Annotated in this window: 43 protein-coding genes, 1 pseudogene and 1 riboswitch; of the genes and pseudogenes, 19 read left to right on the plus strand and 25 right to left on the minus strand. The window is 44.9% G+C overall.

What is annotated here, in order from left to right; all coding sequences use genetic code 11:
- Positions 1–2: 2 nt before the first annotated feature.
- The 5 genes from SOHN41_RS05460 to SOHN41_RS05480 all read right to left on the minus strand — a co-directional run bounded on the left by SOHN41_RS05460 (position 3) and on the right by SOHN41_RS05480 (position 3303).
- Positions 3–512, minus strand: coding sequence for an RDD family protein (locus tag SOHN41_RS05460; RefSeq protein ID WP_007646402.1), 510 nt, complete (start codon positions 510–512; stop codon positions 3–5).
- 46 nt (positions 513–558) lie between these two features.
- Positions 559–816 carry a DUF2960 domain-containing protein gene (locus SOHN41_RS05465; protein ID WP_007646407.1) on the minus strand — a complete coding sequence of 86 codons (258 nt, stop codon included), beginning with the start codon at positions 814–816 and terminating at the stop codon, positions 559–561.
- 16 nt (positions 817–832) lie between these two features.
- Positions 833–1183 (minus strand): DMT family protein, encoded by a 351-nt coding sequence (locus tag SOHN41_RS05470; protein ID WP_037458210.1) that lies wholly within the window; start codon positions 1181–1183, stop codon positions 833–835.
- On the minus strand, positions 1183–1677 hold the full coding sequence (locus tag SOHN41_RS05475; RefSeq protein WP_007646410.1) for a GNAT family N-acetyltransferase: 495 nt from the start codon (positions 1675–1677) through the stop codon (positions 1183–1185). Before SOHN41_RS05475 ends, SOHN41_RS05470 begins: the two co-directional genes overlap by 1 nt.
- 120 nt (positions 1678–1797) lie before the next feature.
- On the minus strand, positions 1798–3303 hold the full coding sequence (locus tag SOHN41_RS05480; protein WP_007646412.1) for a carboxypeptidase M32: 1506 nt from the start codon (positions 3301–3303) through the stop codon (positions 1798–1800).
- Between the two features lie 70 nt (positions 3304–3373).
- On the opposite strand from SOHN41_RS05480, the gene SOHN41_RS05485 reads away from it, so the two are divergent.
- The 3 genes from SOHN41_RS05485 to SOHN41_RS05495 all read left to right on the plus strand — a co-directional run bounded on the left by SOHN41_RS05485 (position 3374) and on the right by SOHN41_RS05495 (position 6498).
- The gene (locus tag SOHN41_RS05485) at positions 3374–3940 is read left to right on the plus strand and encodes a DsrE family protein (RefSeq protein WP_007646414.1); all 567 of its coding nucleotides are present in this window, start codon (positions 3374–3376) and stop codon (positions 3938–3940) included.
- Positions 3941–4046: 106 nt separating this feature from the next.
- Positions 4047–4682, plus strand: a complete 636-nt coding sequence (locus SOHN41_RS05490) for a YqiJ family protein (RefSeq protein ID WP_007646416.1) — start codon at positions 4047–4049, stop codon at positions 4680–4682.
- Between the two features lie 37 nt (positions 4683–4719).
- Positions 4720–6498: a flotillin family protein gene (locus SOHN41_RS05495; protein WP_007646418.1), complete on the plus strand. Its 1779-nt coding sequence runs from the start codon at positions 4720–4722 to the stop codon at positions 6496–6498.
- A 148-nt stretch (positions 6499–6646) separates the two neighbouring features.
- Here SOHN41_RS05495 and SOHN41_RS05500 read toward each other — a convergent pair whose 3' ends face one another.
- The gene (locus SOHN41_RS05500; protein ID WP_007646421.1) at positions 6647–8983 is read right to left on the minus strand and encodes an OmcA/MtrC family decaheme c-type cytochrome; all 2337 of its coding nucleotides are present in this window, start codon (positions 8981–8983) and stop codon (positions 6647–6649) included.
- Between the two features lie 355 nt (positions 8984–9338).
- Here SOHN41_RS05500 and SOHN41_RS05505 point away from each other — a divergent pair, with 355 nt between their 5' ends.
- The 5 genes from SOHN41_RS05505 (at position 9339) to SOHN41_RS05525 (ending at position 13804) form a co-directional block, all read left to right on the plus strand.
- A complete protein-coding gene (locus SOHN41_RS05505) occupies positions 9339–9983 on the plus strand; it encodes a 4Fe-4S dicluster domain-containing protein (protein WP_007646422.1) in 645 nt (214 codons plus the stop codon).
- Between the two features lie 16 nt (positions 9984–9999).
- Complete coding sequence (locus SOHN41_RS05510) at positions 10000–12123, plus strand: aldehyde ferredoxin oxidoreductase (protein ID WP_007646423.1); 2124 nt, start codon at positions 10000–10002, stop codon at positions 12121–12123.
- A gap of 18 nt (positions 12124–12141) precedes the next feature.
- Entirely contained in the window at positions 12142–12663 is a 522-nt protein-coding gene (locus tag SOHN41_RS05515; RefSeq protein WP_007646424.1) for a hypothetical protein, read from the plus strand.
- Positions 12664–12878: 215 nt separating this feature from the next.
- Positions 12879–13439: a DJ-1/PfpI family protein gene (locus SOHN41_RS05520; protein WP_007646426.1), complete on the plus strand. Its 561-nt coding sequence runs from the start codon at positions 12879–12881 to the stop codon at positions 13437–13439.
- A gap of 59 nt (positions 13440–13498) precedes the next feature.
- On the plus strand, positions 13499–13804 hold the full coding sequence (locus tag SOHN41_RS05525) for a ribbon-helix-helix domain-containing protein (protein ID WP_007646429.1): 306 nt from the start codon (positions 13499–13501) through the stop codon (positions 13802–13804).
- Positions 13805–13977: 173 nt separating this feature from the next.
- On the opposite strand, the gene SOHN41_RS05530 is transcribed toward SOHN41_RS05525, so the two are convergent.
- Positions 13978–14613 (minus strand): DUF2913 family protein, encoded by a 636-nt coding sequence (locus SOHN41_RS05530; protein WP_007646430.1) that lies wholly within the window; start codon positions 14611–14613, stop codon positions 13978–13980.
- Between the two features lie 297 nt (positions 14614–14910).
- On the opposite strand from SOHN41_RS05530, the gene SOHN41_RS05535 reads away from it, so the two are divergent.
- Genes SOHN41_RS05535 through SOHN41_RS05545 form a run of 3 tightly spaced genes read left to right on the plus strand, consistent with a single transcriptional unit; the run spans position 14911 to position 20115 of the window.
- Positions 14911–16131, plus strand: a complete 1221-nt coding sequence (locus SOHN41_RS05535; protein ID WP_007646431.1) for an EAL and HDOD domain-containing protein — start codon at positions 14911–14913, stop codon at positions 16129–16131.
- A 35-nt stretch (positions 16132–16166) separates the two neighbouring features.
- A complete protein-coding gene (locus tag SOHN41_RS05540; protein WP_007646432.1) occupies positions 16167–18869 on the plus strand; it encodes a hybrid sensor histidine kinase/response regulator in 2703 nt (900 codons plus the stop codon).
- A complete protein-coding gene (locus SOHN41_RS05545) occupies positions 18856–20115 on the plus strand; it encodes a response regulator (RefSeq protein WP_007646433.1) in 1260 nt (419 codons plus the stop codon). Before SOHN41_RS05540 ends, SOHN41_RS05545 begins: the two co-directional genes overlap by 14 nt.
- Before the next feature lie 131 nt (positions 20116–20246).
- Here SOHN41_RS05545 and SOHN41_RS05550 read toward each other — a convergent pair whose 3' ends face one another.
- The 3 genes from SOHN41_RS05550 to SOHN41_RS05560 form a co-directional block, all read right to left on the minus strand.
- Positions 20247–21545 carry a DEAD/DEAH box helicase gene (locus SOHN41_RS05550; protein WP_007646435.1) on the minus strand — a complete coding sequence of 433 codons (1299 nt, stop codon included), beginning with the start codon at positions 21543–21545 and terminating at the stop codon, positions 20247–20249.
- Between the two features lie 287 nt (positions 21546–21832).
- Positions 21833–23401 carry a methyl-accepting chemotaxis protein gene (locus SOHN41_RS05555; RefSeq protein ID WP_007646437.1) on the minus strand — a complete coding sequence of 523 codons (1569 nt, stop codon included), beginning with the start codon at positions 23399–23401 and terminating at the stop codon, positions 21833–21835.
- Between the two features lie 475 nt (positions 23402–23876).
- Positions 23877–25691 carry an aminopeptidase P family protein gene (locus tag SOHN41_RS05560; RefSeq protein ID WP_007646438.1) on the minus strand — a complete coding sequence of 605 codons (1815 nt, stop codon included), beginning with the start codon at positions 25689–25691 and terminating at the stop codon, positions 23877–23879.
- A 361-nt stretch (positions 25692–26052) separates the two neighbouring features.
- Between SOHN41_RS05560 and SOHN41_RS05565 the strand changes: the two genes are divergently transcribed.
- Complete coding sequence (locus SOHN41_RS05565) at positions 26053–26838, plus strand: ROK family protein (RefSeq protein ID WP_037458215.1); 786 nt, start codon at positions 26053–26055, stop codon at positions 26836–26838.
- Between the two features lie 329 nt (positions 26839–27167).
- Positions 27168–27256, plus strand: a riboswitch (cyclic di-GMP riboswitch).
- 113 nt (positions 27257–27369) lie between these two features.
- Entirely contained in the window at positions 27370–29973 is a 2604-nt protein-coding gene (locus SOHN41_RS05570) for a glycosyl hydrolase family 18 protein (protein WP_007646441.1), read from the plus strand.
- Positions 29974–30084: 111 nt separating this feature from the next.
- On the opposite strand, the gene SOHN41_RS05575 is transcribed toward SOHN41_RS05570, so the two are convergent.
- Entirely contained in the window at positions 30085–30555 is a 471-nt protein-coding gene (locus SOHN41_RS05575; protein ID WP_007646442.1) for an FKBP-type peptidyl-prolyl cis-trans isomerase, read from the minus strand.
- A 225-nt stretch (positions 30556–30780) separates the two neighbouring features.
- Between SOHN41_RS05575 and SOHN41_RS05580 the strand changes: the two genes are divergently transcribed.
- Positions 30781–32124 (plus strand): short-chain fatty acid transporter, encoded by a 1344-nt coding sequence (locus SOHN41_RS05580; protein WP_007646444.1) that lies wholly within the window; start codon positions 30781–30783, stop codon positions 32122–32124.
- A gap of 72 nt (positions 32125–32196) precedes the next feature.
- Here the strand turns inward: SOHN41_RS05580 and SOHN41_RS05585 are convergent, their stop codons facing one another.
- The 5 genes from SOHN41_RS05585 to SOHN41_RS05605 all read right to left on the minus strand — a co-directional run bounded on the left by SOHN41_RS05585 (position 32197) and on the right by SOHN41_RS05605 (position 35626).
- A complete protein-coding gene (locus SOHN41_RS05585; protein ID WP_037458218.1) occupies positions 32197–32640 on the minus strand; it encodes an Sbal_3080 family lipoprotein in 444 nt (147 codons plus the stop codon).
- Positions 32641–32747: 107 nt separating this feature from the next.
- Positions 32748–33236, minus strand: coding sequence for a DUF1294 domain-containing protein (locus SOHN41_RS05590; RefSeq protein WP_007646446.1), 489 nt, complete (start codon positions 33234–33236; stop codon positions 32748–32750).
- A gap of 63 nt (positions 33237–33299) precedes the next feature.
- Complete coding sequence (locus tag SOHN41_RS05595; protein WP_007646448.1) at positions 33300–34493, minus strand: DUF418 domain-containing protein; 1194 nt, start codon at positions 34491–34493, stop codon at positions 33300–33302.
- 109 nt (positions 34494–34602) lie between these two features.
- Positions 34603–35040 carry a nucleoside deaminase gene (locus SOHN41_RS05600; protein WP_007646450.1) on the minus strand — a complete coding sequence of 146 codons (438 nt, stop codon included), beginning with the start codon at positions 35038–35040 and terminating at the stop codon, positions 34603–34605.
- 85 nt (positions 35041–35125) lie between these two features.
- Positions 35126–35626: a hotdog fold domain-containing protein gene (locus SOHN41_RS05605; RefSeq protein ID WP_007646451.1), complete on the minus strand. Its 501-nt coding sequence runs from the start codon at positions 35624–35626 to the stop codon at positions 35126–35128.
- A gap of 215 nt (positions 35627–35841) precedes the next feature.
- Here SOHN41_RS05605 and SOHN41_RS05610 point away from each other — a divergent pair, with 215 nt between their 5' ends.
- Both SOHN41_RS05610 and SOHN41_RS05615 read left to right on the plus strand, forming a co-directional pair.
- Positions 35842–36756, plus strand: a complete 915-nt coding sequence (locus tag SOHN41_RS05610) for a DUF368 domain-containing protein (RefSeq protein ID WP_037458221.1) — start codon at positions 35842–35844, stop codon at positions 36754–36756.
- Positions 36757–36948: 192 nt separating this feature from the next.
- Complete coding sequence (locus tag SOHN41_RS05615) at positions 36949–38538, plus strand: hypothetical protein (RefSeq protein ID WP_007646453.1); 1590 nt, start codon at positions 36949–36951, stop codon at positions 38536–38538.
- Between the two features lie 59 nt (positions 38539–38597).
- On the opposite strand, the gene SOHN41_RS05620 is transcribed toward SOHN41_RS05615, so the two are convergent.
- From SOHN41_RS05620 to SOHN41_RS05630, 3 genes are read right to left on the minus strand one after another with little or no spacing between them, the layout of a single operon-like run.
- Positions 38598–39257: a helix-turn-helix transcriptional regulator gene (locus tag SOHN41_RS05620; RefSeq protein WP_007646454.1), complete on the minus strand. Its 660-nt coding sequence runs from the start codon at positions 39255–39257 to the stop codon at positions 38598–38600.
- A gap of 50 nt (positions 39258–39307) precedes the next feature.
- Positions 39308–40582, minus strand: coding sequence for a serine dehydratase subunit alpha family protein (locus SOHN41_RS05625; RefSeq protein WP_007646456.1), 1275 nt, complete (start codon positions 40580–40582; stop codon positions 39308–39310).
- Between the two features lie 21 nt (positions 40583–40603).
- Positions 40604–40987 (minus strand): RidA family protein, encoded by a 384-nt coding sequence (locus SOHN41_RS05630; RefSeq protein ID WP_007646457.1) that lies wholly within the window; start codon positions 40985–40987, stop codon positions 40604–40606.
- A 532-nt stretch (positions 40988–41519) separates the two neighbouring features.
- On the opposite strand from SOHN41_RS05630, the gene SOHN41_RS05635 reads away from it, so the two are divergent.
- Genes SOHN41_RS05635 through SOHN41_RS05645 form a run of 3 tightly spaced genes read left to right on the plus strand, consistent with a single transcriptional unit; the run spans position 41520 to position 43286 of the window.
- Positions 41520–42659, plus strand: coding sequence for a transglutaminase-like domain-containing protein (locus SOHN41_RS05635; RefSeq protein WP_037458224.1), 1140 nt, complete (start codon positions 41520–41522; stop codon positions 42657–42659).
- A gap of 16 nt (positions 42660–42675) precedes the next feature.
- Entirely contained in the window at positions 42676–42993 is a 318-nt protein-coding gene (locus SOHN41_RS05640; protein WP_007646461.1) for a mercuric transporter MerT family protein, read from the plus strand.
- Positions 42990–43286, plus strand: coding sequence for a heavy-metal-associated domain-containing protein (locus SOHN41_RS05645; RefSeq protein WP_007646463.1), 297 nt, complete (start codon positions 42990–42992; stop codon positions 43284–43286). Before SOHN41_RS05640 ends, SOHN41_RS05645 begins: the two co-directional genes overlap by 4 nt.
- Positions 43287–43738: 452 nt before the next feature.
- Here SOHN41_RS05645 and SOHN41_RS05650 read toward each other — a convergent pair whose 3' ends face one another.
- The 6 genes and pseudogenes from SOHN41_RS05650 to SOHN41_RS05675 form a co-directional block, all read right to left on the minus strand.
- Complete coding sequence (locus tag SOHN41_RS05650) at positions 43739–44473, minus strand: hypothetical protein (RefSeq protein WP_007646464.1); 735 nt, start codon at positions 44471–44473, stop codon at positions 43739–43741.
- A 51-nt stretch (positions 44474–44524) separates the two neighbouring features.
- Positions 44525–45184 (minus strand): hypothetical protein, encoded by a 660-nt coding sequence (locus SOHN41_RS19600; protein WP_007646465.1) that lies wholly within the window; start codon positions 45182–45184, stop codon positions 44525–44527.
- Complete coding sequence (locus SOHN41_RS05660) at positions 45181–45705, minus strand: tyrosine-type recombinase/integrase (protein ID WP_007646466.1); 525 nt, start codon at positions 45703–45705, stop codon at positions 45181–45183. Before SOHN41_RS05660 ends, SOHN41_RS19600 begins: the two co-directional genes overlap by 4 nt.
- A 28-nt stretch (positions 45706–45733) precedes the next feature.
- Positions 45734–46360 carry a hypothetical protein gene (locus SOHN41_RS05665; RefSeq protein WP_007646468.1) on the minus strand — a complete coding sequence of 209 codons (627 nt, stop codon included), beginning with the start codon at positions 46358–46360 and terminating at the stop codon, positions 45734–45736.
- 8 nt (positions 46361–46368) lie between these two features.
- Positions 46369–47022, minus strand: coding sequence for a hypothetical protein (locus tag SOHN41_RS20190; protein ID WP_007646470.1), 654 nt, complete (start codon positions 47020–47022; stop codon positions 46369–46371).
- Positions 47023–47051: 29 nt separating this feature from the next.
- A pseudogene (locus SOHN41_RS05675) lies at positions 47052–47431 on the minus strand (hypothetical protein); the annotation flags it as partial.

Below are 47431 nucleotides of genomic sequence, written 5' to 3' on the forward strand. Positions count from 1 at the left end.
ATTTAAGCGCCGTGCCAGTTGCGCATTTGGTTGGCTTCCTTTGAGAGAACAACGACTTCAGAACGCGTCATCATATCCTGCAGCGCGAGTTTATCGTCGTTAATTAGTATCCATAGATTACCAATCCCCAGCAATGACCAAACGATTCGGGCATAGGCTGTGATAAGGCTTAGGTTTTGGCCGTTAGGGTGCTGGATCTTCAGGCGCCAGGCGCGCATCCCTAAGGTTTGACCGCCTTTGCTCCAAAATAATGCGTAGAAAGTTCCCACGCACAGGACAAGCCAGAGTCGATAAATGCCATGGTAAATTGGGGTGCCATTAAGCGCATCTGCAACATGCTCAAAGCCATTCATGCCGATAAATCCTGAATAGGTTAGGCCGAAGAATAGGCCAAAACCAATGGCACCCGAAAACATAAACACGGCGACGGCTAACAGCAGATCATAGATGGCTGCGCCTAGACGGCGGAGGAACCCCGCACGGGGAAAGTTGGCATGTTCACTATTTAACATGGATGGATCCTAGTTTGAAAATAACAGTATGTAGATAAAATGACGTTTAGGCTTCTGGCTCTTCGTCGCGGACAAAGTGGATATTGCTAAAACCAAAACGGGCAAACTCGACCTTCCTAAAATCTTTTTCAGCTTTTGCACCTTTGCGGGAGGTCATGGCAATTTGTTGTTCCATGGCGAGGAACTTAGTGAGATCTATACCTTCCGCTTCGGCAACTGCCTCATATAAATCATGGTGTTTATCGTAGCTAAAGGCGATGGTTTTTGTCTGACCTTTGAAGGTGTAAGTGACTTGACGTGCCATGGGGAAACTCCTGAAATTAATTGAATTCACTTCTAAAAATAAAATACACGGCACCTAAGATGCACAGCCCCGCCCACAAATAGTCGAGTTTTAAGGGCTCTTTCATATAAAAATAGGCAAAGGGGACGAATAAACTTAAGGTAATGACTTCCTGTAGAATTTTTAACTGTCCTACATTCATTACCGTGTAACCGATACGATTTGCTGGCACTTGTAGTAAGTACTCAAATAGGGCGATTCCCCAACTGATCAGTGCGGCGATAATCCAAGGTTTTGAACCTAAGGTTTTCAAATGCCCGTACCAGGCAAAGGTCATAAAAATATTACTAAGGCAGAGTAAACCGATAGTGGTGAGGGTTGGGTTCATCATTTATCTCGACGATTAATATTATAAATCATGTACATAGCATCATTAGTGTAACTGCCAAGACATTTATCGATAGTCTGAGGCTTAAAGCCCATTTTAAGCCAATAACTATCGGCACCTTGCACCGCCACTAGGGATAAGGAATCGAGATTATAGCGGTCCGCCAGTAGTTTTAAGCGCGTGAGCGCCTTAGTGCCAGCGCCTAACCCTTGGGCTTTGGCCGAAATCGCAATATCGTGCAGATAGAGGGTATTGGCCTTAGGTAAATGGGTGATGGGCTCGTAGAGCGCGGGTGGTATGTTGACCGTCCAAGGGTGGGCTAAACAATACCCTACCACGGCATTATTCACCTCAAACACAAAACAGGACTGAGGTGACACTTGCCACTTGCTTTGCAATACATGCAGGGGCTCAGGATCCAGTTGTGAGTAGCATTCCGCTTGGATCTGTAAAATAGCATCCCAATCCTGTGGGGTGATTGCACGCAATAACATGGCCGATATCTATCCCGCTCAAAGTGTCTTGATTAAAATAAGCTCGGCATTATATACCCAAATCGTTCTAAAATGCGCTGAAACTCGACGTTGTCGCAGTCGAGTATCAACCGTTTGCCATTAACCTAAATACCGCTGACGGAGGTGGCGCTCAAGATACTGACTATTTAAAGGTTCACCCGTCGCTTGGCGCATGAGTTCATCAGTGGTCAATAGTGAGCCCTTAGCCCAAATATTGTCGCTTAGCCATTGGAAGATTGTGGCTAACTTGCCTGCGTCGATTAAGGTTTCTATTGGCCCTAAGGTTTGTTCCATCGAGAAACGACACTGCGCCGCATACATGGCACCTAGGGTATAACTGGGGAAATAGCCTAATTCACCCACTGCCCAGTGGATATCTTGCATACAGCCATCACGGTAATTGCCATCGGTGTTAATACCCAGCAGTTGTTGCATCTGGTTTGACCAAAAATCGGGTAGATCATCCACGCTTAAGCTACCGTCGATAAAGGCTTTTTCAGCCTCAAAACGCAGCAGAATATGGCAAGGATAGGTGACTTCATCGGCATCGACGCGGATAAGTCCAGGATTGACACGGGTGTAGTGCTGCGCCAAAGCCTCTGCACTGAACTCGCACTGAAGATGACGCTGGATAAGGGGCTGCAATTGGCGTAAAAACGCCGGATTGGCACCAAGCTGCATTTCACAGAATAGACTTTGGCTTTCATGAATGCCCATCGAGCGTGCGAGCCCTGCGGGCTGACCGCGCCATGCTTGTGGCAGCCCCTGTTCATAACGGGCGTGGCCAGTTTCATGGACTATCCCCATGATAGCACTACTAAAATCGGTTTCATTATAACGAGTAGTGATCCGCACATCGCTTGGAACGCCACCGCAAAATGGATGACTGCTGATATCGAGCCTGCCGTGATTAAAATCGAACCCCAAATAAGCCATTACTTCGCGGCCAAGGGCTTGTTGGGCCTTAATATCAAATGGTCCCCCTAGTGTGAGCCTAGGCTCATTTGCCTGTTTGGCTAACACTTCTTGGATCAGGGGCGGTAACCAAGTCCTTAATCCTTTGAAGGTTTGTTCAAGTTTTGCTGTGGTCATGCCGGGTTCAAACTTATTGAGTAGGGCATCATAGGGCGGAATATTCAGTGCTTCACCCCGAATTTGTGCTTCTTCCCTCGTGAGGGCGATGACAGCATTAAGATTTGCTTTAAAGCCCTGCCAATCATTATTTTTACGTTGCTCGCGCCATGCACTTTCACATTGATAGGCCATCTTAGTTTTGGCTTGCACCAGATCGCCGGGCACTAAGCTCGCCTGCTGGTACTGGTATAACATTTCCCTGAGGTTGGCCCGTTGCTCATTTGTCAGCGGCTCATCCGCGGCTCGGGTTAAGTTATCGGCTAAGGTGGCCGAGGTTTTTAGGTCATGTATATGTAGCGCAAGCTCCGCCATCGCATCGGCGCGCTCGCTGTTGCCGCCCATGGGCATCATGGCGGCTTGATCCCAATCCCCCAGAGCACTGAAATGTTCAAAGTGTGAAATTTTCTGGAAATGAGCGGTGAGTTTATCGTAACTTGGCGTGGGGACATTGGTATGTATAGTTGTGCCCATGGGTATTTCCTCTATGCGCCAAGGTGTGTTAACCCTGCGCTAAAAATAACAATAACAGGATGATAATATAATGAAGCTAAAATCAGATAGTACTAAAACGCTTAATGTCCTAGTGTGTCTCGCGTTATTTGGGAGTTGTTTTACTGCACAGGCCGGAGCCGAAAAATTTATCGCTGGCACGGCTATCCCAGAATTTGGGCAGATAGCAAAAGTGGATAGTACGCTCCCCATCCCCAAGGACATAAAGTTTAAAATCGCCTTCGATATGAGCAAGTCGGCCGAAGTGGGCAAGCTAAATCGTCAGCTCGAGAGCTTAGCGCGCTTTATCAATATGCATGTGGCTGCCGGAGTGAAGGAAAGCGATATTGAATTGGCTATGGTGGTTCATGGCAGTGCCATTAGTGACTTAGCCGACGACACCTTTTACGCTAAATTGCATCAGGGGGCTCCAAATGCGAATAAGGCTTTGGTTAAAGCCTTAGTCGAGCACGGGGTGAAGTTTTATATCTGTGGACAAAGCGCGGCTTATTTTGACTTAAACAACGGCTCATTACTGCCGGGGGTGGATATGGCATTGTCAGCGATGACGGCCCATGGCATTTTGGCGCAACAAGGGTTTAGTGAAAATCCATTTTAGGGTGAATTTTTAGTTTGGAAATGGTGTCTGCCTTGCTATTCTGTGGTCCATAAGTCGATAATTACTGTGAAATAAATGGAATGTTGTATTGTTCAAGGAGATGACTATGTGGGCGTTTTTAATTGAACAGCCTAATTTACCTTACACTATCGCCTTTGCCTGTGTGCTAGCCCTTGGTGTGTTTGAAGCCTTAGCCCTGTTAATCGGTTTAAGCATGTTAAGTGCCTTAGACCAATGGGTGCCAACCGATGTCGATTATGATGCCGATACGAGTGTCGGTGGGCTCACCGGCATTGCGGGCTGGTTATGCCTCAATCGATTACCCCTGCTGATCTGGTTTGTGCTGGCACTGACCAGTTTTTCGATAACGGGTTATATCACTAATTTTATCAGTTTGAGTGTTGTGGGAATGCTATTGCCACAGCTCTTTACCTTACCTATTGCCGTAGTGGGTAGTGCATTCGCTTGCCGTTATTTAGGACGAGTGCTTGCCGAACATTTGCCGAAAAATGAATCAACGGCAATATCTCTAGACGATCTTAGCGGTTATGTGGGCACTATTACCTTGGGCTGTGCGATGAAAGGTATGCCCTCAGAGGCCGTCGTGCGCGATAAATATCAACAGAAGCATTATGTTTTAGTCGAACCTGAAATGTCGGGGATTGAGTTTGCCAGTGGCACCCAAGTGGTGTTGCTAAGACGAGAGGGCCGTGTCTGGTCAGCCACTCGTTTTGATAACTAGTATTTTAAAGCCGTTAATCAATTGAAAAGGAAAGCAAATGGATGTGTTAAACGAAGTCACTAGTTCGAGTAACTTTGTGCTGTTAATTGCGGGTATGGTGGTGGTAGGGCTGATAGTTATCGGCCTGATTTTTGCCAAGTTATATAAGCGTGCAACTAAGGAAATGGCCTTCGTACGTACAGGCTTTGGTGGCGAGAAAATTATCAAAGACGGCGGGGCTATTGTGCTACCTGTGCTGCATGAAACCATTGCAGTGAATATGAATACCCTACGCATTGAAGTGGAAAAAACGCAAAAAGACGCCTTGATCACTAAAGATAGAATGCGTGTCGATGTGAAGGCCGACTTCTACTTGCGTGTCGCTCCTAATGCCGATGGCATTTCGATGGCGGCACAAACCCTAGGAACCCGTACCACTCGAGTGGAAGAGTTGAAAAAATTGATGGAATCTAAGTTTGTTGACGTGCTGCGTGCCGTTGCAGCTGAGATGACCATGACCGAAATGCATGAACAGCGTGCCGATTTTGTACAGCGAGTGCAAAATAACGTCGCCAATGATCTTGAAAAAAACGGACTCGAGCTCGAATCGGTATCCTTAACGGGATTTGATCAGACGGATCTGCAGTTCTTTAATGAAAACAACGCATTCGACGCGGAAGGGCGTGCTCGATTAGCGAAAATTATTGAAGAGAAACGTAAAGAAACCAACGATATTCAGCAAGAAAACCGCATTAAGATCGAGCAGCGTAACCTTGAGGCCGAAAAAGAATCCTTGGAGATTGAAAAGTCGGAAGAAGAGGCACGCCTGATCCAGCAACAATCCCTCGAATTTAAACGCGCCGATCAAAAAGCGGAAATCATTAAACAGAAAGAAAATAAGGCCCGTGAAGAACGTGAGGCCGAGATTGCCAAAGAGCGCGCCATCGAAACCGCTGAAATTGAAAAGACTAAGGATATCGAAACCCGCGAGATTGAAAAGCGTAAGTCCATCGAGCAATCGCGTATCCAACAGCAAAGGGATATCGAAGTTGCCGAGCAGGAAAAACGCATCGCCGTTGCGGCGAAATCTGAAGAAGAGTCCGCCGCCCGTGCCCGTGCTGCCGAAGCTGAAAAACTGAAAGTGGAAAAAGAAGAGGCGGTTATCACAGTACGCCAAGTAGCGGAAGCGAATCGTCGTAAAGAAATTGAAGTGATTGATGCCCGAAAAGAAGCCGAACGTGATGCGGTAGGTGTAACAGTGCAAGCCGAAGCGGAGAAACGTGCCGCCGAGGACAGATCGAGTGCCATTCTGATTGAAGCGCGCGCCAGTGCCGATGCGAAGAAACTGCAGGCCGAAGCGGATGAAAAAGTCTACGCCGTCGAAGCTGCGGGTAAACAGGCCCTGTATGAAGCTGAAAACGTACTGCGTGATGAGCAAATAGCCCTGCAAAAGTCCCTCGCTATCCTTAAGGCCTTGCCTGAAATTGTGGCGCAGGCGGTTAAGCCGCTGGAGAATATTGAAGGTATTAAAATCCTTCAAGGTTATGGCATGGGTAATCAATTTGCTGCGGGTGGCGAAGGCGCGCACCATCAAGGTGGTATCGCAGAGCAAGTGACTAGTGCGGCATTAAACTACCGCGCCAATGCACCTGTTGTCGATGCCATGTTAAGGGAACTCGGGTTAGTGCATAGCGAAGCGGGTACTCTCAACGATCTGTTAAATGGCAATAATGCTCTCACTACCGAAGCCTTAAATGTGGTGAAATCAGCCAACACTGGGCTCAATGGTTATAGCCAAAAGCAAGAAGTCGAGAGCCAAAGTGTGTTAAAGCCTTAATTTGAACGACATTAAACTAAGTCAAATCAAGTAAAGTTTAAGTTGCTCCATTTAAGTGTTATAGGGAGTAATAGCTTGATAAATATGACTAAGAAAAACCGCTCGCATTTTTGCGAGCGGTTTTTTGAACTAAGAAAAATCTAACTGCCTATTTGTGTACCCTATCGACACCCGATGAGCGGCCTTCAGCATGGCAGATTGCGCATGACTCCTGTCCTGATTGATAAATGCGACCACCGCTGGCATCACTTTGGTAAACCCCACCAAAGCTGCGTGCATGGACGGCTAAACTATCGGTGAGCGTGTGACAAGCCGCGCAGGTTGCTAAGGTGGGGGAGTACTCGGCAATTTGCCCTATGTTGGCTGCATCGGGTGTCGCAACTAACAGGGATTGCTGCGCACTCAGCCCCTCGAGACTGAGCTGTCCTGTGCTATGACAAACACCGCAGTTATTCTTCGCATTAGGGTAAGTGAGTTCGGGACGTGGGTTATCAAAACCCACTACAGTGCGGGTTCCCGCATGCAGTGAATGCACCATTTCCCTGTAGCTCAAAGTATTGTTGATGGTGCGATAGGGCTTGATTTGGCTGGCCCCAGGAGTATGCATCACATTGGCATTGAGATACATGATCGCATCATTGTTGTGGCAGCTTTGACATTGTCCATCGGTCAGTGCGGTTGCGGTTTGCGGGGCATGACAGGTGCCACAGCTGCTATTGGGGTCAAAAATTCCCTCCATTTGATGCGCCGATTGGACTCTGTCCTCGAATCCTTGATCATGACATTGGCGACAGGCCTGTTCATTGACTTTAGCTTTTGCCGCAACGGCTTGACCTTGCAGGGTTAACGAATTAATAGCACTGAGACTCACCTCTTGATTAGCGATATTACAGTTAACCGCAAAGCCGGTATTTTTATCGGCACAGAGCACCAGTTTACTGTAGAGCCTTGACTGACTCAGTTCGCCAAAATCGACAGTCGCCAAGTTAGATATCGTGACGGTTAACTGATTAGGCGCAGTGATATTTACGGCGACATTAGCCGTGTTTGCCAATAAATCCCACACCTTACGTTGGCCATTATTGATTGGCATGTCCGCACTGTTGGTTTCACCCGCGGCAATCAACCAGAAGGATTTAATCATAGGTTGACTGGAGGGCAGTTGCTCCATTTGCTGGACTTGCAATGTCACCGCAAGGGTCTGAGTTTCAACACTTAGCTGTGAACTCAGTAACTTAACTTGGTAATCGTTCACCAGTTTAGTGGCTGTTTTGACGGTGGCATTGTGGAAAAGCCCTACACCTTCAGGATGAGTGCTATCAGGGTGGCAGCCGCTACAGCCCTGTGCCCATGCGTTAGCAAAAATTTCCCTGTTGTGGAATAAACCCGCCACAGTGCCGTTCCAATCAGTGGGGATTTGCGCTTGGTGACAGTCAAGGCAAGCGGTTTGACTGGGGATATTATTATTACCACTTTGCGCCGTTGCGTCGGGAATATGGCATTGTTGACATTGGGTCATATCACCGGGATAGGTCACATTGCGGTAGTCATATAACTGTCCCTTGTAACCGACGATTTGATATTTGGCTTGGTGGATCTGGTGTGCCAATGTCGCCATATCTAGGCTATTACCCGTTTCAGGATCGCCAGAGTAAGTGGTGTGGCAGACAACGCAGCCCTCAAAGGCGAAACGTTTACTGCCGTGCATCAAAAGGCGAGTATCGGTATTGGCTAAGTCTGCGTTATGGCAACGAAAGCAGGCTTGCTCAGGTGCGATAACTTTACGGCCCATATCCGCCGCGACGGTTTGTCCGGTGGCGGGCACAAAATCATACACGCCGTTGATCAACTGAGTGTCGATTGGGCTGTTTGCGAATGGTTTCAGCTCTAGATAAATTCTGTGAGTGAGATCAGCTGAGTACTGAGTGTCTATCCCCGTAAACTGCGAGTAACCCGTGAGTGGTTTACTCAAAGTGTAACGGTATAGGCCCGCACCTAATGAGGTTAAACAAGCCGCTTTACAGCTGCTTTCTATCCCCGCTTGCCATTGAGTCTGTGCATTCGCTTGGGCATTTGTTGCTGGTTCTACTTGATTATTGATGTAACTGGTCCATTGCAATGCTGCATCAGTAGTGCTCTTAGCCTCGGCACTTATGGCTGTTTGGGCTTGGTAATGAGCTTGTGGTGGAGCCAATTTAGCAATACCAACACCTAAGGTATCGAGATCCTTTAGGTTTTCTAGTCCAGTGACCGCAATCCCATTCGCATTGCTGAGGAAGAAATCGACCTGTACACGGGTTTGGGCATCGATAACCACATTTTCTATTGTCGCTTTGAGTGTATCCGCTTGTTCAATGCTGATACTCACAATCCCTGGTGGACCTTCTTTCCCATCGTCACCATCGGAGCAGGCTGTTATCAGACAGACTGCGACTACCATTGGCGTAAATATTTTCCATTGAGAACGGGTATTCGTTTTCATCATTTTCCATTCCTTTTTAATTAGATTCTGTCGGGACTCTAATCGGAATGTATGCGCTATAGATATTAACTTAGTTATGAGTCGAGTTGCACTCAATTAATCACTTTTAAATGTTTTTTGTTAATTAAATTAATATAATTTGATGTGAGGCATTATTATGAATTGTTAGATTTTTAATTGTTAATTCTTAAAAACGTTACTCTGATACATGTCGTGTAACTTGAACTAATAATGCCAAAATATGGGTAATTGTGACGCAGGTTAAAAATAAAAGACGTAATTTCTTTAGCATAAATTGTCGGGGATCAAAGTGTATGCATATTTTAATTATATTGCTTTGACTAATAAAGGATCAAATATGATTACCAGAAGAGGAATGCTTAAAGGTGGTATGGGCGTTGCTGTCGGTACGGTTTATAGCGGAACATTAATAAGTTTTCTGACCGGTTGTGGCAGTGACAGTAATAGCCAAGAAATAGTAGAAGTCATGCCTGGTGGACTCATGGTGGTGAACCCTACGGTTTGTGTTAGCTGCAGACGCTGTGAAATTGCCTGTGGTTGGAACCATGAAGGGGATAGCAGTCCGACACTTGCCCGCGTCAAAGTAGAAAAAAATATGAACTATGGCCCATATGGTGTGCAATTTGACTATGAAATACAGCGAGGAGAATGTGGTGATAGGACCGTTGTTCCTTCCACTTGTCGCCACTGTGAAGTTTGTACAGAAGTTTGTCCACAGCAAGCCATTTCGACTAATGAACAAACTGGCGCGAAAGTGATTGATGAAGAACGCTGTGTCGGATGTGGTTATTGTGCAGATAAATGTCCTCAGCAAGTTATTAAAGTTGATCGCAGTAAAATGAAAGCCATCAAATGTGATTTATGTGATGGTAAACCTGCCTGCGCGCAAGTGTGTCCTACAGGTGCAATTAAATTTTATAACTGGGAAGAGGCTGAAGCTGCATTAGAACAATATGAAAAATATACCAGCTTAGTTTCTTAAATTCAGGAGAAGTAATATGAGTGATAACATTGGTGGTTGGGCGGGTAAAGTCCTCAGAGTTAATTTAACAACTAATCATATATGGTATGAGCCAATCAATAAATATTATGACTATATTGGGGGCATGGGTATTGGTTATAAAATATTGTGGGATGATCATAAGGATAATATTACCGCAATCGACCCGGATAATATTATTGTCTTTTCTGCAGGGCCATTAACGGGGTCTGGTGTTATTTGTACTGGACGAACAACCATTACTTCCCGTAGTCCCGTAATTGAAAAACATCTGATTGCCGATGGTCACTTTGGTGGGCATTTTTCCCCCGCAATGAAATTTGCTGGTTTCGATGCGATTGCGATAGAAGGCAAAGCGAACAGCCCTGTGTGGCTGAAAATTGTCGATGATAAGGTCACGATAGAACCTGCCGATGCCCTATGGGGTAAGGGCATATTTGATACCCATGCCATGATAGCGCAAATGATGGGGTCCAATGCTCAAGTCGCTGCGATTGGCCAAGCGGGTGAAAACCTAGTCCCCCTTTCTGTCATCATGACTCAGGGCGGACACTCAGCGGGTGGTCATGGCTCGGTAATGGGCTCAAAAAATTGTAAAGGGATCGGCATTATCGGCACTGGCGCCGTTAAAATCGCCGCCAATAATGAAAGGATGCGTGCCTTAGATGACCATATTTTAGGGATTATCGGTGCCAACAATAATGGTGTTGTGCCTTCGACGCCGCAATCTTGGGCCGAATACTCTGCACCTATTAGTCGTTGGAAAGCAAGACCTGGGCTTAAGTGGGGCGCCGCCGATCAAGAAATCGATCTAGGCGAAGTGCCATGGAATGAACGTAATCGTATTGGGTTTCGAACTTCGATGGCAGAAAACTACATTGGTGTTGAATACGCCAATAAGTGGATGAAGCGCTCCGGCGGCTGTCACTCATGCCCAATTCGTTGCTTCTGTGAACTTAAAGTTCCTGAATTGAAGAGCAAATACGGTCGTAAAACCGAACATATATCTAACGTCTGTATGGGATTCCTCGTACCGCAGTATTTAATGGGCACCAAAAAAGATACAGAGGCACATGCGATGGTGGGCGCTTTAGGTGCTCATATTCTCGATGACTATGGTATTTGGTGTAACTATGGTTCCATTTCTCATTTATTTAAATTCTTAAAAACCAAGGATATGTTTAAGCATTTATTACCTGAAGATGAATTTAACAGTATTCCTTGGGCGCTTTGGGATAACAAGGATCCCGCCTTCTTACTGGATTTTTATCGCCGAGTGGCGTTTAAAGAAGGTGAAATCTCCCATATGGCCGACGGCTTATATGATTTGATCAAACGTTGGGGTTTAGATGGCACTAATCCCAAGTTAGGTAATTGGGATATTCACAAAGAAAGTACCACTAAGGTATTCAACAAGAAAACCAATGCCGCCGTTCACCATGCCAGTGAAACCGCGGGCCAAGTGGGTACGTTAATCAACGTAGTCTTTAACCGTGATGCCCAGTGCCATTCCCACATCAACATAGTCAACAGTGGTTTGCCACACGATATGATAGTGGCGATTGCCGAGAAAAAATGGGGTGAAGGTGCATTCGATAAGGTGAAATGGTATACCCCAATCAATGTGGCTAAGATCCGTTTTGCAAAATGGTCGCTGGTGAAAAACGTGTTACATGACTCGTTGACACTGTGTAACTGGATGTTCCCACTGCTGGCATCACCGGATAAAAATCGCAACTATGAAGGTGATAGTACCATTGAATCGCAGATGTTCAGTTTAGTGACAGGGATTGAAACCACAGAAACGGAATTGGACTTTAAAGCGGAAAGAGTACTGCACTTACATCGAGCCTTAACTGTATTGCAAATGAATGAAAGTAATATGCGTGAAGAGCATGATGTGCTCAGTGACTGGGTTTATGATTTGAATCCAGATAAAAACTTCGGCCAAGAGGGCACCATCAAGATGGACCGTGCTGATATGCAAACGGCGCTGGACATGTTTTATGAAGCCTTTGGTTGGGATATTCAAACCGGTGCGCCGACTCGGGCCACGCTCGACAAGTTTAGCCTAGGTTTTGTTGCCGATAGATTGGCGGCGCGGGGCCTGTTACCTAGTTGAACACGGTAGTTGGACACTATGATTGAACTTGTCGGTTATATCAGGGTATTTAGCCAACATGGACGCTTAGTCACGGCGGATCAAATCGCCGCCGTGGCAGGGCTCGAGTGGGATAGTGAGCAAACGGTTGACCGTTATATTCGCCTGATCCTCAACGAGGCATATAAGGATGTGCAGATGCGTTTGTCGGGGAAAGATCATTACTTTTATTCCGAACAATTCATCGTCGAACGCTACGCTGAACAGTGGCTAGCCCTTAACAGAGGGGAAACTCTAGAGGTTATTGCTGCTCAGATCCGACGTAACAGTTGCCGTCATACTGCGGTGTTTGAGGAAAGTGTACTGACCTTCGCCCCCTATCATTTTGATGAACTCAAGCTGGCGACAACCCGAGACCAGTTGCGGCAGCAGCTAGGAACCGAGGATATTTTTTACGCCGTGGACAATCAGGGCCGGGGGTATTATTACTCTACCCAAGGGCTGAGTCACAGTTATGCTGAAGTTCTGGCTAATTACGACCCCTATGAGTGGTCATACTGATGTTAATTGGTGTTTCGCACTGAGTTGTGCTTCATTGAGCGATTTGGGCCTACATCACAACCCTGACTAAGCGCCTACGGGCGCTTTTTTACTGGAATAAATTTGTAGTATTTGGTTGTTACCTTTGTCGCGGCAAGGGGAGTAAAGTGGAGTGGTTCATTAGAGCGAGGTTTCCAATTTTCACTCAGACACTGTCCCAATAAAAGGAGTTTACCATGGCAAAAATTTTGATCATCGCGGGTGATTTTGTTGAAGATTACGAGCTAATGGTGCCGTTTCAGGCGCTGCAAATGGTGGGGCATCACGTCATCGTCGTTTGCCCCGATAAAGTTGCCGGACAAACCATTAAAACCGCAATCCATGATTTTGAAGGCGACCAAACCTACAGTGAAAAACCAGGGCATCTCTTTGCTTTAAATGGTGATTTTTCGAAGGTGAGTGCCAGTGACTTTGATGCTTTGCTCCTTCCTGGGGGGCGAGCACCCGAGTATTTACGTTTAAATCCTTTAGTGCTGAATTTAGTTAAAGCGTTTTCGGAGCAAGATAAGCCCATGGCGGCCATTTGCCATGGTGCGCAGCTGTTGACCGCGGCGGATGTTGTTGGCGGTAAAAAGGTGTCAGCCTACCCAGCATGTGCTCCAGAGGTGAGACAAGCAGGCGCTGAATATTGCGAAATTGCCGTAACGCAAGCGATTACCGATGGTAAGCTCGTCACCGCCCCCGCTTGGCCTGCACATCCAGCCTGGCTAGCGCAATTTAATCAGTTGCTTGGCTAGCTTATCAGTTTGATTTTGTGGCATAACAGTTCGGGTAGACACTTAAGGGGAGCAAGAAAGTGTGTGAAATCTATTCCGGCGCCGAACCCGAACTGTTCGAACTTAAAACCCGTTCTATTCGTATCGACGGCGTCGTAACCAGCGTGCGTCTAGAGGCTGTTTTTTGGCAAATCATAGAAGATATCGCCGACGAAGCGGACCTCAGTGTTGCGGCTTTTTTAACGCGAATCTACCAGGAAGTGTTAGCTCGCCATGGCCGAGTTGCCAATTTTGCCTCTTTGCTGCGTGTCGCCTGCACAACCTATCTAAATGAAGGCAAACGTTTAGTGTTGAACCCTAAAGTCACCTTCCAGCCAAGGAAATGAGTCAGCTTTAACAGGCTAACATCTGAGTGTACTTTTGATAATGTGATCAATTTTGCCATTGACCTTGAGTCTGGCAACGGTCTGATTGATTGCAAAAAGCCATTCGACGTGTTCTTTCGCAAAATTGCGGCCTTGCTAACCTAACATAAGCCACAATCAATCACTCTTATACGCTAAATCAGCAACTGGCACAGGGAAGGTAGCTGATTATTAGGATAAATCCTATAGGCTTTATGGTGTTTAATTAGGCTCGACTTTTTATTACCTTGGCTGAGTAATAAACCGTGGGACAGGGCGATACGGGTGAGTTGTTGCTCATCGGCCCGAACATATAAATTAATTGGCTTAATGAGTTGGCCATCCTTGATATGTTGTGCCAACTCTTTTGCATCAATCACTAGACTAGATTGACCATCGCCGTCGAGTTTGAGCTTAGTGCTAATTTCTGTGTCGGTAAAGACTAACCAATTATCTTTAACTAACGCAGCAATCATAGTGTTCAATGCCACACCTAAAGCGTGTTCTGATTCTTCAACTGTTTGATATTGAAATACAATTCTCTCTAATAAACGTTTGAGTTCAGCACCCGCACCTTGGCTGCGGGCTAAACGTATCCATGCCGTTAGGTCATCGGCAACCAGTTTAGAAAAGCGTTTTTCCTTTAGGGATTCGACCATCCAATTACACAGAAAATGACTTTCCTGTGCAGGGGTACGTTGTGCTTTTTTGGTTTGTGCCGATGCAGTTAAATCGGCAAGGCCCGCGAGGGCGAGTTCGAGTACAGCTTGGTTATAGGTTTGAGAACTCATTATGGCTCCGCCGCGGGTTGAAGTGATGTTATCTATTTGAACATTGACGATATTGATTGCGGCGGGGTTAGTTTAACAAAGCAGACGTTAAATCGATAATGATTCTTGCGAATCGATTAGCCCCGTGACAATTAAGAGCAGTTTTAGTACAGAGCAACTTTATTCTTAAGACCTATATACTCATACTCGCTCGAAAGTACGGTTGAAAGATAGGGTTCCTAGGACTAGACTAAAAATATTAAAGGACTGCTTCACTCTAACGATAAATTTAAGTGACAATAATGGAAGAGGTAAACTATGCGCTTTTATATGGCAAGGCAACCTATATTGAATAGGAAAAAACATGTTGTTGCTTATGAGTTGCTTTTTAGAAATAGTCGAGAAAATAGTTTTCCACAGGGCGTTGCTGATAAAGTCGCTACAGCGAAACTACTCATAAATAGTTATTTAAATATGGATTTAGAGGAATTAACTGAAGGTAAGCCCGCACTAGTTAACTTTCCCACTCATTTCTTGAGTAAACATCTATTGTATATGCAGCCATACAAGAATATTGTCGTTGAAATATTGGAGACAGTTAGTCCAAGTGAGGAAAATTTCTGTATAATTAAAGAGTTATTTAATATTGGATATTATCTGGCTTTGGACGATTTTGTGTATTCTCCCCAATGGGAACGTTTTTTGCCTTTCTTCAAGCTGATCAAGATTGACATAATTGCGACACCTTTGGGTAGTGTTTCCCATTTAATTCCTATGTTTAAGAGATATAACTTAAAATTGCTTGCGGAAAAAGTCGAAACATTAGATGAGTTTAAGCTAGCGGAATCCCTAGGTTTTGATTACTTTCAAGGATATTTTTTTTGTAAACCAGAGATAATGGAAGGAAAGGAGATAGGTGCTACCCAGTATTCTATAATGTCAATTTACAATGAAATAATTAAACCTGAGTTTAGCTTTCATAAGTTGGAAAGGTTTTTTTCACAGGATTTAGATCTTACTTATAAGCTACTGAAGTTTGTCAATTCAAGCCAGTTTAAACATGCAAAAGAATTTACATCAATAAAACAGACAATGGTTTTTTTGGGAGAAAATAAACTTCGTAAATTTGTTAGTCTTATTATTTTGGCTGAACTCAACCCAAATAAGCCGGCAGTATTGATTCATAACACTATGATAAGAGCAAGGTTATGTGAAGAGTTAGTGTCCTTAATGGGTTACCCATCCTTGATTGAGTCGGCTTTTCTCACAGGATTGTTATCTACTTTGGATGCTATTTTAGATAAACCTATGGCAAGAGCACTAGAACAACTTCCTCTTGATCGGCAAATAAAATGTGCTCTACTTAAAAATGAAGGATACTTAGCACATTGCTTACAGCTTGCACTGGCTTATATGGAGGGAGATTGGGGGTCTGTCGATTATTTCACTGACACCTATAAAATTGATCCCGATAGACTGATTTCAAGGTGTGACAGGGTTTACAGTTGGTTGAGACAGTATCAAAGCTCTGTTCAATAGTGGTAAAAGTAAACTAACCATAAGGATATTGGTGTATGAGTATTGTGGATTTGAACGGGTTTAATTCTTGCGCATTTATGCTATCACCTAAGGGAGAGTGGTTGGGTGAGAATCATGCATTTTCAATTGATACGTTTTTTTCCTGTTCCAAAAAAATACTGTGCGCTCATTTTAATACCTTGAAATATAACTTATTTCCAGATGAAGATCTGATAGTAAATGGATGTCATATAAGATTTAAAATACTAGAGGCGACAACTAAAGATATCATTGTATTTTGTAGTGTTATAAATGACTTTCAAATGGAACGTCAATTTAAATATAATCAATTTGAAAGTTTAGATGTTGCTAATTTTGATGGCTATCATCGACGACCTGTTTGTTCTGATGCATTTATTCTTATAAATAAATGGGGTCGTATTGAATCAATGAATGAGGTGTTTGAGTCCATATTTTCTTATTTGAATTGTGAGTGTTATACAGGTAAGCCATTTTTTACATTAATTAGTGATATTGTGAATCGTGAGTTTAAGGCTCTTAATAGGTCCCCTTTAAAAGTGCTTAAATGGTTTGATTTTAAACTTGAAAAAAATAAGCGGATTAAGTTTATATTCAAAAATGAGTCTGGATTGCTCCTTGAATATAGAGATGTTATTTTTGTCGATGGGAGTCGATTTGGTCTACTGATCTCTCAATCTGAGAGAGGTAAGCGCGAGGAAGCGCTAAAACAGGAATGTTCAACACTCGCGCAACTCAATAAACATCAGAGTGACTTTATTGCAACTCTTGGCCATGAAATTAGGACACCATTAAATGCGGTATTAGGTTTAATTGAACTCAGCTTGGGCAGTGTCAGGGCACAAGACAGAGCATTACTATCTATAGCATTTAGTACATCTAAACAAGTTTTGTCCCTTGCTAACAATATGTTGAATTACAAAAAATGGAGCGAAAATAAGTTAGAGATTACCCGTAATGTCGTAGATATAAGAAAGCTAGCAGAATCTATTATTGATGCATTCAGTGTTCAAACGGATAAAAAAGGGATTGTGTTAGATTTTTATATGCCATTAAGCTTTAGAAATAAGATAATCTGTGATGAAGTAAAAATGAGTCAGATTATCTATAATTTAATTTCCAATGCAATTAAGTTTTCTGATAAAAGCAATGCCTCTGTCTTACTGATTATTGATGTTTTGGAAAAGGAATTTGATAGTGTTAAATTAAAGTTTTCAGTTGTTGATAATGGTATTGGTTTAACCGAAGATGAACAGTTGCGAGTGTTTGATAAATATGAGCAAGTATCATCTAATACTTTCAATCAACATCATGGTATTGGCCTGGGGTTATATATAAACAACAATTTATGTAATTCTATGGGGGCAGAACTTAAGGTTGTTAGTAAACTGGGTGAAGGTAGTATTTTCTATTTTGTGCTAGAATTTATGTTGGATGATGAAAATATTAACGAGGTGGGTGATACTACATATGACTCTGAAAAAACTAGTTTAGTTAAAGTTTATACTAATAGCGCTTTATTCTATAAGTCTGTAAGTCGATATTCAAAAGAACTTAATTTTGAAATATTATATTTTCCGAGTAATGAAATAACTCATGCTAGTGTTGCTGATGGAATGTTTTTTATTGATTTAACTCAGAGTGATATTATATCGATAGATGAGTTTTTGACTCAATTATCGCCCCTAAGTGAATGTATTGTTGAATTGAGGAAAATGTCATTAACTAAACCCTATTTAGATGGTGAGATAATGTTGTATCCACCGCTTAAGATACAGCAAGTTATTGACTTTGTTAATGTTAAAAGTTGCTTACATAGCATAGATGAGAAGAGCATAGGGGATGCTGATTATAATGGTATCAGCGTATTGGTTATTGATGACTGCCAAGAAAACTTATTTGTTATTGAAAAACAACTGCTATCTTTGGGTGTGAAAGCGACATGTGTACAAGATCCTATACAAGCCATTGAACTTTTTAAAGTTAATAAGTTTAATGTCGTCATTTCAGATGTGGTGATGCCAACTATATATGGTGTCGATTTAGTGAGTGTCATTAGAGATATTGAACATTATAGAGAGTTAACACCATCGATTATTATTATGTTGACGGCAGAACATGGTGACGACTGTAGAGATGAATGTTTGCAAGCCGGTGCCAATAGGGTGCAAGTGAAACCCTTAGCCTTAAACGAATTGGTGGGGCTTTTGGATGACGTTAAGGCCATTTTTCCTCACCATACAAAGGACCATTTTGTTATGGTTGGCAGCGATAATAATATCGAAGAGGATGACTTTGTTTGTTTTGATGAGCATGATGTAGAACGGTGTGAGGTGACACCGCAGTCACCGTCTACGGCGCAGTTGGTCAACTTCTCAGAGATATATAAGTTTGTTGGCGAAGATGTTAGTGATGAAGAGTTAGAGACATTTTTAGAGCAATATTATAGTAATTTAATCGTAAAACGTGAAGCACTAAAATTGGCAATAATGGAGAATGATTTTCTGAGGATCAGCACCATTAGCCATACGCTTAAAAGTAATTCTCTTTTTGTTGGGGCTAAAAAACTCAATTTATCTTGTCAAGAATTAGAGAATATTTCACGTGATGACTCGGTTGATTACAATACACTATTAGATTGTTGGCAAGAAGTGGATGATGATTTGTTTACTTTGACGGAGTTTTTTATGCAGAGGAGTAATCAGAGTGGACAGAGTTAATTTTGAGCATATAGTTCTCTATACGAACGATCAAGAAAATGACAGATTGTTGATCAGTGTCCTGATACGCCATTTTTCTCGTATTCATGTCATTAAATCGAATGCCGAACTTATTGAACAGATAAAACAATCAACACCTAAAGTTATTTTGGTTGCGGCCGAAACTTTGCAAGAAACCTTGCTCGTTTATTATGAAGCTATTGAGGCATTACAGGCTGTAGACATCTGCGAACACGCCGTTGTTTCCCTTATTCCAAAACATCAGGAGAAAGAAGCGTACGAAGCTTATCGCAGTGGGATAATTAATGATTACTTAATCGCTAGGCCCATGTATGAAATACATAGGGCAATTATTATATGTACACATTTATTGAGAGAGATAGGGCTAAAGGGTAAATACAGAAAAGTTGAAGAATTTGTCAATGTGCAAGAGAATTACTCTACGCACATAAAAGAGATAGTTTTGAGAGGGGCTCAGAGAAAGAAAGATTTAGAACATGATTTTGAGTTGAGCTTAGAGGAGATAGATAAGTCTTTAGATAAGGCTGAGTCGCATCTTGTAAATAATAAAGCTGCCGAGTTAGACGTGGCATCATTAAAAAAAATATTATCTTTCATTCGCTCTAATGAGATTCGACCTGCACTGTTGAAATTACAAAGTAAAGCATTGCACTTACTCGAGCTTGTTGTTACTGACGTGTCAAATGTTGCATCAGTTGCAGAAACCCCTTTACCAGAAGAGGAGGAGGTAGTGGCCACACATAAAAACACTTCTCCGGTTTCTGACACTAAATATACCTATAATAGATTATATTCCGAATCAAAAACTGCGACTACATCACCACAGGCAATTGAAATTCCGATAGTCCCAAAGATGTTAATTGTGGAAGATGATCATATTAGTTTGAATCTTACTATTATGCTTCTTAGAACCTATGCTATAGAACTTGATACATCCCTATCGGGACGTATGGCATTAGATTTGTTGTCGAAGAAAAAATATGACGTTATTTTAATGGATATAAATCTTCCTGATACCAATGGGTTTTATATTATAAATCATGTAAATAAAACTAATGGGATAAATTCAAACACACCTATTGTCATGTTGACAGGTAATAAAAACAAATCATCTGTTCAGCAAGCTGTAGCCGCTGGCGCAAAAGGCTATATTATTAAGCCACTATATAAGGAGTCGATAGTGAAACTTTTTCGAAAATACGATATTCCATTGCATTTACGTTGATATAATATTCAGACAATGAATTTCATCATTTTAGCGGCAGTAGAATAAAAAAGCGTCCACCTTCGGACGCTTTTATATATATATATTTTAGTTTAATTCAACAACGCTGCGGTTTAAGTTTATCTCACATATCACTTTAGCTTGTTAGCTTTACTTGGCTGGCCGACTTTGACTTTGACGCGGCGGCCCTGCATATTTTTTTCCGCGATAACCTGTGCGCCAACGTTGTCGGTTCTTTGTTGCTTTTTGGCAAAACTGCGACGGGTTTGCAGTTGTTTTAAGAGCAGCTCGCGGCTACCAACTTCATAACCTGGGACAGTGACACGACGAATTTGCTGGCCGATAAGTTTTTCGATATCTGCCAATGTGCGCTCTTCTTCGCGGCTAACGAATGAAATGGCGACACCGGTTTTTCCTGCACGGCCAGTTCGACCGATCCGGTGAACATAGTCTTCGGCGAGGAAAGGTAAGTCGTAGTTGACAACATACTCTAGGCTTGGAATATCTAAACCGCGGGCGGCAACTTCGGTCGCGACTAATACGCGAACTTTGCCTGCAACAAATTCGCGCAGCGCGCGGCGACGGCTACCTTGTGCCTTTTCACCATGCACCACTTCAGAGGGAATGCCATCTAAATTTAATTCTTTGACTAAAGTATCCGCGGCTTCGCGTGTCGCAGTAAATACCAATACTTGTTGCCAGTTTTTCTTACCGATAAGCTCAGATAACAGTTCACGTTTACGGCGTTGTTCAACCGGATAAACTACTTGGCTGACGGTATCGGCGGTGGTGTTTTGCTTATCGACGCTGATCACCTGCGGTTTGACCATCATATCGTTGGCGAGTTTCTTCACGGCACTCGAGAAAGTAGCCGAGAATAACAGGTTTTGACGCTTCTTATTGACCGCTTGGAGGATCTTTTGGATATCGGCGCTAAAGCCCATATCCAACATACGGTCGGCTTCGTCGAGCACTAAAAAGTCGACGTTCGACAGACTTAAATTACAGGCGGTAAGATGCTCGAGTAAACGACCTGGCGTGGCAACGATTACATCGGCGCCGCGTTTCAGCTTTTGCGCTTGAGTCTCGACTTTTACGCCGCCGTAAATAGTTAACACGCTGAAGTTTAAGTATTTGCAGTAAGCCGTAACGTTGTCAGCGACTTGAGCCGCAAGCTCACGGGTCGGGGTAAGGATCAATACGCGGGCATTCGACTTTAACGTTTCGCTTGGATTTTCAACCATCTTTTGCAGGATCGGCAGCGCAAAGGCGGCAGTCTTACCCGTACCGGTTTGGGCACTGGCTAAGACATCTTGGCCGCGGCGGATAGCAGGTATCGCTTGCTGCTGAATAGGCGTCATTTGTTGATAACCGCAATCTGAGATAGCGCGCAAAATCTCGGGGGAAAAACTAAAAGATTCAAATCTCATTTTGGATTCCTATCATTCACTTATTCAAACATTCAAGCCCCAAGTTTTGCTCTGCCACGCAGGGGGCGACATCACATTTGGTTTGCTCATTCTTCCACACAGATTTATAAGAAAAATGGCGGGCGCGGAGTATAGCAAAATTTTAGGTTAAAACCTGTACTTTTTAACCCTGTCTGCGCTTTATACCGACTTGGCGCCCCAATTCCTCAGTCGAACAAGGTATTGGGCGCCTTTAAACGACGCTTTGCAAGAACCCGCATTTGAGGTTGTTTGATTATTTCTACGCCCTAGCCAAAGGCTCTACGTAACCCCTGCGCCTTCTGGGCATTGTGTTTTAGGTGATTGGCAGCTTCACCAATTTGATGGGTTGCGGTGAGGTTTTCACTGCTAGTCTGGCTGATGGAGTGGATATTACTGGTGATCTCATTGACCACTTGGCGCTGCTGATCGGCGGCAACGGCGTTTTGCTGGGCAAAGGTGTGGATTTCACTGACCTCTTGGTAGATGGTGTTGACGTTATTGGCGGATGCTTGAATATCATTGGCGCAGAGTTCGGCGTGTTGGCGGCTCTGCTCCATTTCCTTGGCCCAGGCATTTAACATGTTAAACATCTTATCGACACTCTGGGAAATGCTGTTTGTCGACAGTTGGGTGCGACTCGAGAGGGCGCGAACCTCATCGGCAACGACGGCAAATCCTCTGCCTTGTTCACCTGCGCGGGCGGCTTCAATGGCGGCATTGAGTGCGAGTAGATTCGTTTGTTCGGCGATAGAATCAATTTCGCCCATGGCATTGGCTACCCGTTCTGCTTCCCGATTCAATTGATGGGCATTGTTAGCTGCATCGGCAACGGATTTCGCTAATAACTCAATCTGTTGAGTGTTGGCCTTCATATTGGCGCTACTTTTCAGGCAGAGATCGTAAGCGGTGTTGATGCTGGTCGATGTCAGGTGGGTATTTTGTGCGACTTCGGCGATGGTGGCACTCATTTCTTCCATCGCACTGGCGAGTTGTTCTAGCTGGTTTTTCTCTTGATCTAGGCTGACATAGGTCTGCTCAGTGGTGATGACTAATTGGTCGGCTATGGTATGTAGATGATTGGCTTGATCTTGGGTTCGACCGAGTACACCATTCATTTTGGCCTGTAGCATGATCAGTTGGAAATCAAGGATGGATGAGGTATCGGCACCGGAATAAATGTAACGACTGATAGAGTCGTATTCTTGCTGCATCTGCAACAGTTGAGTCGGGATGCGAAAGGCTTCATCGTAGAATATCGCCAAGTTGAGTCCCATAAGAATCGCCCCTGCGATGATCACGCCCCATCCCCAAAAATAACCCGCGATCAGTAATCCCGTGAAAGCAACAATAGCTGAGACAAAGCGTTTTTGCATCAAACTTAAGGGTTTAGGTATGGATTTGTTCTGCTTAAGCCTTTGGTATATATCGGTTGCTTTAGTCACGTAGGCCGCTTTAGGCTGAATACGTACCGATTGATATCCTACGATAGTGCCGTTTTCGAATAGGGGTGATACAAAGGCATCTACCCAATAAAAGTCACCGTTTTTACAGCGATTTTTCACCACACCGCGCCAGGATTGACCGGATTTAAGCTTTTCCCACATTTCTTTAAAAGCGGCACTGGGCATATCGGGATGACGCACCACATTGTGGGGAGCCCCCAGCAGTTCTTGGGCACTATAGCCGGAAATGCTGATAAAGCGATCATTCACATAAGTGATGATACCGCGGGTATCTGTGGTGGAGATCAGTTCGTCTTGTGCGGTTAAACGGATTTCTTGTTCTGCTTGCCCCATATGTGAGGGGCGATTTCCGATGAAGTTACTCTGGCTCATTTAGTGTGTCCATTCAGGGCCGATACGACGTTTAGGGTAAATGTAACTGGTAAAACGGGTGCCAGCTCTCATTGGGGTCGGCTTATTGTGTGATAATGGTATCATTCTTGTGGGGTTATTGGAGAGGGATTTCTAGCTTTAACCCCAATAAAAGTAATGATTTTTAAATTTTGTAAGTTTCTACAAATATTGCATTTTTAATTCGCTTTCAAACGAGTGTTTATCCTGTGAAAAGGCAAATTTCAGTGTTTTGTATCAGGTCTGTTTTTAGCTTATGACGGGCTAAAGTTGTTATAGGTTAATAAGCCTAAATAGTGGCAGGAGCTTAGGTGAAAAACATCAGCCTGACTATTGGACTTATGTCGTGATTGAGCTTGCAGAACTGTAAATTAATCGGCGGGATCCAGCCTTGAAGCTGCTCTTAATAAAAAGCCCAAGCGTTGGCCTGGGCTTTAGTGTTTGCTGCCGATTAACGTTAGATGGCTTTTGTCGCCTGTGTTAACCACTTGAGTTCATCGCCCGACATCAGGGGCGCCAGAGTATTGAATACCTTACTATGGTAGTGATTAAACCAGTCAATTTCGCCTTGGGTTAACAGGCTCTTATCGATAAGACGTGCATCCATAGGGATCATTGTCAGTGCATCGAACTCATACATTTCACGCTCGGCACCTTTAAGTGCTTCACAGGGCTGCACTACCACTAAGTTCTCTAAGCGGATCCCAAAACTCTGTGCACGGTAATACCCCGGCTCGTTGGAGAGCACCATGCCGGGCATCAGCGCGATACCGTTGATATTTTTACCTATGCGCTGCGGGCCTTCATGCACACTTAAAAAGTGACCTACGCCATGGCCTGTGCCGTGGTCGTAATCAAATCCATGTTGCCATAAATATTGGCGGGCGAATGCGTCGAGCTGCTGCCCTGAAGTGCCTTTAGGGAAGCGAGCCTGGTCCAGCGCGATATGGCCTTTTAGCACCAGTGTGACCATTTTTTTATGTTCATCGGTTACTTTGCCAATCGCTATGGTACGGGTCACATCCGTGGTGCCATCAATGTATTGCGCGCCAGAATCGACTAGATAGATGCTGTCCATCGTCATCATCGCTGGGGTGCCGTTATTGTGATTATAATGGCACATGGCGGCATTGGGGCCCGCGGCTGAAATGGTATCGAAACTTGGCTCGCGGTAACGCTCATCTTCTAGGCGAAAACTTTCCAATTTATCCGCAAGGGAGCCTTCATCGTGCATACGATTTGCCGCGACCTCGGCATCAAGCCATGCGAGAAAACGGCTCACAGCGACGCCATCACGGATATGGCAGGCACGCATTCCGGCAAGTTCAGCAGGGTTTTTCTGCGCCTTAGGCAAAGCGACTGGATCGATTCCGGCAATTAACTTAGCGCCGGCTTCACGGGCGATATTTTGTGCCCAAGCGTTGGCAGAATTAGGATCGGCAAGCAGTTTCACCCCCTGCAAACTTGCCAAGGTATCGGCAAGAGAGGCTTCGCTCTTAAAGCTCACGCCTGCACCAACGTGTTCCTCAATGCCCTCTGGGAGTTTGCTTAAATCGGTAAAGAGCTGCATATCGCCATTGGCGTGGAGCAACGCACTACCCAATACAACCGGTAGACGTGGCACATCGTTACCACGGATATTGAGCAGCCAGCAAAAAGAGTCTAAGGCGGCGATCAGCGCGACATCGGCGCCGGCTTTTTTAACTAGCGCGCCAATTTCGGTACGCTTTTGCAGGCTGGTTTTACCCGCGCTTTCGTTACTAAATAAAGTGATAGCTGCGTTCGATGGTGTAGGTCTATTTTGCCAATGCTTATCAATGGGATTCTGTTCGACGGCAACCAGTTCAATTTGGGCTTTTGCAAGCGTGGCTTTGGCGTTTTCAAACCAAGCTAAAGTATGCAATCTTGCATCGAAGCCAACGCGGGAGCCTGCGGCTAGCGTGTCACATAACCACTCTATTTGTGGGGTGTCGGTTAGGCTTTCGTAGCTAAAAAGGTTAGCCTCCACCTGCAAACGCACTTGCACCGTATAGCGGCCGTCGGTAAAGATAGCGGCCTTGTCCTTTAAGACAATGGCCATGCCCGCTGAACCAGTAAAATCCGTTGCCCAGTACAGACGCTCGTTGTGCTCTGGTACATATTCGCCCAAATATTCATCGGCGCGGGGGATGATAAAGGCATCTAAATTGGTGCTTGCGAGTTCGCTACGAATGGCGGCAAGACGGTTAGCAATCTTATTAGGCGGTATGGATTGTGACGATAGTGACGACATAGGGACTCCCAATATTGGCATTGGCTACTGACGTAGGCGGCCAAATTATAATGCGTAATGCTGGCGAAAAGGATGCAAATTGGTGGCGATTATCGCAAGCTCAACGACTAAGATGCAAGGGGATGGAATAAAGGATTTTGTATACAATTTTGTTTTTTAAGCATCACTTTGCGATAACAAGGGGAGTGATCTTAGGCTAATTCTCAAATTGAAATGTTATCTTTGTCACTCAGTTATTCCGACTAATTCTTACAAATTAGCTACTTAAGTTTTATTCAATCGCTAATATTGACCCATTATGCTAACATTCGCCATCTCCGCTCGGGGTCAGAGGGGAGCACATGTATCAGTGGAGTTGGCGATGCAAACATTAACAATAGACGTGGGCGGTAGCAAAGCCCTGTTCGAACTTCAACTCAAGGGGCATACAGAACAATATAAAATCCCCACAGGTGAAGGTTTTAAAATTGAAGAGTTAAATAATCAAATCGCAGCCCTAGAACGGGATTACGATTTACAGAATTACCAATTAGCGATAGCCGTACCTGGACTCGTACAACATAATCGTTTGGTCTCCTGTAAATCATTACCCGGTCTCAACGGCTTAAGTTTTGACACAGTAAAAACCCAAGGCGCGCTTAAGCTTATCTGCAACGATATTGACGCCGGCATGCAAGCGACCTGCGATGCAAAATATGCCTGTGAGTTGTTGGTGATGTGTGGCACTGGGATTGGTATGTCAATTGCCTTTAACGGCAAGGTGTTTACTGGCGCATCCGGTGTGGCGGGGGAGCTTGGCCATTGCCGCGTGATGACCGAATCCGGTGAGTTTAGCTTAGAGCAACTGGCCAGTGGTGATTCAGTGCGTAGTCGCAAAATTTCCACTCAGGATGATTTGTATCGTGCGGGCAGTTACCTTGGAATGGGGTTGGCGTGGGCGGTTAATTTATTTAACCCCAATCGCATCTGGTTAGCGGGTGGCATGATGAACAGCGCTCCCTACTACAAGGGCTGTCTCGAAAGCTTAAAGCAAATGGCATTGAGTGCGCCCCTAGTCGAGATGAAAATCCATCGGGTCGATGATATGGAAACCTTAGTTTGTCGTGGGTTATCCGTGATCCTTGCGAGGGACTTTTCACCAGCCTAGGCATAGACGTTAGTTTCGCGTTTGATAAACCACAGAGTGGGGCAGTCTATTGTTATCATTTTGCTGTGATACATAGGCTGCCTTTTTTAGGTTATTTTTTGAGATTATTTTCGTTAGTCTTTGTGCTGCCGCCGCCTATTTCGTGAATGATGTAATTTTTTATTGTAGTTAAAACAGCTAATTAAAATATCCCTCCGCGATTAATCACTTTAGATAGTGACGTTGAAATCACATTAATTTATCGGTACGACATTCCATTTGTTAATATTTGGTTGCAATTTTAATCAATGTGCGTTTATGCTGATTACCGTAATGACAACGTTGTCATTATGTGTAAAAGGCAAACCAGTTGAAAAACTGGGACGCAAAGCCTCCGGTCTAAGGGCTCGTCCGTACCTATGATAGCGGGGATACCACAGGTTTTTCTTCGTGCAATGATCAGTCGTTTTGCATGGTCTTAAGAGAGTGTTGTTTCCTGTCTAAGCTTTGTTTGCCTTATTGATGCATATCAACATTCAATAGGGATATCTCATGTTCAAGACTCAAATTTCAACATCAGCCTTGCTGGTGGCATCGGCGCTGGCATCTACCGTGAGCGTTGGTGCATTTGCCGCAGTACCCGGTAAACCGACTATCGGTTGGGGCGAAACCAAGTTTGCTATTATCGAAGTTAATCAATCAGCTACAGCTTATAATCAGTTAGTGACTGTCAAAGATGCCGCCGATGTGTCCGTCAGTTGGAACCTTTGGAGTGGCGATGTAGGCAATAAGGCCCAAGTGCTACTCAACGGTAATCTGGCTTGGGAAGGCGCATCTGGGGCTTCGGGCACCGCTAACTTTAAGGTGAATAAGGGCGGCCGTTATCAGATGCAAGTGCAGTTGTGTAACAGCGAAGGTTGTACCGCCAGTGATGCCAAAGAGATCTTTGTCGCCGATACCGATGGTAGCCATTTAGTACCGCTCAATGCTCCCCTACAGGAGAACAATCGTCCCTACGCGAATAAATCCGGTAAGGTCGTGGGCAGTTACTTTGTCGAATGGGGCGTATACGGCCGTAAGTTCCCGGTCGATAAAATTCCAGCACAAAACTTAACCCACATTTTATATGGCTTTACCCCTATCTGTGGTGGCGATGGCATCAACGACAGCTTGAAAGAAATCGAAGGCAGTTTCCAAGCGCTGCAACGTGCTTGTAGCGGTCGCGCCGATTTTAAAGTCGCTATCCACGATCCTTGGGCCGCGGTCCAAATGCCGCAGGCGGGTGTGAGCGATTATTCCGATCCCTACAAGGGTAACTTTGGCCAATTGATGGCACTGAAGCAAGCACATCCCGAACTGAAAATTTTGCCTTCGGTTGGTGGCTGGACGCTATCCGATCCCTTCTTCTTTTTGGGCGATAAAACTAAGCGCGATACCTTTGTCGCGTCGGTGAAGGAATTCCTGCAGACGTGGAAGTTCTTCGATGGTGTAGACATTGACTGGGAATTCCCCGGTGGCAGTGGTGCAAATCCAAACTTAGGCAATGCCAATGACGGTGAAACCTATGTGACACTGATGCGTGAACTGCGTGCCATGCTCGATGAGCTAAGCGCCGAGACGGGTCGTACCTATGAGCTGACTTCTGCTATCAGTGCGGGTGGCGACAAGATTGCTAAAGTCGACTATCAGGCCGCCCAGCAGTATATGGATTACATCTTTTTGATGAGTTACGACTTCAATGGCGGTTGGACCAACACTGAACTCGGTCATCAAACTAATCTTTATGAGGCGAGCTGGGATCCCGATACTCGCTACACCACAGACAAGGGCGTTAAAGCTCTGTTAGGTCAAGGTGTGACCCCAGGGAAAATTGTGGTCGGTACCGCTATGTACGGCCGCGGCTGGACCGGCGTCAATGGCTACAGTGGCGATAATCCCTTCACGGGCACAGCAACGGGTAAAGTGAAAGGCACATGGGAAGCTGGCGTAGTGGATTATCGCCAGATAGTGAACGATTACATGGGCAGCGGGTGGACTTACAGTTACGATGAAACGGCCGAGGCGCCATCACTGTTCAAGGCGTCGACTGGTGATTTAATCACCTTCGATGACGCTCGTTCAGTTAAAGCCAAGGGCCAATATGTGCTCTCTAATCAACTTGGTGGACTCTTTGCGTGGGAAATTGATGCCGATAACGGCGATATCCTCAATGCCATGCACGAAGGTTTAGGTCATGGTGAAGGCACGACGCCACCGGTGAATAAAGCGCCGATTGCCAATGCGGGCGCAGATGTCACTGTCACAGGCCCAAGCGATGTGGTGCTCAATGGCACTGGCTCGCGGGATCCTGAGAATGGCGTGTTGACGTATCTTTGGACCCAAGTCTCTGGCCCAACCATTGCCATCGCGAACGCGGATAAGGCGAATGCGACGATTCAACTGGGGGCAGCGCAAACCGATGTTGCCTATGGTTTTAGCCTTAAGGTCACTGATCCTGAAGGATTATCTGCCACAGATTCAGTGACAGTGACCAATAAGGCAGACACCCCTAACCAAGCACCTGTGGTGAGTGTGGCTGCCACTGCAACAGTGGAAGCGGGTAAAACCGTCAGCATAGTGGCGAGCGCCTCCGATGCCGACGGTGATGCCTTAACCTATGTTTGGACCGTGCCCGCTGGCATTTCGGCAACGGGACAAAATAGTGCCACCTTAGTGGTCACTGGGCCCAATGTCACCGAGGCGACCAGTTATGGTTTGAGTGTGCTGGTTTCCGATGGTGCCTTAGATGCGAGCGCATCGACTAATCTCACCGTGACACCAAAAGTGGTCGGTGGTTGCGATGCAACCGATCCCAATGCCGGTAACTATCCCGCTTGGCAAGCCAGCATCATTTACAACACGGGCGATACTGTGAGCCACAGTGAGCTGGTATGGAAAGCTAAGTACTGGACGCAGGGCAATACGCCATCTCGCACCGCTGATCAATGGCAGCTACTCAGCCAAGTTGATCTCGGTTGGGATGCGGGTGTGGCATATAACGGCGGTCAAACTACTCGCTATAACGGTCGTATGTGGAAGGCGAGTTACTGGACCAAGGGTGATGTTCCTGGCGTTGCGGCGGTATGGGTTGATATTGGCGCGGCAAGCTGTCCTTAATCATTTAACTTACTGATGTTATATGATTAAAAAAGCCCTGCGGTAATGCAGGGCTTTTTATTGATTAGATTTTTTGCTTGATGTTTTTAGGCTGGCTGATTGGAGACGGATTTAGTCAATCTTAAGCAGTTCGACATCAAAAATGAGTACTGAACCACCGCCAATCTTACCCGTGCTGCGGTTGCCGTAGGCGAGATCGCTCGGGATAAAGAAACGATATTTATCGCCAACGACCATCAGTTGCACGCCCTCGGTCCAACCTTTAATCACGCGATTAAGCGGAAATGCGATAGGTTCGCCGCGATCAACCGAACTATCAAACACAGTACCGTCGATCAAAGTGCCATGGTAATGCACAGTCACAGTATCGCTGGCTTTAGGATGAACTGTGCCATCGCCTTGAGTTAACACTTGATATTGCAAACCCGAAGCTGTGGTGATCACACCTTCTTTGGTTTTGTTTTGGGTTAAAAATTCATTGCCTAAACGGATATTCTCTTGGGCGGCTTTCTGGCCGTTCATCGAGGTAAAAAAGTAAAAAATCACCCCAGCTATCACCACAATGGCAAGTAACATTTTCATATAAAGAGCACCTTAAGTTAGTTTCGACCATGTTATCAGTTTTTTAGCTTGTGATGCTATCGGCACCCGCATGGGCGTTGAGCTGGATATCTGGTGCTACCACTTTAGGCCGTTAAAAATCCCCTCAAGACTTTATCCCACTTTAGAGATCGCTTAACCTGTGTGTTCAAGACTCAATAAAAATTCAATAAAAACTAGAATTTAGATAATAAACAAGGAAAGTCTATGTTAACCAAAGCGGCAAAACCTCTGGTCAAGCTCGTCGATCGATATCTACCCGATCCCTATATTTTCGTGCTCCTACTCACCTTAGTCGTCTTAGTCGCAGCTATGGTCGCCGAACACAAAACTCCGCTGGAAGTCATCAATTATTGGGGGGATGGCTTTTGGACCCTGTTAAGTTTTTCGATGCAGATGCTGTTAGTGCTGGTGGCGGGATTTATGCTGGCAAGCTCACCGCCGATTAAAAAGTTGCTCGATGCGATTGCGGGGTTCGCTAAGTCGGCACCACAAGCCATTATTTTAGTGACTCTGGTCTCACTGGCCGCCAGTTGGATTAACTGGGGATTCGGGCTCGTGGTCGGCGCGTTATTTGCCAAAGCCTTAGCTCGCAAAGTGAAAGTGGATTATCGGCTGCTGGTCGCCAGTGCCTATTCAGGCTTTGTGGTTTGGCATGGCGGCCTTGCGGGTTCTATTCCATTAACCATAGCGACGGCGGGGCATTTCACTGAATCCCAAATTGGTATTATACCTACCAGTGAAACCATTTTTGCGAACTTTAACTTACTGTTAGTGGCGGTTTTATTTGTGGTTATCCCCCTAGTGAATCGTTTTATGTTGCCGGAGGAAAAGGACTGCATCTATGTGGATCCTAAGGTGCTTAATGAAGCGGGTGCCGAAAATGTCCCTTTAATGTTGGATGGGGACAGTGGTAAGGATAATTCGAATCGTCCCGCGGATAAGCTTGAAAATAGCCGCTTACTCGGCTGGAGTGTCGGTGGCGCAGGGCTGGTATACCTAGGCTATTACTTTTGGGTACAGGGCGGCAGCTTAAATCTCAACTTAGTGAACTTCTTATTTCTGTTCCTCGCCATAGTGTTACATCAAACGCCACGCAGCCTATTAACCAGCTTGAATGAGGCGATTAAGGGCGGCGCAGGCATAGTGATCCAATTCCCCTTTTACGCTGGCATTATGGCGGTGATGGTGCAATCGGGTTTAGCCCAGAGTATTTCGGAAGGTTTTGTGGCCATAGCCAGTGCCGATAGCCTGCCATTTTGGAGCTTTATCAGTGCGGGAATTGTGAATATCTTTGTGCCATCGGGTGGCGGTCAATGGGCCGTGCAGGCACCGATTATGTTACCCGCAGCGCAGGCCTTGGGTGCCGATGTAGCGCGTGTTGCCATGGCCGTTGCCTGGGGCGATGCGTGGACAAATCTTATCCAGCCGTTCTGGGCACTGCCTGTACTGGCGATCGCAGGCTTAAAAGCGCGGGATATTATGGGCTTTTGTTTAATGCAGCTGATGATCACCGGCGTGATTATCAGTATCGCGTTGAGCTGGTTTTAAAGGCAATAAATAGTGTAATACTAAACAGGGTAATTCTATGATTACCCTGTTTTCAGTTAAGGTTTTAATTTATTAATCGTTTGAACTATTTACTTTTTTTGTCGCTTCATCTGCGGTGATTTGACCAAATAGAGCTGACATCATATAGCTAATGCGATTCGCAGCATTACCAAACTTACTCGGGTTTGCAGTATAGGGTACTTGAAACTTAACACTGCCAACCCTTTGGCCATTTTGAAATGCGTTAATTTCAGCGCTTTTTAAATACAATGCTAAGTCCCAAGCCCAATTACCTTCATATTCTAATGTGAGTTTATTTAAATCATGTTTAGAACCATCAGACTGCACAGCGTAGGTGTAATTGTTTGCTTTTAGCCATGTTTCCATTGTTTCTTGGAAGCCGTCACGTGTTTCTTTGTCTTTAATAATGACTATTTCTACATTGTGAGTATCTGTTTCTATTGGTTTTGCTGTATAGCGAGGCGCAGCGCAACCCGATAGTACTGCGATACCCAAAACTGCAACTAAAAATTTTTTTCATAATTTAACCTTTTGTTTTTATATTGAAATAAGTTAAAGCGTTTTAGTGACGAACTTTAGATTTTTATAGAATCCACTGTTTGCTAGATAAACAGATCCATAGCGCCGGCTTGTATGCCATACCCCAGTACGGCTAGGTTGGCGACAACTGTGAGCCAGAAGACGTTTCTAAATGAGGCTTTAACGGATTTATGCCTTAGTAGGTTTTGGGCAAAGAGAGCACCGGGCCAGCCGCCCATCAGGGCGAGCAGATGTAAAGTGCTTTCTTTTGTGCGCCATCTACCGCCTTTGGCGGCGGATTTATCGATAGCATAGGCGATAAAGGTCAGCAGGCTCAGCGTGAGGTATATACCCACAATGCCAACAGGCAGCATATGTTGTTGGGCTGCGCCTATTAATCCCGCAAGAAAAATCACCACCAATAACAGTGGCATAAGACTGGAGCCTGACGCTGCGGCATTGGATTTTTGACTGCGGCTTTTGGGGCGGCTCTTCTGTATGCGATTGGTTTGAGCACGATTTGTTTGAGGTGAAGCCTTGCTGCCCGTTTTGGCTGACTTTGTGTTTGTCATTCTCTTGTCTCTATCCCTTGTCTCTATCTCGTGTCAGTGTTTGAAGGCTTACCTGTGCTCTTGTTATGCCACATATTTTTTAAACGCGAGGTGGCGCCAAAGTTTTTCTAGCGGCCCTTGCTCTAAATAGCGTAAGTACAGGCCAGCGAGTAGCAGTTGCACCACTGAATAAATGAGCGCCATAACCATATATCCCCCTCTGTCTAGGCTCAATAGCAATTCGGGGGTGAGGTACCTAAACACCAATACGCCAACGATGGATTGCAGAATATAGAGGCTAAACGCGAGTTTGCCGACATTTTGCAATGCTGTCAGCCTCTTTGGATTGTTTTGGCATAATTTTACTATGATATGGATATAAATCAGCGCCATAGGGATGGCGCTTAGCATGATTAGCACATCTGCAAATACGACTAGAGTGGCGTTTTCTGTAAAGCCTAGGCCGGTATCGAGTAGCGATAGTGTCACGCTTGCGAGTATTAACTTTAGCAGTTCAGGCTTGGTAAACCCCCGCTCAAACGTTCCCTGCTGGTATAGCGCCATGCCGAGTAACATCAAGCCCGCGGTAAACCACATCAAAGTAAGAGGGATCACCAGCGCCATATAGCCCACTTGCAGCAAGTGCAATAGCAGCTGATCTATATAGCCTGAGGTCCATGCCGTATATTGCTGGGCAAATAGATTCGATTCGCGGGTAAAAGGTTCATCGCTGCCCGTTAGGCCAATCAGTGTGATGATGACTAAGGCGCTTAAAATAAAAATATTCGCTTTGCGCTTAAGGGCATCAATGCTTAACTCTTTGTAACACAACGCTAAAAATCCACTTATCCCGTAGGTGAATAAGATATCACCTGGCCAAATGATAATACCGTGAATAAGGCCAAATACTATCAGCCAGCGTAAACGTGAGCGTAGTAGGGGATAGGCGTTTAAGCCTTTGGCACTAAATCGCTGATATTGGATGAAAAGTCCGACACCAAATAAGATGGAAAACAAACTGATAAAGCGAGCTTCGATAAAAAAATTACTCAAGATTTCGATAACGCGGTCCAATAGCGGCTGAGTTTCATGGGGTGCATAGCCATAAAAAGTAATGCCCATAAAATAGATATTCATAAAAAATATCCCCAACACGGCTAAGCCGCGAATGGCATCGATATTGGCGTTACGCTGGATGGGTATGGCTCGAATAACTTGTGTTTTAGTTAACTCAGATGGAGTCGTCCATGGATCCTGGGGGGAGTTTTCGCTTGGCACGTTAGCCGAGTTCCTTTCGCTATTAAGTCTGTTGGCTTTAAATTTGAGGGCTAGCCTAGCAGGGGGTGACCCTCAATGAAATAGGGGCAATAACAAAGTGAAAGACGCGTTATTCGCCGATATCTTCGTTCCAAAGCTCGGGATTACTGGCGATAAAATCCAGCATCAGTTGTTTACATTCGGCGTTATCGACCACAGTGACATCCACACCGCGGGATTTGACATAGGCTTCTGGCCCTTGAAAGGTGGTGTTTTCACCGACGATCACTTTAGGTATGCCATAGAGCAATACTGCGCCGCTGCACATGTCGCAGGGTGATAGGGTCGAATACAGGGTCGCTCTTTGGTACTCGGCTGCGGTGAATCGACCGGCATTTTCGAGACAGTCCATTTCGGCATGCAATACTGAGCTGCCTTTTTGCACTCGTTTATTGTGACCTCGACCGACAATCTTGCCATCAATAACCAGTACCGAACCAATGGGAATGCCGCCCTCGGCGAGTCCCTGCTTGGCTTCTTCAATGGCCGCTGCTAAAAATTCATCCATCTTAGTATTCCCCTTAGGCTGTGTCGTCTTTAGCATAGCAACAAGTGATTGTTTAGCAAGTGACTTTATAGGTTATAGCCGACAATCAGCGTTGTGGTTTTTCTGAGATCCACAATTTGATATGGCCTTTCACCACGACCACTCCTTGAGTGTCATAGGCGGTGACGGGGACAAGCATATCGCCGGGTATCCATTGCTCGGGCGTGACTTCGGCGACGCATAAAATATCGCTGCCCGCTTTAGCCGTATAATCCAAACTCATGCCCTTAGGGATCCAACGTAAATGTTTGGGAATTGAAGCTTCGGCCATTACCCCCATGGCCATTTCGAGGCCATTACAAATCGCAATCACATGGACGGTTTTTATATGGTTATGCACGGCATGGCGTTTTTTGATTAAACAGGCGCAGCGATTGAGGCGTAATTCAGTGATCAGTGGCTTGATAGTGCCAAAGTACGGCGCCATACGTGACACTATGATGGAAAAGATTTTTTGGCCAAAGGGATAACGGCGAGTCCTATGGTAGAGCGCTAACACTTTATTGGGTTTTTGTTCTGCAGTGTTGGAAGTATCTGTTTGACTCATAGTCATCCTTAGTTGGGCAAATGTAGCGCATTATGTTGGGCACTAAGCTCGGTTTTAACACGTTCTGGTCGGATGAGTGTAACATTAGGATAACAACAAATACCAGTCGGCTTAATTAAGCAAACTTCATTTCGCGCTTTAAAGCGTAACACCGTATAATTGCGGCTAATTTGTCGTGTAACGACTGGAATTGGATTGAATAACAAGGACTCAGAGTGAAATACTTGCTGACGTATTTGAAGGGAATGGCCATGGGCGCCGCAGACGTTGTGCCGGGCGTTTCGGGCGGTACTATAGCCTTTATTACCGGGATCCTCGACACCTTGCTCGACAGCGTAAAACGCATTAATCCGTCGCTTTGGGGCGTGATTAAGTCGCAGGGGATAAAAGGTGCCTTTGCCCACATTAATGGTGGTTTTTTACTGAGTCTGTTGGCGGGGATCCTGACCAGTATTTTTACCTTCGCTAAGTTAATCTCTTGGTTGCTGGCGACGCATCCTATCCCTATTTGGTCGTTCTTTTTCGGCTTAATCATTATTTCCGTGGTGCATATGCTTAAGCAAGTGAGCGGTTTCACTGTGGCGCGTTTAGGCTTATTCATCCTAGGCGTACTGGCAGCGTGGGCAATTACAGTGCTTAACCCTGTGTCGGTCGAAGCCAGTTACTTGAATATCTTCTTCGGCGGTGCGATTGCGATTTGTGCTATGGTGTTACCCGGGATTTCAGGCAGTTTTATCTTATTATTGTTAGGCTTATATCCAGTGGTTCTCACGGCGGCTAAAAATATCCAGTTGGATATTCTGGCCTGTTTCGCCGTGGGCGCCGTGATGGGATTGCTGACGTTCAGCCATTTATTGTCGGCGTTGCTGCGTAGATACCACGATGCGACCATCGTCTTTTTAACCGGCTTGATGCTCGGTACCTTAGGTAAAATTTGGCCGTGGAAGGAAACCTTAACCTGGCGGACAAACTCCCATGGCGAGCAGGTGCCTTTATTGGAACAGAATATTTCGCCACTTAATTTTGAACAAATAACAGGCCAACCTTCGCAGATCGCTTTTGCCATTGTGTGTATGTTGGCGGCCATTGCTCTGGTATGGGGATTGGAGAAAGTGGGGCAAAGGGATTAATCCTTTTATATAAGGTCTTTCATATCAAAGCAGCGAACCTTCGCTGCTTTGTTGTTTTTGCCTCACCGGCACCAGATATTTAATTTTTATGGTTTTTTTTGTACAATCCTCAGCCTTTGCGGTGGTGTGCTCCATGGTTGAAAGCACCCGTATGAACTCAGTATGAGTTTGTCGTTACGATAAGGATGTTTTGTGAATAAGAATTCCGTTTCATGGGCGGGCGCAGCGCTCGCTTTCTTCGCGTTAACTCATGTCATTACCAATAGTATCAATAAGCAAGATATCGGCCTCTCCCCTGAGCAAAGCACGCAGATGGAAAACACATTGCAGCAGTATGGGCCCAAGGGTAATGGATCTCAGTATGGCCAATATGCTCAAGCCGATGATACAAATCTCACTACTGACAACAGCCTTGAGAATGTCCACCATATTTACAGTAATAAGGGGGCTTTTGCTGCACTTCGGCAGGATGGTAGCGTGGTGACATGGGGCGATCGTCAGTGCGGCGGCGACCATAGCGCCGTGGCGGGTGAATTAGTCAATGTAAAAACCATTTTTGCTTCGGCAAATCGGTGTGGTTTTGCGGCATTAACCCAAGACCATCGACTGGTGATTTGGGATATGGGGGATGCGCCATCATTACTTAAAGATAAGCTTACGCAAGTGGCGGATTTTGTGATGCATGATGATCTGTTTGCCGCCATAAAACGAGATGGCAGTGTGATCAGTTGGTCTATCGTGGATGGGTCTTTAGATGAATTAACTCAAGGGATTTATTCCGCGCCAGAGATGAAAGATGTGCTGAGTGTGAGCATTAATGATGCCGCATTTGCAGCCCTAAAACAGGATGGCACTGTGGTGACTTGGGGCTCGGCATATCACGGTGGTGATAGTCACTACCTTGCTGCAAAACTTAAGGATATCAAAGCTATTTATGCGGGGCCAAGTGCCTTTACTGCTGTGACTCAAAATGGAGAGTTAATTTCTTGGGGGAGCGTCAATGGGGGGCAAGAGAGCCAAGATCAAGTGGATAAACTCAGCCAGTTTACTTCTGCCCTTAAGGTTTTTCCTAATGAATATGGCTTTGCAGCACTGATGGCCGATGGCAGAGTCTATGCGTGGGGTGAAGATGTTCCGTCCGAGAGTCGCATCGACTTGCCGTTAGAACTGACCCTAGTACCAGCGAACAGCCAAGATAAAGTGATTGATATTGTCAGTAATAGCGGGGCTTATGCCGCCTTAAAGGCCAATGGGCAAGTGGTTGCTTGGGGTCATAAATTCGATGGGGGCGATGCCTCCACAGTTCAACACAAGTTACAGCAGGTACGTGCTTTATATGCCATGGATACTGGCTTTGTTGCCCTGCGCGAGGACGGCACTTCAATTGCTTGGCGTGGTGAAGGCTTCTTTGGAAGTGAGCCTGTGATCCAAGAGGTCGCCTCTGTGGTTCAGATTGCGACGCTAGAGCGAAATTATGCTGCATTAAAAGCGGATGGTACTGTGGTGGATGGCACCTATGGTCCTAGGGCAGGGATAACCGAGGCCGTTGAATTGATCCCCAGTGTGGTGGGATTTACAGTTAAGCGCCGCGATGGCTCGATTGCGGGTTGGCAGGGAGAAGTGCCGAACTGGAATATCGTTAAGCAAGATGTTGATTTATCAAATCTGATTGAGATACGTGGCAATATCTCTGGCATGATAGCACTCACCTCAGAGGGAAAAGTTCTGAGCTGGAACATGATAGGTGATGGCGGTGCAGCCGATCCACATCGGCTTAATTAAAGCGGTGGTAGCCTAAAAAAGGGCTGAGATCTGCAGCATCCCAGCCCCGTTTTAGCGTATTAGGCGTGGTTGGCTTTAATTTCCCGCAGGTAGCGGTAAATTGAGTGTACTGAAATACCTAATCTGGTTGCGGCCACCTGAGCGCTGTCTTTTAGCTCAAAAATACCTAACTCATGGAGCTGATTGACAATTTCACGGCTCTTCTGTGATGGTGAAATCGCAGGATTCGAGCGAACTTCATTATTAATGCTATCGATAGTGCTGTGGAGCGCTTCATCGATATTTCGGGCAAAGACCTCGGGTGAGCTAGTGAGTTCGGTGCTAAATAGGTGATCCGGCATCATAGTGCGCAGCACGGATTGCAGCGGTGCATCCATATCGGTATTGATGCATAACAGTCCAATGGGCAGATTTTTACTGTTGCGGATCACAGTCGTGATCGATCTTAGCGTCTTACCATTGGCGCATTTGGTGAGGTAAGAATTGGAGATATCTTGCCCCGTTTTCAATTTCAGTAGGGCGAGATTGGTGATCGGAGCACCCACTTCACGCCCAGTGACATGACCATTGGCAATTTTAACCACGGAGGGATGTTTGGCATCTAGGCTATGCAATACCACTTCTGTGTGCTCGCCATACATGGCGGCAATGCCATCGACGATATTTTCGATGGATTTGAGAATTCCCAGATCACTTTGCGTTAAATCTTGCAGTTTCACAATTTCAACCTTTCATTATCAATCCGCCCAATCGCAGCGGATTAAAGCCATTATGTCGACATGATATCGATTATCGTGACATCGGTGGATGACATGCCATTGAGGACCATTTTGCCAATGTTTTTAATGGTTTTTTCAACATCGGTGGCAATAATGCCTTGGCCAGAAACATTGTGGCTACTTAATGCCATCAGAAATGAGCGAACGGCCGCACTGGACGAAGTGCTGACCTTCATGGCGCAGGAAGCCTTGGCACCGTCACACACCATGCCGGAGCTGTCGCTGATCACGTTTTGGATTGCGAAACAGGATTGCGCAAATGATCCCCCTGCCAAATACACCATGGCCATAGATGCAGCGGCACTGGTGACTGTATTACCACAAAATGCTGACAGTGGCGGATAGTGTGACTTGATATAAATTGCCCCTAGGTGGCTCATGATCAAGGCGCGGGCAAGTTTTTCTTCGCTGGCGTTATAGCATTGTGCGGTTAATACCACTGGGATGGTGGCAGCAATACCTTGGTTGCCGCTACCAAGATTGCTCATGGCAGGTAGATTAGCGCCGCCCATACGGGCATCGGAAGCCGCTGCAGTGAGCATGACAATTTTATTCAGTAAGTCTTCGCCAATGATCCCGGCTGCAATACCACTTTTCATGGTACGACCTACTTCGAGTCCATAGGGATTCGCCATGCCTTCATCGGACAATTTACCATTTAATTCAGAGGCTTTAAGGATAAATTTAATCTCCTCAAAGGGGACTTCTAGGGCAAACTTATAGATAGATTCGATACTAATCTCAACCCCATCACAGATGGAGCCCGTGGCGACCGATTGGGTGCTATCTGAGGTGTAAACTGGCTCGCCATTGAGGCGCTTTTCAGCAATCAGGGTGTGACCGCCGCAAATTTTTACTTGCGCTTCTTGATCGCCTGCCTTGAGGGTGACACAGCAATAGATAAATTCTGCCGTTTCGGTTCGCTCCACTTTCACTTGGCCCGCATCAATAAGGCGTTGTGCCTGGGCGACCTGTTCGGGAGTGATAGTGGCAAGTACTTCTAAGCCCGCATCCGCGTTACCCGCAATAGCCCCCGCTGCAGCTGCAATCGCAAGGCCGATTTTGCCAGTGCCTGGAACATACACACCCATAGAGTTTTTATAAAGATTATCAGATACTTGTACCGAAATTGAACTGGGTTCTGCATTAAGTAGTGCACGAGCAACGGCCGATGCATAGGCGGCGGCTATGGGTTCTGTGCAGCCTAATGCCGGTTTGACGACTTGATTGATGATCTGAATATACTGCTGCCATTGGGGGATCATGGGGTTACAACCTTACAATGCTTAAATGTTAACGTGGGCTATGGCTTCAATTTCTATTTTTACACCTAGCGGAAGATCCTTAACGGCAAAGCAGCTGCGCGCTGGACAGTCAGTTTTAAAATAGGTTTTATACACTTCGTTAAAGGCGGCAAAGTCACTGATCTCGGCAAGGTAACAAGTTGTTTTGAGTACCGTTTCTAAACTACCGCCACCCGCTTCGAGCACATATTTTAGATTCTCCAACGACTGAATCGATTGCTCGGTGATCCCTCCGTCAACAACCCCTCCTTTTTCTTTACAGACAGGGAGTTGCCCTGAGGTAAAAATGAGATTGCCATAGGCCGTGCCGTGGGAATAGGGGCCAATGGCCGTGGGAGCACTTTCAGCGTGAATAATGGTTTTCATTATCTCTCTAATCTGCAAATAAAATTGAATGACACACTCAGCGAATGTGCAACATTATTTGTATTTTTAGGTATTATTGCAATTATTTTTTAATAAAATCCCCTATTAACGAGGATATTCGCCATTTGTTGTGTATTGAGCCGAGTTGCATGTATTCATGCTTTGCTCAATAAAAGTTGAGTATTTGGTTGTTGAGTTTATTGGTGTAACTCTCTTTGCACCCAAAAGACGGGCAAAATCAAGCTGAAGTAAAGGTGTACAAAGAATTAGTGCAGCTATCTGTGGTGGAGCATAATTAGGTGCAATGATTTAGGGTCAATGATTTAGCCAGTGACTTTATTCCTATTCATCTCCCCAACATTGGGGAGTTTTGTCTGAAGTAATGTGAATTTGTGCACTTAATGTGCTCTGCCGTAGGTTTTTGAGCGTTTGGGCCGCTGCGTTATTGTGCTCGATGTAGGACGCCCTATAATGCCAAGCATTACTTTACGCTTCTTTTTCTGACGCTAATCAATGGTAAGGAATGTACCCTATGCAAAGACGTGATTTTCTTAAAACTGCGGCGCTTTTATCGACCGCCGCGGCTATCACTCCGGTATTGGCTTCAGCTAAATCGAGTGCCATTGAGCTTCCTTCCTCGGGGGGGCGTCGTCGTTTTTCCCTGATTAACGCCTATAATTTGGTGGCCCCCTATGGCTCTGAGGGTGTTGTTAACTTGTGGATCCCGCTACCGGAAGAAACTGCCTTTCAGCAGATCCGCAAACTTGATTTTAACGGCACATACCAAGATGCCTACATCAGCACAAATAATGCTTATGGTGCTAAAACCCTGTTTGCTACTTGGCCCGATGCTAAGGGCAAGATGACCATAACGGTTGAATTAGTGATAGAAACCGAAGATTGGGAGCCCATTAAAGGCGGGGAATTAACCCACTACCGGACACCAACTGAACTTCACTATCCTGCCGATGTTGCACTCTACCTACAGCCGACGAAACATATGCCAATCGACGGTATTGTTAAACAGACGGCAGATAAAATAGTGGCTGGTGAAACGGATCCATTGAAAAAAGCGCGACTCATTTATAACTGGGTCAGTGCCAATATGTTCCGAGATAACAATGTGATTGGTTGTGGTACTGGTGATGTGGCGACGATCCTCGAGAGTGGCAAACTTGGCGGGAAATGTACCGATATCAACTCGGTATTTGTGGCGCTGATGCGCGCCGTCGGTGTGCCCGCCCGTGAGATGTTTGGTATTCGATTAGGTCAAGCCGTCAAGATGGGCCAATACTCTAAAAAAGCCTTTGGCAGCGCCGACGATAAAGGGGTTGCCGATGTCACTGGTGGCCAACATTGCCGTGCTATGTTCTACCTTGCTGGCTATGGCTGGTTACCCGCGGACCCTGCGGATGTGACTAAAATGCGCCTCACCGAGAATAAGGAACATAGCGATCCTGCGGTGCAAGCCGTCAATGACTACCTGTTTGGCAACTGGGAAATGAACTGGGTCGGCTTTAACTATGGCCGCGATTTTGACTTATTCCCCGCAACGGAGCAGACTCCACTCAACAATTTTGGTTATCCCTATGCCGAAGTGGACGGCGATCCTGTTAATTACTATGAGCCAAAAGTATTTGCCTATGACTACAAGTCAAGCGAACAGCGTTAAGCAGCTGTTAGCGACCATGGCCGCAGCAGTGATTGCGGCCCTTGCCTCCAGCCTTTGCTGTATCGCACCCTTAATCTATTTAGTGTTTGGCGTCTCTGCGGCGGGACTGTCGGGGTTATCGAGCTTAGGTTGGTTGCAAGTGCCCATGTTGATACTGTCAACAGGGTTGATTTTGCTTGGGTTTTGGCGTTTATACTTTGCTAAAAAGCCGCTTTGCACGGGTCAGTTTAGCCGAGGACAAATGCAGCTGATCTATTGGCTCACAGTGCCTATAGTGCTCGCTTTCCAACTCTATCCCTTTGTTTTACCTTGGCTGCTTGAGGTGTTTGAATGAAGCCACTATCACTTACCACACTAGTCATCACATTACTGAGTTTTGCGCCATTAACTTGGGCGGGTAATTTATTGGTCATACTCGATGTCAAAGGTATGACCTGCCCATTATGTGTCACTGTGGTCAATCAAGCCCTTCGCAAAACCGATGGCGTGCTCAAAGCCAAAGCGAACCTTAAAACCGAGCAAGCCGTAGTCACAGTCGCAGAAGATGTTAACCTCGACAATTTGCTTAAAGCCGTCGATGCCACCGGATATAAAGGCAGCATCAACAAGGTCGAAAAGCAGAGTTGAGTCGGGGAATGGCTCGAAATGAGCCCACACACTTTATAGTGCAAAACTGAGTGGGTTTAGATAGAGAACGTCGGCTTTATTTTGGTTAGAAGTTCACAACTAACAGCAACCTATTTGAGTCACACCAGACGTTAAGGCAAAGTCTTGGGGTGACTTCTGAACTGACTAAAATCGTGTATCTTACCAACCATTATTGGACGTCTATGGACTGACTTTAGTCTAAGTCATTGATTTTAGTTTTTTCAGGCAAGAAAAAAGACGTCCTGAGACGTCTTAATTACTTAAATTGGTGGGGCGGCGGGACTTGAACCCGCGTCCAGAACACCTACATTTCTTTCTATACCATTTAAAATCAGTTAGTTACAATTTAATCAAATACTTATCTGATTGCTGAGGATTGATAACGATGGTGAATAACAAGCTGTGTGGGCACAATGTGGACACTTGGTGTTCTACGACCTAATTGCAGGTATCTCAAATTCCTTACCACAGGTTTCCTTTATGTGTTTTTCCCAATTAAGGTATTCATTGGTCCTAACGTGATTATCAGCGACAAACTCTTTTGGCCGTTTAGCAAGTGACGCAACAAACGTCATGTTTTTTATGGAAGATGAAGGGACGATAATAACTCTGTTTGTCCGGTCCCAAAAGATGTGATTTATATTTACTCGTCCAATGTAACTGGCGCATGTTAATGGTGCGGTGTCAGTCACAACATTAAAAAGTGTGTATTCTGTAGATTTAAGCCTTTCTAGTTCATTCTCTGTTATAGCAATAAGTATAAAGTAAGCAATTACACAAATTATCGTTTGGCTGCCTGCTAAAAGTAAAAACTGACTAACTTTAAATTTAAGCTTAAATTTCACCTTTATATTCTTAATTTTTTGGCTTTCATAAAATTTTTTTAAGTTAGTTTCTTTCTTATCTATTAAGTACGTAATGTAAATTTGTGCTGGTATAGCAATCATCACTGTTAATGAGACAAAACCTAAATAAGGTCTTGATATTAAATGTTTTATAAAGTCATTAAATTCAGCAAGTTCGAGATAATTAACATGAAAAAATGAATAGAACTCTTTAGCGGAGACTATGCCGACTATTGAGGCTAAGAATGTAATAAGGGCTGCAATGACGCCCCAATGCTTGGATAACTGCTCAAAATACTTTCCAAAAATTGTACTAATCATTCAAATTCGCCAGTGGGTTTTGGGTGATGTCGGCGTGGCCAAGGATTCGATTTAACTGCCAAATGAATCAAAGTTTATCCACTTCTTTTTATGCATTTCTTTTAATAAATATTGATATTTATTATTGTAATGTGCAATTTCAACATTGGTCGGACTAATGTTTTGAACGGTTATAATATAACGATTAATGAGTTTTAACTTACTTTCAAGTGCACATAATAAGCGATAGTTTATCTGCTTTGGCTGTTTACCTATTAAGCCAACATTATGCGCTAAATCTGTTCTTTTTTCTTGGATAATGTCTTTTGAAGTTGGCTCATCGGCTGTAAGTAATGTGTCTAGATAGATGGTCTCAATTTCAGCACCATATATATAGGTAGAAGAGTTCATACCATTTCTTAACTTCCACTCATTAGACGTAATGAAACATTTTCCTATCAAAATTAAAATATCACTATCTAACAAAGTTAGTTTAGCGATAAGTCGTTCAATCTCAGCATTTTCTCTATACATCTTATTTTGCTGCATCAATCCCCAGAATGCGAGGAATGCTCCTATTGGACCCAACGTGCCGCCGATATAGGTGCCGAAGTGGGCCCAATCTTGTGAATCACCGGAAAGACCATAGTGAAACTTAAAGAAATAGGGGACTAACAACAGCAGGAAAACTGCAGTCATTAATCCAGCCCAATGTTTAACGGTCATTTTCATTCCGTAGTATTTCCTAAATTCGCCAGTGGGTTTTTGGTGATGGCGTCGTCCAGATGCTCTGGGGCGAAGTGAGCGTAGCGCATGGTTTCTTTGATGTCGGCGTGGCCGAGGATTTGTTTTAGCACCAGAATATTGCCGCCGTTCATCATAAAATGGCTGGCGAAGGTGTGGCGTAAAATATGGGTCATCTGCCCTTCGGGGAAGGTGAGTCCGGTGCGCTTAATCGTCTGAGCGAACGCCTTACTGCGTGAGCTAAATAGTGGACCGCGTGACAGTGGGCTTTCATCGGTCAGTTGCTGGCCATGTAAGTCATGCCAGCGCTGCATGATCTCCCACAGGCTGCAATTGTCTTGGGTGGCATTACCTAGCCAAGGTTTATCGTCGACTTTTTTGAGGATATAACGCTCATAGCCAAGGGCTTCGGCTTTGGTGGTAAAGCTCTTGCGAATGCGACGGCTATCACGGCCATCTACGCGCATATCGAGTTTCCAAGTGCCATCAGGTTGTTTGATGATTGCCATTTTTATATCACTGCAGATTCATGAATCGTTAACTTAGTAAGATAGCGAGTTCTGGGATTTTTACAAAGGCCAGCACAACGAAAAAAACAGCTATAAATGCAAATAAACATATTTCACCTAAACTTCTAAATCTGACAAAATGCTTTTCACCTCTTTTAACCCGCTCCCATTCAGATTTTAATACTTTGTGAAAGTCAGATTCTAATTTTTCTATATCAGATTTTCCTTTAGTAAACGCATTTGTTATATCTTGTTCATTTTTGCTGGTTGAAATTTCTACAATTATTTCGCGGATGTTGTTTATTCTTCTGATTAAGGCTTTGTCAGATTCTGGGTTAAGTCTAAATTTAATGCTGCTTGAGTGTTGAATAAGTTTGAATAAGTTTGATTTTAGATACTCATCTGTATGAAAGCTGATTGAGTTGTCAATTAAACTATTCAAAGCGCCATATTTTACATGATACAAACAATCATTGTATGTCGTTAATAAAGAGGCTACATCTTTTCGCATTTCATTAATCCAATCTTGTCTGAACTCTGATATTTTTTGTTCTTTAGATATCACCGCTGTCGTAACGGCGACAATAATCCCAATTAATGCTGCTATGATCGTCGCAACTGCGCCAATAACGCCGACGGTTAACTCTGTGGCCATACTTCTTCCTACTTAATTTCTTTAAATTCTTCGGGGCAGTTTTGTTTGAGCAGTTGCAGGTCATCATTCATTCGACTGGGTTGTTCCGTGTCGATTGGGCCTTGGTTATTGGTGCGGCGCATGCTCGAATGGGCGTCGCGCCAATACTGGCCTGTTGCGAAGCCGAGGTTCTTGGCAAATAGTACGTTTTGCATTGAGACTTTGTAGGATTGAGGGTATTTGTTATCTAACTCTTCAATGCGCTCGTCCAAGCGGGTCAGCTGTTTCCAGTTATATAACTCTTCATAGGTTGGAAGGTTAGCTTTAGTAAGGTACTGGTGCAGCTCGGCAAAGATCGGTTGATAATCGTTGTATACGCTAAGTGCAAGTTGGCAATCACTGACACCTTGGAGCGCTTGCCATTTAGCCGCCTCAATTTCATTCATCGTGTTTACGGCTGGTGTGGGGATGCTCGTGTCCGTGCTTACTACTGGCTCGGGGTCGTTGCTAATATCAATAATCAGTGCAATAAAAAGCACACCAAAGACAGCTGCGATACTTAAAAATACAGGTTTAACGAGCTTACGGGCTTTTGCCTGTGCAGGGGAATCGACCGTTTCTGCTTTGAGCTTAGCTAGCTTGGCTTCCATTTCCTCGATATGGCTTTTTTGCAGTTTAGTCATATAAAATCCTTTTACTGTATGAGATAAATTTAAATTTCACTGTCTTTTTTTGTAATACAATAAGATAATATTGATTTAGTTTGATACTCTAATTCTGGAAAAACAAAAGCTTCATTAATACCAAGTTTTAAAAGATGTCTTAGGATTAATGGTTTTTTATTTTTGTCTATGAAGATTTTTTTAATTACTCCATCATTCGCTTCTGTTTGGTACTCTTCCTCTATTGAATAGATTGGAAGTATTATTCTGCCATTTGTTATTTTTCCACCGTGTAGAGTAAAACATATATGGACCCATCCGGTTTGCAAGACATTCGATATCAATTTTGAGAAGAGTTCATTGCACCCATATATTCGGCCTGTTATTGAGGGATTCCTCTGGCCCTGATGGATATTTGCTTCTACTGTCC

The sequence above is a fragment of the Shewanella sp. HN-41 genome, assembly GCF_000217915.1.
In the GTDB taxonomy this organism is placed as follows: Bacteria; Pseudomonadota; Gammaproteobacteria; order Enterobacterales; family Shewanellaceae; genus Shewanella.

Coding starts and splice junctions, on each gene's coding strand:
- SOHN41_RS05570 (WP_007646441.1), top strand. CDS start 27,370: ATGTTCAAGACTCAAATTTCAACATCAGCCTTGCTGGTGGCATCGGCG.
- SOHN41_RS20190 (WP_007646470.1), bottom strand. CDS start 47,022: ATGACTAAACTGCAAAAAAGCCATATCGAGGAAATGGAAGCCAAGCTA.
- SOHN41_RS05485 (WP_007646414.1), top strand. CDS start 3,374: ATGAAGCTAAAATCAGATAGTACTAAAACGCTTAATGTCCTAGTGTGT.
- SOHN41_RS05505 (WP_007646422.1), top strand. CDS start 9,339: ATGATTACCAGAAGAGGAATGCTTAAAGGTGGTATGGGCGTTGCTGTC.
- SOHN41_RS05470 (WP_037458210.1), bottom strand. CDS start 1,183: ATGAACCCAACCCTCACCACTATCGGTTTACTCTGCCTTAGTAATATT.
- SOHN41_RS05540 (WP_007646432.1), top strand. CDS start 16,167: ATGAGTATTGTGGATTTGAACGGGTTTAATTCTTGCGCATTTATGCTA.
- SOHN41_RS05495 (WP_007646418.1), top strand. CDS start 4,720: ATGGATGTGTTAAACGAAGTCACTAGTTCGAGTAACTTTGTGCTGTTA.
- SOHN41_RS05650 (WP_007646464.1), bottom strand. CDS start 44,473: ATGATTAGTACAATTTTTGGAAAGTATTTTGAGCAGTTATCCAAGCAT.
- SOHN41_RS05560 (WP_007646438.1), bottom strand. CDS start 25,691: ATGTCGTCACTATCGTCACAATCCATACCGCCTAATAAGATTGCTAAC.
- SOHN41_RS05605 (WP_007646451.1), bottom strand. CDS start 35,626: ATGAGTCAAACAGATACTTCCAACACTGCAGAACAAAAACCCAATAAA.
- SOHN41_RS05635 (WP_037458224.1), top strand. CDS start 41,520: ATGCAAAGACGTGATTTTCTTAAAACTGCGGCGCTTTTATCGACCGCC.
- SOHN41_RS19600 (WP_007646465.1), bottom strand. CDS start 45,184: ATGAAAATGACCGTTAAACATTGGGCTGGATTAATGACTGCAGTTTTC.
- SOHN41_RS05520 (WP_007646426.1), top strand. CDS start 12,879: ATGGCAAAAATTTTGATCATCGCGGGTGATTTTGTTGAAGATTACGAG.
- SOHN41_RS05490 (WP_007646416.1), top strand. CDS start 4,047: ATGTGGGCGTTTTTAATTGAACAGCCTAATTTACCTTACACTATCGCC.
- SOHN41_RS05515 (WP_007646424.1), top strand. CDS start 12,142: ATGATTGAACTTGTCGGTTATATCAGGGTATTTAGCCAACATGGACGC.
- SOHN41_RS05665 (WP_007646468.1), bottom strand. CDS start 46,360: ATGGCCACAGAGTTAACCGTCGGCGTTATTGGCGCAGTTGCGACGATC.
- SOHN41_RS05555 (WP_007646437.1), bottom strand. CDS start 23,401: ATGAGCCAGAGTAACTTCATCGGAAATCGCCCCTCACATATGGGGCAA.
- SOHN41_RS05510 (WP_007646423.1), top strand. CDS start 10,000: ATGAGTGATAACATTGGTGGTTGGGCGGGTAAAGTCCTCAGAGTTAAT.
- SOHN41_RS05600 (WP_007646450.1), bottom strand. CDS start 35,040: ATGGATGAATTTTTAGCAGCGGCCATTGAAGAAGCCAAGCAGGGACTC.
- SOHN41_RS05575 (WP_007646442.1), bottom strand. CDS start 30,555: ATGAAAATGTTACTTGCCATTGTGGTGATAGCTGGGGTGATTTTTTAC.
- SOHN41_RS05480 (WP_007646412.1), bottom strand. CDS start 3,303: ATGGGCACAACTATACATACCAATGTCCCCACGCCAAGTTACGATAAA.
- SOHN41_RS05550 (WP_007646435.1), bottom strand. CDS start 21,545: ATGAGATTTGAATCTTTTAGTTTTTCCCCCGAGATTTTGCGCGCTATC.
- SOHN41_RS05530 (WP_007646430.1), bottom strand. CDS start 14,613: ATGAGTTCTCAAACCTATAACCAAGCTGTACTCGAACTCGCCCTCGCG.
- SOHN41_RS05660 (WP_007646466.1), bottom strand. CDS start 45,705: ATGGCAATCATCAAACAACCTGATGGCACTTGGAAACTCGATATGCGC.
- SOHN41_RS05535 (WP_007646431.1), top strand. CDS start 14,911: ATGCGCTTTTATATGGCAAGGCAACCTATATTGAATAGGAAAAAACAT.
- SOHN41_RS05475 (WP_007646410.1), bottom strand. CDS start 1,677: ATGTTATTGCGTGCAATCACCCCACAGGATTGGGATGCTATTTTACAG.
- SOHN41_RS05645 (WP_007646463.1), top strand. CDS start 42,990: ATGAAGCCACTATCACTTACCACACTAGTCATCACATTACTGAGTTTT.
- SOHN41_RS05630 (WP_007646457.1), bottom strand. CDS start 40,987: ATGAAAACCATTATTCACGCTGAAAGTGCTCCCACGGCCATTGGCCCC.
- SOHN41_RS05465 (WP_007646407.1), bottom strand. CDS start 816: ATGGCACGTCAAGTCACTTACACCTTCAAAGGTCAGACAAAAACCATC.
- SOHN41_RS05590 (WP_007646446.1), bottom strand. CDS start 33,236: ATGACAAACACAAAGTCAGCCAAAACGGGCAGCAAGGCTTCACCTCAA.
- SOHN41_RS05625 (WP_007646456.1), bottom strand. CDS start 40,582: ATGATCCCCCAATGGCAGCAGTATATTCAGATCATCAATCAAGTCGTC.
- SOHN41_RS05460 (WP_007646402.1), bottom strand. CDS start 512: ATGTTAAATAGTGAACATGCCAACTTTCCCCGTGCGGGGTTCCTCCGC.
- SOHN41_RS05580 (WP_007646444.1), top strand. CDS start 30,781: ATGTTAACCAAAGCGGCAAAACCTCTGGTCAAGCTCGTCGATCGATAT.
- SOHN41_RS05640 (WP_007646461.1), top strand. CDS start 42,676: ATGGCCGCAGCAGTGATTGCGGCCCTTGCCTCCAGCCTTTGCTGTATC.
- SOHN41_RS05565 (WP_037458215.1), top strand. CDS start 26,053: ATGCAAACATTAACAATAGACGTGGGCGGTAGCAAAGCCCTGTTCGAA.
- SOHN41_RS05500 (WP_007646421.1), bottom strand. CDS start 8,983: ATGATGAAAACGAATACCCGTTCTCAATGGAAAATATTTACGCCAATG.